The following is a 57671-nucleotide window of genomic DNA, read 5'->3' as shown; positions in this document are numbered from 1 at the left end:
AGGGATATTTACTTATATTTTTTACTCATTAAAAAGTAGCATCGTGCTGCTGCTTTCGTAATACTGTAGGTGTGCATATACTAAGCAAAATAGCGATTTGCTTTTAAGAAATAGATTATTGAAATCATTCTAAAAAATCGGGGCATAGCGGCTGTGGTGTTAAATGGATTTTTTTAAACAGATAAGCACCTATTCTTATCCGTTTTAAATTATAGAGTATTTTGAATTAAACCTGTTGTGATACTATCATTTGGGAAAGCCCTGTGGTAGCTGCGTGTTTTGACTACTGGAACCGCTATACTGTTTAATACTCCTTACTTACCTATAGTTTCGTAAAGCAGGAACCTGCACGATGTATAGGTCATTCTCTTGCATCTAAACTCTTTAAATAGAGAAACACTAAAAACAGTGTTGAAGTACTCTATTTTTCTGCTGAAAATTGGCCTTTTTTTGCGTGATGATAAGTCTATAAATGCATGGGTGTTTTTTATTCTCAATCATGGAATCTTAATGAAATTAAATATTCTTATTTATTTATTATTCATTAACAGAAAATACTCAGTTAAGTGTTAAAATTCTTGAATAAAATTTAACGAATTCGATGTAGTCTTATGAAAGGTTTGGTTTTGACGATGAAACCTTCAATAAATTAACAGTTAATTGTTGGAATGCCTATAGCCCCCTTATACATTTAGTTGGCTTAATAATTAGTTGAATTCAATACACTTATTTAAACCGAATTGTTAAAATATTAGCTGGAGATGGATTCCGAACTGGGACTCAAGATGCGAAGCTATGGAACCAATAAACTGTTAACTCATGAAAAAAGCATTTATAACCGGTGTAACCGGACAGGATGGCGCTTATTTAAGTGAATTTCTATTGAACAAAGGGTATGAAGTACATGGTATGAAGCGCAGGTCTTCTTTATTCAATACCGATCGTATAGATCATTTGTATCAGGATCCTCATATTAAAGACCGAAATTTTATTTTGCATTACGGGGATATGACGGATAGTACCAATCTGATTCGTTTGATCCAGGAAATCCAGCCTGATGAAATTTATAACCTGGCAGCAATGAGTCATGTGCAGGTATCTTTTGAAACGCCGGAATATACAGGTAATGCCGATGGGTTGGGTACCCTGCGGATATTAGATGCTGTGCGGTTATTGAAGATGGAGCATAAAACAAAAATCTATCAGGCTTCAACATCAGAACTTTATGGCAAAGTACAGGAGGTGCCACAGTCTGAAACCACTCCTTTTTATCCGAGATCTCCCTATGCGGTTGCTAAGATGTATGCGTATTGGATTACCGTAAACTATAGAGAGGCTTATGGGATGTACGCGTGCAATGGAATCTTATTCAATCATGAATCGCCCTTACGAGGGGAAACCTTCGTAACCCGTAAAATTACCCGTGCAGCCGCAAGAATAGCATTAGGACTGCAAGAAAAGCTTTATTTAGGGAATCTGGATGCGAAACGCGATTGGGGACATGCTAAAGATTATGTACGGATGATGTGGATGATCTTACAAGCCGAAGTACCTGAAGATTGGGTGATCGCCACCGGAACTACAACTCCTGTGCGGGATTTTGTGCGCATGTCTTTTGCAGAGCTAGGTATTGAACTCGCTTTTGAAGGTGAAGGTGTTAATGAGAAAGGCTATATTAAATACTGCTCCCATCCCGATTATCAATTGGAATTAGGCAAAGAAGTATTAGCGGTTGATCCTATGTATTTTAGACCAACCGAGGTAGATTTGTTAATTGGAGATGCTTCTAAGGCTTTCAATAAGTTGGGCTGGAAGCCCGAATACGAACTGAAAGATTTGGTTAAAGAGATGGTGACAAGTGATTTGAATTTAATGAAGAAAGATAAGCACCTTCAAAACGGAGGGTATGCTATTTATAATTATTTTGAATAAGACGCATGCGCTAATTTAAATCTTAAATTAGACTGGAAATGGGATTTGGTCGTGGTATTTTTCTAAAGTTTATAAATTGATCTAGATGCATAAAGATTCAAAAATATTTGTCGCGGGCCATCGTGGTTTGGTGGGCTCTGCAATTGTAAAAAATCTGGAGGCTAAAGGTTATACCAATCTCGTATACCGGAAGCGCAGTGAATTAGACTTACGCGATACTGCGGCTGTTGCTTCCTTTTTTGAGACGGAGCAACCCGAGTGCGTATTTTTAGCAGCAGCCAAGGTGGGGGGGATTATCGCTAACAACACCTATCGAGCGGATTTTATTTATGAGAATTTGATGATCCAAAACAATGTAATTCATCAGGCTTATAAAGCTGGGGTACAAAAGCTCTTGTTTTTAGGCAGTACATGTATTTATCCCAAGAACTGCCCGCAACCCATGAAAGAGGAGTATTTGCTGACCGATACGTTAGAATATACTAATGAACCCTATGCTATTGCTAAAATCGCCGGGATCAAGATGTGTGAGAGCTATAATCTGCAATACGGAACCAACTTTATTTCGGTGATGCCTACCAACTTGTATGGCCCTAATGATAACTTTGATCTGGAGAAGTCTCACGTGCTTCCGGCCCTGATGCGTAAAATGCATCTGGGAAAAGCGCTGGAGCAAAATGACTGGGACAGCCTGAGGGCTGATCTGAATAAGCTGCCGATTGAAGGGGTGGATGGTACCGATTCTGAAGCGGTCATCCTTAATATTTTAAAAAAATATGGTATTAGTGGTTCCTCACCCTTTGAGGGAGGTCAGGAAGGGGGACCTGTTCACGTAGAGGTCTGGGGGAGTGGAAAGCCCAGACGTGAATTTTTATGGAGTGAAGATATGGCTGATGCCTGTGTCTTTATTATGGAAAATCGCGACTTTACCGATGTCACCCCGAGCGCAGTCGAGGGGCAACCTGCTGAAATTCGCAACACCCATATCAATATCGGTACCGGAGAAGATATCTCGATCAAAGATCTGGCAAGACTCATACAATCTCAAATCAATTTTCAAGGAGTTTTGGTATTCAATTCAAATAATCCGGATGGCACGATGCGGAAATTAACAAACCCCAAAAAAATACATGCTTTGGGATGGCGCGCTCAGGTAAGTCTTGAGGAAGGTATTAACCGAATGTATTCGTGGTATCTTAAACAGACAACGTGTGATTCTGAAACTCCTTTTTCTGTCTGACTGTGAGTTATTTGCAGCACTTCTGTAATTATTTTATACAGATTTTATGCTTCCAATAGCTGGTTTGTGTTTGTGGCTCACTGTTGTGAGAAGTTTGTTTCCTGTTTAGAATTGGTATGAAAAAAAGCACGCTATTCATTATCCTATCGGTATTTATACACTTGATAGTGATAGATAGTTCTTTGTTGTTTTTTACGGCATTTAACTGTTTAACTCTTACAGATCTGTTGTATTTTAATATCAGCTGGCTGATTATTACCTATAGCTTAAATTTTTATCCTACCGCACGTAAAGAGCGTTTCCATACAAATCTCTTGAAACTTTTTTACCTGTATGTAATATACGCATTATCGTATTTCGCTTTTTTTGGTATCAATTCTGGGCGTCTTCAGATACCTATGAAAGACCTTATAAATGTTTTATGCTGCATTTATACCTTGCTAACCATCTACCGAATTTTGTTTTATGGTTATATGGATGCGTACCGGAAGCAAGGAGGGTATGTTGTTGATGTTATTGTAATTGGAAGGGATAAAAATCTTAAGAAAATCAGAGCTGTTTTTGATGATAAGCTAATGGGGTATAATTATTTGGGATATTTTGATGCTTCGCCTTCTACAAGCCCTACCTATCTGGGTACACTTGAAGATGCTTATCTATATATGCTTGGGAACCATGTTAGTCAAATTTACTGTACGGTATCAAAGTTATCGGAAATCGAACTTAAACAGTTAATTCATTTTGCGGATAACAATTTTAAAAAGCTCAAAATTATACCTGATAATAAAGAGGTATTTACACGTGCCATGTCTATTGAACTTTATGATACCGTCCCGGTACTCAATATGCGAATGCTTCCCCTGGAACGCTCTTACTCTAAACTGATCAAGCGCATTTTTGATATTTTGTTTTCGCTTATTGTTATTGTATTTATACTTTCTTGGCTGACACCGTTGCTCTGCCTTCTTATAAAATTAGATTCTCCAGGCCCTATGTTTTTTAAACAGCAACGTAACGGAGTTAATAAGTCTATTTTTTGGTGTCATAAATTTAGAACGATGACGCAAAGCAGCACTGCCAATACCCTTATGGCTGTAAAAAATGATGTACGAGTTACTAGAATTGGTAAACTGCTCAGAAAGACGAGTATTGATGAATTACCACAGTTTATAGATGTATTACTCGGTCACATGAGTGTTGTGGGACCCCGTCCACATATGCAGTATCACACGTTGCAATATGAAAACTCTGTAGATAAATATCTGGTCAGGCATTGGGTGAAACCCGGAATAACGGGTTTGGCACAAATTAAAGGTTACCGTGGAGAGATTATAACTAAAGCCGATATTGTTAATCGGGTACGCTTAGACATTTTTTATGTAGAGAAATGGTCTATCTACTTTGACATTAGGATTATATACCTGACCGTTATAAACTCTCTTCGTGGTGAAGTGAACGCTTATTGACATCCCAACCTTACTTAATTAAATCAAATATTCATTATTTATGCGAATGTATTTTTCAATACTTCTGGTCTTATTCTTTTCTTCCTGTTCTCGGAATTTAATTTATTTTAGTGATGCCTCTTCTCAAGATCTGTCGAAAACAAAGCGAAGCAGTTATCCTGCAGAACCCGTCTTGCAACCCGGGGATCTGTTGAGTATTCAGGTAACTAGCTTAAACGCAGAAGCAGACAAGCCTTTTAACCGAATTTACGAAGGTTCAAATTCACAGCAAGATTTATCAGACAACGGGTATTTGATTGATCAGAACGGGGAAATTACCTTTCCTGTATTGGGTACAGTTTCATTAGGGGGGCAATCAAAATCAGCTGCGCAGCAGCAGCTAACCCAAATGCTTAAAAACTATCTCAGTGAGCCTAAGGTTCGCATTCGGTATTTGAATTTTCGGATAACTGTTTTGGGAGAAGTAGCCAATCCATCCACATTCACTGTCCCCACCGAAAGCATAAGCATTCTCGAAGCTTTAGGGCTGGCAGGGGATATGACCGTTTACGGGAAACGTGAAAATGTTTTGCTCATCAAGCAATCTGAGGGGGAACGTAAATTGATACGTTTGAACCTTAATAATTCGGAAATTTTAGATTCTCCATATTTTTATCTGGATTCTAATGATGTAGTTTACGTAGAACCCATTAAAGCTAGAAAAGAGCAGGCCAGTACAACGCGCAGTACTATTTCATTAATACTTTCTGCAATTTCTATCGCTACACTTTTTATTTTATATAAGTAATTCACTCAAGACCCACCTATGCATGTCTCTTTAAAAAAAGAACCCAAGGATATAAAACACATTCTGTATTCTTATTTAAAATACTGGTATTTATTTGTTTTAGGACTTTTAATAGCCACAGCTAGTGTTTTTTTATACCTCAGGTATCACGCCATACCCATTTACCAGGCAGATAGTGTGCTTCTGATTAAAGATAGTAACGCGACTAACAGGGTTTCGGAAATTGAATCAGCCAGTGATTTGGGTTTGTTTAAATCTTCGCGTGATTTAGTAAATGAAATGGGAATATTAAAGTCTTCTGCGCTTATGGAGCAAGCTTTAAAAAGGATTGGCATTTATGCAAGCTATTCTCTAGAAGGTAACTTAAAAGATGTAGCGGTCTATGAAAAGAATTTACCCATTCATCTTGACGTAGATAGTCTTAACCCTCCAAAGCCCGGAGGTCATTATGTTTTGAAATTTACCGGAGAAACAACTTATGAGCTAAGTACAGAAAATGGAACATTTGTGCCTTATACATTTGGTGTACCCATAGCACTTGGTGAAGGAAGCGTTGTCGTGAATCGCAACCCAAACATTCCAGTAGATGCATTTAAAAATGCATCGCTGAATTTCTCATTTACAGATATACAAGCCGCTTCAGAATATTACAGTTCTAAATTGGCCGTAATGCCTACCAGTGAAAAAGGAGGAAGTTTATTGAAAATCTCATTACAAGATCCGCTGCCAGAGCGCGCAGAAGAGCTTCTCACTACCTTGATTTCCATTTATATGGAAGAAGCGGTGATTTTTAATAATCAATTGGCTTTAAATACAATACAGATCATAGATTCTAGGTTGATGCAGCTTACAGAAGAACTCACAGATGCCGAGAAAAGTGTTGAAGGATATAAACAGCGCAATGATCTGACCGATGTTAATTCTGACGCTCAGATGTATTTAGAAAGTGCTACAGATTCTAACAAGCAACTGGCGAACTATGAGAACCAGCTGGACGTTTTGAATTCTATTTCTGCTTATATCATTCAGTCTGGAAGTGAGTTGAAGATGATTCCCAGCACCTTAGTTGTCGAGGACCCCAGTCTTCAAAATCTAATTTTAAAATTCAATAATCTTCAACTTGAGCGTCAACAAATGTTGCAAAGTACACCCAGTACCAATCCTTTAGTGGTGCGTATGACTGGAGAAATCAATGCTCTTAAAGGTAATATTCTTGAAGCTTTGAACAATGTGAAAAACGGACTTTTGATCACACAAAAGAATATTCGATCTAATTCACAACGTTTTCAGTCCCAGATTAGAAAGGTTCCTTTGGCGGAGCGTGAACTCACTCAAATCAACCGCCAGCAAAGTACCAAGAACGATATCTATACCTTTCTTTTGGAAAAGCGGGAAGAGGCCGCTCTTTCTCTCAATGCACCGGTAACCAATTCTCGTATAATCGAACGACCTAAAGCAACTCGTAACCCCGTAAGACCTAACAAGACTTCGATGTATTTAGGCGCTTTTATATTAGGGATCTTTATACCTTTTTCGGGCATATACGTCCGTCAAAAACTTAATGATACCATACAATCTGTAGAAGATATAGTTCATTGTACAGCTACCCCTGTATTGGGTAAAGTAGCTCATAATAAGGAACGAGTCACTGTGGTGGCCACCGCCGAACGGAATACTCCAATAGCCGAATTTTTTAGGCTCATTAGATTTAATTTGAAGTTTGCCACACTAGGACGCCTAAGTAAAGTGATTTTAGTTACTTCCGGGAAAAAAGGGGAAGGGAAAACTTTTTTTACGATCAATTTGGCAACAAGCTTGGCTTTGGCGGGAAATAAAGTGATCGCGTTAGGATTTGATCTGCGAGAACCGCAGTTGATGAAGGATCTTAAGCTCCTTAACAAGAAGGGGATCACAGACTATTTGAGTCAGGAGGTATTGACTCTAAATGATGTAATTATCCCGGTACCGGATGTCGAAAACTTTGACGTGATTGGTGCGGGAACACTCGCATCTAACCCCGGAGAACTCATGATTAGTGATCGGATACAGGTTCTTATCGAAGAATTGAAATCGAGTTACGACTATGTTTTAATCGATACGGCACCTATAGGTAAAGTTGCTGATGCTTATGGTTTAGCACCTTATAGTGATGTCTGTATTTTTGTCGTTAGACAGCAATTTACCAGTAAAAAAGAATTACAAACGATAGAAGATATTCATAGCAACAAAAAAATCAAATCACCATTTATTGTTTTGAACGATGTAAAAATGGTACACGGAGAAACCTATGGTTATGGTAAAACCAATAAAATAAGTTAAACTAAAAATAAATTCGGATTCTTTTAAATAACTGGTATGTTTAAAATTTCAATATTAATCCCCACTTTTAAAAGACCTGTATTGGTACTTGAAGCTATTGCATCTTGTCTGGACCAAACCTACTTACCTTTTGAAATCATCATTAGTGATGACTCCCCTGATGATCGTACTGCGCAGGCAGTTGAAGAACTCAAACGCGGAACCCATATTTCCATCATTTATTTACACAATAAACCGGGTTTGGGCCAAATAGGTAATACCAACAGACTCTTTGAAACGGCTCAGGGAGACCTTATTCTACTCTTGCATGATGACGATGCTTTATTACCTATTGCTCTCGATTCATTGGTTAAGCTCTTTGCAGCTGATCCTGATCTAGATATCGCTTTTGGAAAACAGTATATAATGACTGAAACAGGTGAAGTATCCCCCAGCAGATCGGAATATTTTAACACCTCTTATTTTAGAAGTGCAGCGTATGAGGGAACTGTACTCACCTCTTTAGAGGCTGGAATGGGACAACAGTTTCCCAACAACGGATACCTGATGAAACGTGAAATAGTGGAAGCGATCCAATTTAGGGCTTATGGTTTTGATGCTGAATTGGGAAATGGTTGTGAGTATGATTTTGGTCTTAGAATAGGTATTGCAGGTTATAAAATGTATTTTTTAAATCAATACCTGGTTAAATATCGAGTGGCTCGCAATTCGATGTCTAGTTCTTTAACAGACGACTCAGGATACCAGTCCTTCAGAATTTTGCGAAATTTTATAGCTGATACGCGTTTTGGTGAAGCTATACGGCACCAACGCTTACGTGAACGCGCTCCTATAGCAATTACTCAAGCTGTAAATACCGGAAGACGAAAGGATGCTTTCACTATATTTTGTAGCGAATGGTACCGTTCTAAAATATTAACAATTCCAGGTTTAAAAAGACTTGGGTATATGTGTTTAGTTAAAAGTAAACTATGATAGTAACCGTTTTATCTGACAGACTCGGAAATCAGCTTTTTCAATATGCAGCTGGTAAAGCACTTGCGGTACAGAATGGCACAGAACATAAATTGAGTAGTGCATACTATCAAAAAGATTCTGTGAAGGATGCATATGAACTGAAGCACTTTAATATAAACGAGACATTTGTAACTCCTAAGGAGCTGAAAAGGTATACATGGACTAAGGACTCTATCATATACCGTATATTGAGAAAAATCTATCCCAAAAAAACCTATTTTGAACCCTCTTTTGAATACGACCCTCATTTTAAGAGTTTGGGTAACGATGTGTGCCTGAGGGGATTTTGGCAAAGTTATAAGTATTTTGAGGGTATAGGACCTATGCTGCGCGATGAATTTCAAATACGTCCTAAACTGGAAGGTAAAAATCTTGAGATGGCCAAGCTTATTAGTACGACTAATTCTGTTGCGGTACATATCAGGCGCGGAGATTATTTGAAAAAGCAACATCAGGAGCACTATGAGATTTGCTCTTTAGCGTATTATCAAAATGCTATAAGGCTTCTGAGTGAAAAAATGGAGCATCCCACATTTTTCTTTTTTTCAGATACGATAACCTGGGTAAAAGAAAACCTTAGCCCAAACCATCCTCATCATTATATAGATTTTAATACCGGAGAGAATGCATATGATGATTTAAGATTGATGAGTTTGTGTAAGGCAAATATAATAGCCAATAGTACATTTAGTTGGTGGGGGGCTTGGCTGAATGCGCATGCAGATAAAACCGTAATAGCTCCTAAAAAATGGTTTAAGGATCCGAGTATATCTCTAGATGATCTATATCCAAAGGGGTGGATCAGGCTGTGATAATTTTACAAATCTAGTTATTTGAATTCCTCTTTTTTTAATCAAATCAAAAGCCATCCTCTTTATGCGCGCTCCCAGCATTGGACTGGCCTCATTAGTATATCCGGTACTGCACAGGTCTTTATCATGCTCATAAGTCTCGCTTCGGGGATTTTGGTAATTCGTTTGCTATCTACCGAAGAATATGCTTTATATACTCTAGCCAATACGATGTTGGGTACTATCATCGCTCTTGCTAATGCAGGAATTCCTATAGGTGTTATGTCTGAGGGAGGGAAGGTTTGGAAAGACAAGAAAAAGATGGGAATGGTTTTTGTCACAGCTTTTGAATTACGAAAGATTTTTGGACTTGTAAGTTTACTCATCGGGATTCCCATACTTATTTATTTATTAAGACTCAATGGCGCATCGTGGACGATGAGTATATTAATCATGATTGGATTGATACCTGCATTTTTTTCTCAAATTTCAAATAGCATTTTAGAGATAGCGCCAAAGCTCACACAGCATGTAGTACCACTTCAAAAAAATCAGCTTGCAATAAATACAGGTCGACTCGTGTTATTAATTCTTCTGATATTTTTATTCCCTTTTGCCTATATAGCCATTATAGCTTCAACTCTTCCTCAGGTTTGGGGAAATATCAGACTTAAGAAAATAACGAATTCTTCTGTAGACTGGGAACAGCAGTCCGATTCAGAAATAAAACTTCGCTTGGTAGCTAAAACCAGACGTATTTTGCCTGAAGCCATTTTCTATTGTTTGTCTGGGCAGCTTACCGTATGGTTATTATCGCTTTTTGGTTCTACTGATTCTGTCGCTCAAATAGGTGCACTTGGTCGGTTAGCCATGGTTATGAATATTATTTCTGTTTTGTTTGGCATGTTAATAGCACCTCGTTTTGCCCGGTTAGAAGCCGATTTTAGTTTGTTGAAGAGGAGGTATCTTCAGGCGCTATTGCTCGTAGTCGTTCTCTTTTTAGGGATTATAGGAATTGTATATTGGTTTCCATCTCAAATTTTGTGGATCCTAGGCGCTAAGTATGGTGATTTAGAGGATGAAGTGGTATTGGCAGTAATAGGAAGCAGTCTAAATCTGCTATCGGGCATTATCTATGCGCTGTATTCCAGTAGGGGATGGATCATCAATCCGTTTCTGTATATAGCAATAAGTATTTCTTCTACAATAATTGCAATGCTGGTGTTAGATATAACTACGCTATACGGGGTTTTGCTGCTCAATATTGCAATAGCCGGAGTACAGGTACTCACTCATTACTATTATGGTCTGTATAAATTATATGCGCTAAAGGCAGAATCTTAAAGCTTTTTACACACAATCATTATGGAAAAAAAGAAGCGAAATAAATTATTGATAATTGGTCCCACCCACGGCGTTTATGGAGGGATGGAGGCATTTATGATTACTATTGCTGAGGCTGCCTCAAATTGGTCTGAATATGAAGTAAGATTGTGTTTTAAACTGGTAAAAAACGCCCATGCTGAATCGCATTTAATCGAGGCAGCATCCAAAGGATGTAAACACGTTGACTTTGTAGACAGAGGTTCTTTAAGACTTATTAAGATCATCTCTTGGGCTGATATATTACATGTACAGAATACACCTCCTGATGTGATCTTTACAGCAAAATTATTATCAAAAAAAATCATTCTTACAATTCACAATTGGAGACGAACAGACAATAATATCCATACCATTATGTGGGGATATGCTGCAAAGCTTGCCGATAAAAGATGGTATAATTCCCATTTTGTATGGAATACCTGGGAGCCTGATGTAAAGTTGCGAACAAGCGATGCTTTTCCCACTGTTTCTAAACTTCCCGATGGCTTTTGTGCCCCCTCCGATAGAAGCGGTTTTATTTTTCTAGGTCGCTGGATTGAAAATAAGGGAATCGAGGAAATTCTGAAGGCCTATGCGCTAGCCACTTTTGATAAGCACCGTCATCCATTGACCCTATTAGGGGATGGCCCACTGCGAACTCAGGTTAATGAATTAATTTATGAATTGGGATTAGAAGAAAACGTGCGTATGCCTGGTTTTGTAAGTGCAGCAACCAAAGAAAAATTACTGGCATCCTCAAAATGGCTGCTGGCGCCGGCAAAAACGAAAGAAGATTTGGGTCTTACACCAATTGAAGCCCGAAATATTGGTGTTCCGGCCATAGTAACCCGAGATGGAGGTCTCCCGGAGGCAGGTGGAGCAGCAGCTTTAGTCGCAGAACCGGGAGACGTAAACAGCTTGCTGCGCTGTATGAGTGAAGCAGCAGCAATGAATGACGAGGATTATAAACTGCGTGCAGATTTGGCCAAATCATCGCTACAAGATTTTTTAAAACCTCTTGATTTTTACAGGATCGAATTTTTAAACTAACTAGTAGTTATGCATAGTAAACCTAAACTTTCTGCCTATAACAGTCTTTTTCTGGATCTTTTGCGAATATTGGCCGCTTTAGCCGTTGTATATGTACATGCTTCCGACCAGTGGCTTTCAGATACTTACACCCCCCCGCACGGAGGAGCAAATATTGGACATTTAGGCGTTGTGGTATTTTTTGTGCTTTCTGGTTTTGTAATCTCGTATTCCACACATTCTAAAAACAAAGGACCTTTGGCTTATGGCATTGCCAGATTGAGCCGGCTGTATTCGATGGTGATACCGGCATTACTAATTACCGCTTGTATTCAGGCATTGGTAGTATATCTAGATCCCGTACTTTCTTTTGAATATATTCGTGGAGCATCTTGGCCCAGGTATATTTTATCATTTTTTTATTTGAGTGAATCAGCTACTTGGTCTGCAGCTCCACCTATAAACAGACCGTTATGGTCTTTGAGTTATGAGTTTTGGTATTATGTTATTTTTGGATTATTGTTTTTTAAAAATACGAAGTACAGATCCTATTTGTTTATAGGGCTGGCTTGTGTTATAGCGGGCCCTAAAATAATATTGATGATGCCTATATGGCTTTGTGGTTGCTTTGCCTATAAGCTGAATCATCGCGTTGCGCTACCCTACAAGTCCTGGAGTCTCGTTTGTCTATGTTTATTCTTGGCCGGATTTGTATACGCCTTTTTACCAGCCATCCCATTTAAACTTGGGGTACCACCCTTGTATTATTCAAATCAGTTTGTAACCGATTATATCTTAGGATTTTTGATAGGATTAGCCTTGCTTTTTATGCCTTTAACTCCTAGTCCTACTCAGGTTGAGAAGTGGGCAGTGCATTTACGTAAAATGGGGGATTTGACATTCCCTCTATATGTTTTGCACCATCCCTTACTGATTTTATGGAAAGCTGTTTTTGGGTTTCAGCTAGATAATCGTATAGATATGTGGGTTGCTTTTTGGGGTGTTCTATTTATCAGTTGTTTTCTAGGCATTCTTCTGGAACGACAGCGTTACTTCTGGAATGCTTTTTTTAAAAGGTTACTGAATTTACCTGTATTAAAAACCAGGATTTACCCAAAACTGAAGGCGATACATTTTTAAATAATAGAGCCATGAAAATCATAATATCACATCCCACTGCGAATGCCAATGTTAGAGAGGCGATCGCAGGTTTTTTGAAGAAAAATCTGGTTTATAGGTTTTATACAACAATCGCTGTATTTCCAAACACCATTCTCGATAAAGTTTCGGAAATTAAAGTTTTTCGAGAACTTAAACGTCGAAGTTTTCATCCGGCATTAGAATCGCTAACCCGGATGTACCCCTTTTTAGAAGCGGGCCGACAACTAGCCCTGAAAGGCAAGCTTAAAAACTTAACGGTTCATGAAAAGGGTATGTTTAGTGTGGATGCGGTTTATCGTGATTTAGATCAAAAAGTATCGCGCATTATTGAAAAAGATAACGCTCAATTATATGGAGTATACTGTTATGAAGATGGCGCACTGCTTTCGTTTACAGAGGCTAAGAAAAAAGGAATATCTTGCTTTTACGATTTGCCCATCGGTTATTGGAGAGCGGCTCATAAAATCTTAAAAGAGGAACAAATTAAAAATCCAGAATGGGGAAGTACGCTGCTCAATTTCAACGATTCTGAAGCCAAACTCCAAAGAAAGGATCATGAATTGGATCTAGCTACTAAAATATTTGTAGCCAGTACTTTTACCGCAAAAACATTACGGATGTACCCTGGTAAATTGTGTACCATTCATACTATACCTTATGGTTTCCCTCCGATCGCTGAACACCGTCCAATTAAATCAAAACATTCACCTTTGAAATTATTATTTGTCGGCGGATTATCCCAACGAAAGGGGCTGAGTTATTTGTTTGAAGCGGTTTCCAATTTAGGGGGGCTGGTAGAACTTACTTTAGTAGGTGCTAAAGTTACTGACAATTGCAAAGCTTTAAATGCTGCACTTTTAAACCATAACTGGATTCCTTCTTTACCTCATGACTCCATATTGAAGCTTATGCGCGAACAAGATGTTCTTGTTTTTCCTTCATTATTTGAAGGGTTTGGATTGGTCATTACTGAAGCGATGTCACAAGGAACCCCTGTAATAACTACAGATCGTACGGCAGGCCCTGATTTAATAGAGGATGGTGTAAATGGTTGGCTTATTGAAGCGGCTTCCGCACAGGCTATAAAAACCTGTATTATGCACCTTGTTGAAAATCGAGATGAAGTAGAACGTGTAGGAGCAGCTGCTCTGGAAACAGCTAGAAAACGTCCTTGGAGTGTGTATGGTGAGGCACTTTCACAAACTTTACTGTCATCTGATCAGAACCCTTCAATTTAGTTTATATTTTTTATATTCTCGTGGAACGTTTTAGCAACTTACCCATACCTGCAACCCTAGAAAATCGTCATCAGTTGCTAAAAACAGGTATCTGGATTTATTTTATTTTGTTAATTTTTGAAGGAGCTTTAAGGAAGTGGTTTTTACCCGGTTTTTCAGCGCCCTTACTAATCATACGTGATCCCGTTGCTGTTTGGCTTATTGCAGTGGCTTGGAAGAACAACCAGATTGTACCATCTGTCTATCTAAAGGCAATGCTAGTAGTCACCTTAATAGGAATAGGAACCGGTTTAATTTTTGGACACGGAAATGTTGCAGTAATCCTTTTTGGAGCGCGTATTCTACTTCTTCATTTTCCTTTAATTTTTATAATGGGTAGGGTGTTAAATTCAGAGGATGTAATGCGGATTGGGCGTGTTATGTTGTGGATTTCAATCCCAATGATTATTATAATTACCTTACAGTTCTTTAGTCCACAATCTGCGTGGATAAATAGGGGTGTAGGTGGAGATCCTGATGGAGCGGGATTTAGCGGAGCATTGGGATACTTTAGACCTCCAGGTACGTTCTCTTTTACAAATGGTAATACCTTGTTTTTTAGTTTTTTAAGTGTATTTGTTCTTTACTTTTGGTTTAATCAGGGGGCTAATAGAATCCTGTTGATTTTTGCTACTTTGGCCTTAACAGCATCTATCCCTTTTTCTATAAGCCGGGGTCTTTTCTTTTCGGTTATTATTTCCATAGTTTTTGCACTCGTGGCTGTGCTTATCGATAAATCTAAACCTTCCTATACAATACTTATTATTGGAGTTGTTCTTAGCAGCTTTATCTTTTTGATCAGTCAGTTTGAACTTCTGAAGGCACCTTTAGAGGCCTTTACTTCGCGTTTTGATACTGCAAGTGATATTGAGGGCGGTCTAGAAGGAACTCTTATAGACCGTTATCTTGGTGATCTCATCACCTCATTTACGAGTGATCCTAACTTGCCCTTTTGGGGTTATGGAATGGGGATGGGAACTAACGTAGGGAGTACCTTACTTACAGGAGCACGAAGTTTTTTAATCGCGGAAGGAGAATGGGGAAGACTAATAGGAGAACTGGGTATCTTATTAGGATCTCTGGTTATTCTCATTAGATTGGGGTTTTGTTTAAGTCTGACACTGAAGTCCTATCAATTTTTAAGAGCAGGTTCTAGTCTACCTTGGTTTATGCTCAGCTTTGTTCTTTTGAACGTACCTCAAGGGCAATGGGCTCAACCTACAGCTTTAGGTTTTGCTGTATTTAGCGGAGGTCTTTTGATGGCTTCTTTTAATTCTGAGGATACTTAATAATCTGTTGATTTTTTATTTATGAAACTCATTTTTTTTTCACATCCTGATTTTTTAAACCATCAGAGTATGCCGCGATTTACCAGAATGCTTGCTGAGGGTATGAAAGAGCGGGGGCACGAGGTTTCGGTCTGGTCTCCTAGACCCAAAGCCTTTAAACTTGCACCCACATCTGGTCTAAAAAAATACTTTGGTTATATAGATCAGTTCTATTTCTTTCCCAAGTCCGTCCGAAAGCGGTTGAAAGCTCTGGATGACGAGGTGCTCTTTGTATTTAGTGATCAAGCTTTGGGGCCTTGGGTTCCTCTGGTTGAAAATAGGATAAATGTGATTCACTGTCATGATTTTTTAGCACAACAATCTGCTAAAAGCGAAATACCCAATCAAAAAACGGGTATTTTAGGGAGCTTTTATCAATACCTTATACACAAGGGTTATACGAGAGGTTCGAATTTTATATCTGTATCTCAGAAAACTCAAAATGATCTTCACCGTTTTTTAGCTAAAATACCGGCTTCTTCCTCTGTGGTTTATAACGGCTTGAATCAAGCATTTGCACCTGGAGATAAAACGCGTTTATTAAGCAAGCTACACAAATTGATATCTCTTGATCTTTCTGAAGGTTTTTTACTTCACGTAGGCGGAAACCAATGGTACAAAAATCGGATAGGCGTTATTGAAATTTACAATGCCTGGCGTGATCTGGATTCTAAATCATTCCCTTTACTTTTAATCGGACACGAACCCGATGAGTTATTAAAAAATGCAGCAAAACATTCACCTTATGCTTCGTCAATTTATTTCTGGACTACAGCCTCAGATGAAGCCGTAAAGTGGTCCTATGCTTGTGCTCAACTACTTATATATCCTTCATTAGCAGAAGGATTTGGATGGCCTATTGCAGAGGCAATGGCCTCAGGTTGCCCCGTGATAACTACTGGCGAGGCCCCGATGACGGAAGTGGGAGGTTTGGCTGCGCGCTATATACCCCGAAGGCCTGATCAACAAGATCGTATTCTAAAATGGGCTGAAGAATCTTCAAAGGCAATCACTGAAATTTTAGATTTAGATGCTTCTTCCCGTAAGCAACTCATTGAACAGGGAATACGTAACGCTAAACGCTTTGATACTCGAGAAGCCTTAGACCAAATTGAAAATATATACCAAACGCTTGTCACCAATTATAAAGCATGAAAATTTTACACGTTGTAGATAAAATGGATCCCACAAGAGGAGGTGTTTGTCAGGCTATACGAACCCTTATCAAAGGATTTGAAGAGCAGCATATACACAATGAAGTAGTGAGTACAGATATTCCTGATGCAGCTATTGATTTTAGGGATAGCTTTCCTCTCCATAAAATGGGAGAAACTGTTAATCCTTGGAGTTACTCTAAAAAAATTAAATCTTGGCTGGCTTCAAATATTAGACGTTTTGATGTAGTTATTGTGCACGGTTTGTGGCAATACCCCCAATATGTGTGTTACCGTCAAAAGCTTAGTATGGACCAGCACTCTAAAATTCGTTTTTATCTGATGCCGCATGGAATGCTCGACCCTTATTTTCAACAAGCACCCGAACGAAAACTCAAAGCCTTGAGAAATATTTTGTATTGGTCGTTAATTGAAAAAAAAGTAGTAAATACTTTAGATGGAATACTATTTACCTGTGAAGAAGAACTAGAGCTGGCACATCATTCTTTTAAGGGTTATTCTCCCAAGCAAGAACTTGTCGTAGGGTTGGGAGTTGAGCAACCCCCGGCGTTCACTTCATCTATGCGAGGTGCCTTTGCTGCACTATGTCCTGTACCCAAAGACAAACCTTACTTTCTTTTTTTAAGTCGTATTCATGAGAAAAAGGGTGTAGACTTGTTGATCAAAGCCTATGCTAGATTATTTAATGAAACAAATCAAAGCTTACCTTTATTAATTATTGCCGGTCCTGGAAAGGATTCAGATTACGGAACTCAACTCATAAGACTTGTTCGGGAAAAACATCTTGAGGAACATGTACTGTTTCCCGGAATGCTCACTGGTTTGTCAAAATGGGGAGCATTTTATGGGTGTGAAGCGTTTATTTTACCAAGTCATCAAGAAAATTTTGGTATTGCGGTAGTTGAAGCTCTTGCGTGTGGAAAAGCCGTTTTAATTTCTGAGCAAATAAATATTTGGAAGGAAATCGTTAGGGGAGCTGGCGGTTTTGCTGAACATGATGACCCAGAAGGAACCTATCTTTTGTTAAAGAAGTGGATTACCAGCTCAATAGAAACCAAGTCTCAAATGCAAACAAATGCACTAAGAACCTACGAAGATTTTTTTAGAGTTTCTGTTACAACGCATAGGTTTTTAAATCTTATTATTCCTACTACTGCCTAATATTATGAACTACCAGAATTTGAAATTATTTCAATTGCCCGCATCTTTTAGAGGGCGTTCTAAATACATCGTACAACTGTGGTGGATCGTAAATGCAACCTTATTTAAATGGTCGCCTCAGTTCTTATTTGCTTGGAGGAGATTTTTATTACGACTTTTTGGAGCTGAAATTGGAAAAGATGTTCTTATAAGATCTACCGTTAAAATAACCTATCCCTGGAAATTGAAAGTAGGTGATCATACCTGGATAGGCGATGAATGTGTCCTTTATAATCTAGGTGAAATCACCATAGGAAAGCACGTAGCCATTGCTCATAAAGTATATTTTAACACGGGTGGCCATGAATATGATAAAGTGACATTTGATATTTTTTCTAAGCCGATCACAATTGAAGATGAATGTTGGCTTACCAATGACGTTTATCTGGCACCCGGAGTACACATCGGAAAAGGAACAATCGTAGGGGCGCGGAGTAGTGTTTTAAAAAGCTTACCCGGGGCAAAAATATGTGTTGGTACTCCTGCACTCCCTATTAAAGACAGAATTATACTATGAAAAAAATAAGCATTACAGGCGGATCTGGATTTATTGGAACAAACTTAATTGATTGTCTGATTTCTAAGGGCTACGAAGTACAGAATCTTGATAAAAAACCGCCACTTAAAGATACCCATCGTTCCTATTGGAAAGGGGTGGATATTTTAGATTTCGAATCGCTGAAAGCAAGCTTGATGGCGTTTCAACCCGATGCTATAATACATCTTGCAGCGGTTACTGATCTTGAAGGAACCCAGCCAGAATATTATCGAGCTAATACGGAAGGAACTCAAAATATTATAGCGGCGGCAGCGCTTCTTCCAAAATTGAAAAAAATCCTTTTCACTTCGTCGATGTATGTGTGTGAACCCGGTTACATTCCCCAAAGTTACGACGAGTATAAACCTCATACGCTTTATGGAGAAAGCAAAGTTGCAGGAGAAAAGCTCGTGAAAAATATACAGAACCCTCATTATGTCTGGACCTTAATACGACCAACCTCTATATGGGGGCCATGGTTTGGTATACCCTATATAGATTTTTTTAAAGTGGTTTCTCAGAAGAAGTATTTTGATTTTGGTAAAGCTTGCACTAAAACCTATGGATTTATCGATAACACAACCTATCAAATACATCAGTTACTAATTTCTGAATCCAGTGCATTCCAAACCTATTATTTAGGGGATGATCCACCAATACCGATATCCGAATGGGGAAATGAAATCTCGATAGCTATGGGAAAAGGACCTATACGGAAAGTTCCTTATTTCATATTAAAATTGGCGGCCCTCACCGGAGATCTGTTGATAAAGACCGGGATTAAATTCCCTATTAGCAGTTTTAGATTAAATAACATGACTACAAATAATATTTTGCCACTAGGTAATTTATATAAAATAACTGGAGACGCTCCATATACCCGTATAGCAGGCGTAAAAAAAACAATTAAATGGTTACACGAGCAAAACGCATTTTACTAATAGGCTATAATTTTAGTCCTGAGCCTACTGGAATAGGTAAATATAGTGGGGAAATGATAGACTGGTTCGTGCAGGAAGGTTATGATTGCAGCGTAATCACTGCATACCCCTATTATCCTTATTGGGAGGTACAAGAGCCATACGTAAAGCGAAGATTTAAATTTACTAAAGAACGAACAGATCATCCTTCTGGGGGAAGTGTAACCACATATAGATGCCCTATGTATGTACCTGAAAACCCTTCGGGAATCAAACGCATACTGGTAGATGTTTCTTTTTTTATAACTGCTTTTTTACAATTGAGTCTCTTACTATTCCGTAAAAAATTTCAACTTATTATTACAGTGGCTCCATGTTTTCAATTGGGATTATTAGGGGTTTATTATAAAAAATTGAGAGGTGGTAAATTGGTATATCACATTCAGGATCTGCAAATAGAAGCAGCACAGGATCTCGGGATGATTCGATCTCCCAATATTATAAAAAGTTTGTTAAAGGTAGAAAAGTATATTTTTAATAAAACGGATGTAATTAGCAGTATTTCAGAGGGAATGGTATCTAAAATTAAACAAAAAGCTGAAAAAGAAGTTTATTTTTTTCCAAACTGGACCAACACAGCATTCTTTTATCCCTTTTCGGAAAGTGAAATACAAAAGATTAAGAACAACTATGGTTTTGAAACTCACGATAAAATCATTCTGTATTCAGGAGCTATTGGTGAAAAGCAGGGGCTTGAAATGATTCTCAGTACAGCAAAAACAGTTCAGTCAAATCCTGATATTAAATTTATAATTTGCGGTACAGGACCTTATCGTTTACGCTTGCAAGAGATGACCATACGAGAGAACATCACCAATGTTTACTTTTTTCCCTTACAACCTCTTGAAAACTTTAATGCATTTCTAAATATAGCAGATGTGCATTTGGTCATCCAAAAGGCCAAAGCTGGAGATTTGGTAATGCCTTCCAAACTCACTAATATTTTATCGGTAGGTGGCCTGGCTTTGATAACCGCAAATATCGGAACAGGTTTATACAATGTGGTAACCAATCATCAGATGGGTATTGTAGTTGAGCCTGAGAATCCCATTGCTTTCCGGGATGGTCTTCTCAATGCCATTCAGAAGAAAAATCAACAATTAAAAGGGAATGCGCTACATTATGCTCAAAACTTTCTTGCCATCAATACGATTATGAAACGATTTGAAAGAACTCAATTGGATCAGCTATAGAGGCGTAAGGGGTTATGAAAAGGCACCTGTAGCAATTGTCAGGAACTGACTCAGTTTAGTTTTTCGCAACGGGTATGTTAAACTCCCTGATACTGTTTAGGTTACTTATTTTCCAAATGTGGATACCACCGTGCCAACCTTCATCTCCATGCAATACGTATAAATCACCATTTAAAGAAATAATATCTCCCTTAAGGTTGTTACCGGCCATACCAGGTACACCGGTTTGATCCCATACGCGTTTACCTTTAAAGATGTCTGCACCGGTAACTCCAAATTTCCCAACCATTAAGCCGTTGTCGTAAACGTGTGTGAATATATTAGTTTGCATTTGTTTCCAAAACTCACCGTGGTAATTCCAAAATATATTTTTACCTTCTACCAGAATCACTCCTCCGGGATATTGCACCCCATTGCCCATATCGTATCGCCCGTCTTCGGGATACGGACCGTAATAATTTCTGGCCGTTCCTACAGCTGTTTTCCATTTAAAACCCGTTTCTCCTTTTTTCGTTGCACCCAGATGATACTTGTTAGAAGAATAATCAGGTGCTGCTGAACCTCCTTCAAAAGATATTATTAAGTTACTTTCAGTATCATTTCTCGGGGGGTAGTTCCAGCTAATGGTTTCCCTGTAAATGGGGTCACTGGGTTGCAGGATCCCTGTATTGGCGACTTCTTCTAAATCTCCCCATACCGGATTGTCATTTTGATCAAAACCGGTTAAACTTCGTTCTTTCCAGTAGAGTGGAGGCTGATTGGGCTTTACGACCAATTCACCGTCAAAATAGCGAATGTTGCCATTTGGGAGCAGGGTCGCTGTAGGGGTTCTTCTTTTAATTTTAATACCCGTATATCGCAAGCCTGTGTCTGCTAATTCGACAACTTCCCATTGAGTGGCATTTGTAGCAAGTTGAAAAGCATATGTTTTCCCATTGCTGAGCGTACTCACCCACTTTAGACGGTCGTATTCCCCATCTTGTTCTATTTTAAAATTACCGGCCCAATTTTTGACTAATTTCCAGTTCCCTTTTTCGATATCCACCGAGAACTCTAGATAATTTGCAAACACTCTTGTGGGATTACTTCTGTCTACTCCCATAGACCTTATCCAGCACTGGTACATTATAAAATCGTCTAAAGTATAGTCGGTATTGAAACGCAGCGATCTATAATTGCCTGTATCCCCCACCCACAGCTTCCCATCATCCTGATAGCATAGAAACGTTTTCATCTCAGGTTGTGCCGGGTTGATAAGCATAAATTTATGATCTAATACATTGGGGTTTGTACGATACCCTCCCGAAATACCTAAAGTTTTGATCAGAGAACCGGCAGAGTTAAAAATTTTTATTTGATTGGTTTCGCCGTCGGCAATAGCAATATTTTTGCCCGTTTTATTTAGAGCCATTGCCAAAGGTTCTTTAATGGTGTTGTTGAAAATATTACGATTATCAAGAAAACCATTGTTTAAAATGGTGTACTGCTCAATCATCTTATTGTTTATACACCAAAGTTGATTTCCTATAATTTTCAATTCTCTGGGATTTATAAAGTCGGTAAAGGTATTGACTAAGCGCCCTGTATTTTTGTCGTATACCGAAATGCTATTGAGCTTACCTCTTGCTATGAATAAATAATTACCATTGTTCTGAACTGCCATTCCTGTAATTCGAGATTCTTCGCCTTGAACCCTACCGATTACTGATCTATACTTATGGTTGGAAGCTAAGGTATATTGAGAACCATGGGAAAAGTCGTACTGAGCATTATCGGCTATGTTGATTGCAAAAACCATTGTCGGTTTTTGATCATTCCAGATATCTAAACCTCCTATAAAAATCCTTTTTTCGTCTGCACAGATATACGGAACTTCCAAACCATAATGAATTCTTGAAAGTACCGGGATCTTTTTATTTATATTATTAATTTTAAACTTTCCAAAAGCAGGATCATGTTCATTATAACCACAGTTATAGTAGAGTTGTTCACCCACCTGAATCATGCCCTGTATGACTTGCGCATTATTGAAAATGGAGTCCCCTCCATGTGTATTTGAAGTATTGCCTATAATGCCTTTCCATTCGTAATTAACCTTATTAGCAAGAATTTTAATAGTAGTCGTAGTGTCATTTACCGGTTTTCCTTCATCATCCAATCTATCCCAAACCACACGATGAGTTCCACTTTTTTTTTCAAGATTACTCCAGAGGGTTCGAAGCAATGTTCCATCTTCTGTATAAACCCCCGCGCTGGTTCTTAAAGACTCCTTTAAGGTATAGGTGTTTGCCGGTTTGGGTATATTATGGAGTGGATAATAATTTTGGGCAACTGCTGCGTACGAAATACCTAGTAAAATACCTAGAATTCTTTTCATTGCTGTCCCGAAATTATATAGGAGTCTGGCCCCTGCTTTCTCAATAACCCGAAATTGACATTGCCAGAATAACTGTTCAATACCCCCGGTCTTTCTGATGTATAATTGAGTTTTACACCTGAGTCTGTAGCGATGGTTAATACCGAACCGTTATGTGCTTCTAAATTTATAAAGTCTCCAATTTTCATAGTGTCAAAACCTTTACTAATCGTAAGTGTAGCACTAGCTGTGCACGATATGGTGTTACCTATGTCTTCGGGTGTAATGGTTCTAGAAGCTCTGAAATCCAGTATTTTTGATCTGGTTAGGTATGTTTCATCAATTTCTTTTAACCAGGCGATCTTCATGCTGTCTACCTGAGTTTTGGTGTAAATTTCGGGAGTTCCAGTCAATTTAGCATACGTACCGTCAAAATCATCAGAAACATCCTGATCCCAAGCATCAAATACGGAAGCTGTATCTTCAGAGAACGTGATGGTATTTAAACCAGCTACCTGAGACGCAGAGATTGTACCTGTTATGGTCTCTGCCTGTTTTGCATATAAAGCGTAGGGTACACTCAAAAGCTCGGTGACCCCTGTTAACGTATAATTTCCTGTGCCTGTAGGATCTATTTGTGTTTTAATAAAATGTGAATCTGCCCCCCAATCAATTGTATCAAAACCACCCCAACTAATTGTACCAGTACCAATCTCTAAAGTGACTAAACCATTCTCGTTTGTTGTTGTATAGTGAGTTTCTTGATAGAGACTATTGCCTTCAGGAGAACCACTAAGAATATCGATTTTAATAGCAACTTCCGACGCTATGATTAGATTGTTTTCGCTATCGCGAACAATGGCCTGATAACTTAATTTTTCTGGAGTTTGGGAATAGCTTTCCACCGGGATGAAAAGCGACAAGATACCTATCAAAATCCATTTCATTTTTTTTTAAGTTTTAAGTAATTTAAATGTTTTTATGAGTTTGTTATTATTCATTATGATCACAAAATAGGCAGCAGCTTGAAGTCTTTGACATGCTATTTTAGTTTTTCCGGTTTTAATTACTTCGTGTTGTACGCGTGAACCGTTTTGGTCAAAAATGGTATACGTGATATTAGGATTATTAAAATCTTTAATTTCTAGTATTAAAAAATCGGTTATGGGGTTTGGATATGCTAATATACTCACATTATGTTCTGGTTTTTCAGTTCCTAAAAAAACTTCTGAAGCCACCGGTTGTTGTACACCGGCTAATATAGTAGTTTGAGAATTATTTAAGTAATGAAAAAACACTTGGCCTACTGAGAAAGAAACAGAACCCTTATCGCTTTTCAGATTGCCGCCTGAAGCACCCATATTGACAAATTGTGTATCCAAACCTTTTGAAGTTTGGGAATAATTATTTTGAAAATTGAATATAAAGATTAGAAAGATGAGTTTAAGGGGTGTCAGTACTTTCATAAGTATTCTTTATTTGGGGTTGACTAGGGTTAAGAATGCAGTTGTTCTTAATTTTTTGCTAAAATAACAATAAATAATCGACGAAATACATATAAATCAGATAAAATGTTTTGTATCGTATTTTTTAAGCTTTCTTAAAAAAACTGGGCCTCATCAAGATTCTTTAGAAATACATCTTAAAAATTGAGGTTTTGGTTTAAGTATTTAAAAATTAACTGTATACGTTTGGATTGATCTTGGTGCTTCAAGCGATTAATTTGGCATGACACCGATTTATAGTCTGAAAAGAAATACACACTTTTGAACTGTACTTCACAATATTTGCTGGATCAAGCGAAGGCAAACAGGATGGAATCCAATACGTACTGTCTTCTAAAATCAGATAACTACTGCTGTACCAATTAGCATAGTATGCGACTTTCCTAATAATACGTTAAGTAACAGGCTATTTTGCTGTATTGGCCTCTGAGGATTTTTTTAATGTTAAGCTGGATGGGGTTTATAAAACGTATGGGGAAATCAAAGCCCGAAAGGGGAGCAGAACTAAGTTTCTGGAAGAGCTGATCCTGAAGTTAGAATATAAGATGCGGCAGGATGAGGCTTGATTAAGTCTTATAGTTCCTCTTAGAACCTGTTCAATTACTTTGGTAATATAAAAGCAAAGGGGATAGGGGAGGATTGTGAATTGTTCTTTAGAGGTTTGTCGTAGTTTTTTTGATCAAGGCTGTTATGAAAACTCTGTGCTTGTGTGTTTTTTGAAGATTTACAGTATGTTACTAAGCGCGAAGGCGATGTCAGTAAGCTTTTTGCAGGCCCTTACACTATATTATTGAAATTTCATACCCAAACTAATCCCGAATGAACTTGCATTCAATGAAAAAGATCTGCTTGCATTCGAAATTAGCGGTTCTGAATTCTCCATGTAGAAAAAATCATTAGTATAATAAAGACCGACTAATAATCTTTGATTAAACAGATTTGCTACGTCAAATACTTGACCAATTTTTATCTGATGACCTTCTCTAAAATCACTTTTATTAAACGGTGTGAGATAACCATACTGTAGAGTCAAATAATGATATTTATTATCAACATATAATAATTTGAAACCTAATCCTGTTTTAAATGAAGCAAAAGATGGATTGTTATAATTTGCTATACCGGCTATACCTACGGCAGCAAATTTTTTAAAAATTTTATAATCTATATTATAAACCAATTCCAATGAACCTTTACCGTTTATTGAAGTTTCACGTGCCTTATTATCAAGATCATAATATTCATAAGAACTTTTATTACTAGCGTTTAAGTCAACATAGACCTGTGATATCCATTTAGGTCCAGAATCATTCTGGCTATTTGCTTTTACGGCAAAAAGTAATACTATAATTACAAAAAGGTTTTTATTATTCATTTCTCTTAATTTATGGTCTAATTAATCTATTCCCTTTCCAAGTATTACAAATGAAATCTTAAAAGCTTATTAATGAAAAGGTAATAAGTCTTAATTTATAAATTACGAGTCTTGATTCATAAATGGATCGAAGTAAATTTTTAAACAAGGAGATAAGTATTTACTTATATTTAAATGGACAATATATTATTTCCGCTTATCCTTACTCTCCCGATCAAACGCCACCAAATTAAACAATTCCCGCATTCTGTTGCGTAAACGATTGCTGTAAAGAGCTTCAAGTTCACCGGCGTTTAAATTGATAGTGGCGTGGGTTTTTAGATTACGTTTGGCAGTTAGATAGGGGTGGTAACGGGAGAGCAATACTTCACCCATCACGTTGAGATCTTTCCCGTAATAGCGACCGGACGGTTCTAAGCCCAGATCATCAAAAACGGTAGTATTTCGAATTGCCGTATTCTTCAACGGATTTAAACCCCAAATGGTTAAATACAAAGCTGATGTTAAGACAGGGGAGCAGCACTAAGTTTCTGGAAGAGCTGAACCTGAAGTTGGAATATAAGATGCGGCAGGATGAGGCTTGATTGCAGATTCTTGAATACAGGTGTTCTCAAAAATATCCTTCATCAAACTCAGGGTGACCTCTTGAAATGACAATACGTTAGCTCTTTGTCTTTTGTATGGCTATTTTGCTATATTAAAGAGTCTCAAGCGGCAATAGCAATGCCCAATTTCCCTAACAAGGAGTTGAAAAAAAAATCACTAATATTGATTGTACGTTGAAAGTCTGGTGTACAAAAGTCTTTATTATTTATTCTCATTCTAAATAATGAGTATATTTGCAGTTAAGTTTACCTGTCATGTCCCCTAAACCTGATCATACTTCTGAAGCTTTGCTTCTCTCTCAATTGAAGGGAGGAAGTGAACGGGCCTTTACACACTTTTTTGAACGCTATTATCCTGCTGTCACCGGCTTTTGTAAACAGTTTGTATACGACGAGGAGCAAGCCCGAAGCATGGCTCAAGAGGCTTTTATAAATCTTTGGCTGAATCGGGAAAAGCTTCAAAAGCCTGAAGGGATACCCTCTTTTTTATATACTGCAGCCAAGTCTAAATGTCTCAATGTACTCAAACATGAGAAGGTGGTGCGGAACTACCGGAATGTGGCATTGGCTGAAAAAGAACAGAATCTGAATCTTGAAGTCTTGAATGCATTGGATTACGACAGTTTGAGTCTTACCGAACTGCAAGAAAATGTTTCGCGTTTTTTAGAACAACTCCCCGAGCAGACCCAAATTATCTATACTATGAAGCGGGTAGCGTATAAAAAAAACGCAGAGATTGCAACCGAATTGAATATATCTATCAAAACGGTAGAAGCCCATATGACACGGGCTCTAAATCACCTTCGGGAGGCACTTTCAGACTACCTTCCTGCCTTTTTGATCGCACTCTTTCTAGACTAATCTTAAAAAAATCACAATTTAACATAGGGTTTGCTGATTCTGAGTTGTACTTAGACCAAACCTGCTATTTAAAACAATGGATAAAGCTATTCTCTATAAATATTTCAACAATGAAGCAACAGAAGCAGAAGTCGATGTGTTGTTTGCGTGGATTGAAGCAGCTCCTCGAAATAGACAGGAATTTATACAACTGAAAACAGCCTGGGCGCTTACTTCAGAAGCTCAGATGGATGCCAGCCTTTTAAAGAATCAACGTCCTCAATTGAAACCGAAACAAAGTCGGACTAAAATTTGGAGATACGCAGCGGTCTTTTTAGTGTTGCTTGGAGGAGCACTCACCTGGTATGCTTCGCGATCTGCATTTGAACCCAAAACAGAAAATGCCATTGTACTTGAGGTATCACAAGATGACTCTTATACCCTAAAAAAAGAGCAACCGGTCTTGATTACTGCTGCTAACGGTATGCAGGTAGCAGAAGCAACTGCGCAACAGATAACATACGAAAAAGGTGCCGACAGTACACAGATTTTGCCCCAACGCATCACGGTACCTTATGGTAAAACCTACAAAGTTTTGTTAGCCGATGGCTCTCAGGTATACCTTAATGCAGGAAGTACTTTGGAGTTTCCTAATGTCTTTACTGGAGCAACACGAGAAGTACGTTTAACAGGGGAAGGCTTTTTTGATGTAGCTAAAAATCCTCAAAAACCTTTTCAGGTGCATACCGGTCCCCTAACTGTAGCCGTATTGGGCACCCGCTTTAATGTCAAGGCTTATGCAGAATCTGGTTTTATTGAGACCGCATTGGAAGAAGGCTCTGTAGGGCTTCATCAAAATAAAATACACAAGTCTGGTATGGTATTGATCCCGGGAGAGTTGGCTTCTTATAACCGAAACACTCAGGAGTTTACCAAAAAGGCCGGCAATATAGAGCAAGAAATCGCCTGGATTTACGGTGAGCTGTTATTGGATAATACGCCATGTACGGAAATCTTAAAAAAGCTAGAGCGGCATTATAATGTAAAGATTCATAACCATTATCCGCAGTTGGCACAGCAAAGCTTTAGCGGTGCTGTAAAACTTGATTTAGGCATAGAGCAGCTCCTTCAAGTACTTCAGTTGGATACAGATTTTGTGTATGAGATCCATGGTCAGCATATTACCCTAACCAAACCTAACACCAACCATTAATTTATAGCTAATGATAAAAACTAAACTACGGGTATGGACCCTACCTTACCACTTGTTCTTTTTTGGAATGCTTTTAATGAGTCTTTCTACAACGCTTCAAGCACAACAAATAAAGGTTAAAATAGATCAGGTTCCTCAAAGTCTGGACCAACTGATAGCTTTGGTAGAGGCACAAACAGATTACCGTTTTGTATATAATACCAGTAAGATTACTTTAAACACCAGTTTACAAAAAACACCTACAGATACAGAACTTGTTCAATTATTAGATGCTGTTTTTTCCGAATTACCCTACCGGTATACGATAAAAGGTAAGCAGATTATCATTTTAGGACAAAAACCGGCTTTACAAAATCAAGAGCAAAGCCGAATGATTACCGGGACTGTACACGATACCTATGGCAATCCCTTGCCTGGCGCTACGCTTACTGTGGTAAATACCCGAAAGGGAGTGATGACCGACGCAGCCGGAAACTTTAAGTACTTGGTACAGGCCGTAGCTCTGAATGCCTTACAGCTGGAGGTAAACTATCTGGGAATGAAAACCCAACTCGTGACTTTAGGATCACGCAGCCGATTAGACATTCAGATGGAAGAAGCGCAAAATGAACTGGATCAGGTAGTGATTACCTCGTCATATGGCACTCAAAAGCTAAAGGAGGAAGTGGTAGGAAGTATAGTTACCGTGACTGATAAAGAAATACCCGTAGAGCAGGCTTCAGAAAGCATCGATAAAATGCTGGAAGGGCAGGTAGCCGGGGTACTGATAGAGAATACTTCGGGCGTGGGTGAACCGGTGCGAATTGACATTAGAGGGCAAGGCTCGTTAACCCCATTAAATAACTCCTTACTGGGGACTTCTACCCAGCCGCTCATCATTATTGACGGCGTGATCATGACAGAAGAAACCGGGATAGATAATAGCTTTTTTGATGGGGGAGGGGTTGCCGGAGAGTCGTTTAACAATCCGCTGTCTAAGATCGCTCCCGGAGATATTGAAAGCATCAATGTACTAAAAGATGCTGCTGCGGTGGGAATCTACGGTGCCGATGGAGCCAATGGGGTGATCATCATCACCACCAAAAAAGGAAAACGCGGCAAGACCCGTTACAATTTCTCTACCCAGCTTGGGGTTTCTGAAGCGATCAATCAGATTCAGTATTTGAGCGGACCGCAATACACCCAACTGCGCAATGAATTTTTACGCAATACCCGGGGGACGTTACTTCCGGAGAATGGGGTAAATACCAACTGGTTTGACCTCTTAAACACGACCGGCGTATATACCAAATACAACCTGAGTGCTTCGGGCGCTTCAGAACGTTTTAACTACCGGGCGAGTGTGACCTATCTGGATATCGATGAGCCGCAAATGGGGAATGAAAATAAACAGGTAAATGCCAACATCAACCTGAGGTATGACCTTGGGAAGTTGGATTTTCGCTTATCCCTTTCTCCCAGTTATGATAAACGTACCCAACCTAACATCTATTACGGCTATGCCTTTGTACCGCGCTTGAGTCCGTATAACGAAGACGGTTCGTTTGCCTTACTCGGAGTAAACACTGTGGCCAATCCGCTAGCCGCCATCGCACAAAACCGAAACGACAATAGCAGTTACGGACTCTTAGGAAGCTTTAACGTGAACTATCAGGTGACTGAAGGTTTGAAGATTTCGTCTTTATTCGGTTTGGATTATAAAGAAAAAGAGCAAGACCGGTATTTCTCAGGCGCTAATGAAAGCGGAAGAGGGAATGGAAGCTTTGTGCTGGATGGAACAACCTATCCGCGTTGGGGACGTCGCATCATCAACGGGCGTAACAGCACCCGCTGGAACTGGCAAACACAGGTGTTTTATGAAAAACAATGGGGCGATCACGGTTTTGATGTTCTGGGCGGACTCGAACTGAGTGAGGAGCAAACCGATCTGGACTTTGCTTCAGGAACCGGATTTACAAATCCGGAGGTGCTCAATGCCGTAGCCGATGCGCTGCAGGATGATGATCCCGATACGGTTGCTGATGAGCGTTTCAGCAATCAAACCTACCGTACCGACATTAATAACAACTCGCGCGTTTCGTTTTACGGGCAGTTGAATTACGATTATAAGGGCAAGTATTACTTCTTAGCCAACTTCCGAAGAGACGAGAGTTCGGTCTTTGGAAGCGCCAGTAATGTCGCCTATAACGGAGGTGCCGGTTTAAGCTGGGTAGTGTCTAAAGAGAACTTTTTGAACGACGCGCCCTGGTTAGACTTTTTACGACTGCGCACCAGTTACGGAAGCACCGGGAATTCGCGTATAGGTTCGTACCGTGCCTTAGGTTTGTACAACCGCCGCATCAACTCGGGCTATAACGGCCTAACGGAAGCAACGCCTAGTGCAGCACCCAACCCTAATTTGAGTTGGGAGCGTAACAATAAGTACAATGCAGGACTTGATATCAACCTGTTTGGGCGTTTACAGCTTACTGCAGAATACTATTACGACGATTTGAGAGACCTGATCACCTCGCGTGAAATTCCTTCAGAAAACGGATACAGCAGCCTGCAACTCAATGCTGCGCAGATGTACAACACCGGGCTGGAGTTGAGCGCGCGTATACAATGGGTAGACAGCAAGAAGTTTAAATGGAATACCAGCTTTAATATTGCAACCCTTAAGAATGAGGTAACCGACCTGGTTGGTTTAGGAAGTGATTATTCTACCGCGGCTCGTGCCCTGGCGCAACGCATCGGGTATAGTACCTCTGCGATCTGGGGTCTGGATTGGGCAGGTATCGATCCGGCAACGGGAAGAGATATGATTCGGTATAATGATCAGGTTTATGACCTTGCAACCTACCGCTCCTTATACACCGAAGCCAACTGGCAACCCATTGGCGACAGTCAGCCGGATGCCTATGGAGGTTTCAGCACCAGTTTTCAGTTTGGGAACAGTTTGAGCCTGAGTGTACGCGGTTCGTACCAAATAGGCGGGGAGTACTTGGCCGATTACCAGCTGATCTCGCAGTACAACTTTACCACGAGTAGAAACCTTTCGGTGAATGCGTTTGATTATTGGAGAGGCCCGGGAGACACTTCGGCCTTACAGCCTTTAGTGAGCAGCAGCAATCCTATAGCCGCAAACATGAGTAAATACCTGTATGACGCTACGTTTGTCAAACTGAGCAACATCAACCTGACTTACACTATTCCCGTAAGTACCCTGAAGGTTCCATTAGACCAACTTTCCGTATTTCTAGATGTATCTAATGTAGCCTATTGGTATAAAGACAAATCGCCAGCGGGACGCAATGGGATTCGCGAATTCCGTTTTACCTATCCGCAGGCACGCACGATTTCAGTAGGGGTTAAAACCAGCTTTTAAACAAATAATGATGAAAAAACTACTATATACTACAAGTCTCCTAGTTCTCCTGTTTGCACAGGTAGGCTGCAGTGACTTTCTAGAACAACAACCGGGAAGTCAGATCTCTATTGGCGAACAGTTAGCAACCCGCGAGGGGATGCTGGAAGCTGTCGCCGGGATGTACTCGAGGATGGAAAGCACCCTGCGTTTGGAGCAGTATACCGTGTATGCCGATCTGCAAGGAGGAAATTTGAAATTCTCACCGGATGCTTCGGGAAGCAATCAAGGGGAACTAAGTATACCTGAATTGGTACAGCAGCTGTATAACTTTAACGACACCGCTTTACAGAGCGAGATGGAATCGTTTTACGACAACAGCTATGCGGCGATCTCTGCGGCCAACTTGCTGTTAGAATACATCGACACGGTAACTTATTTGAGCGCTATAGAACGGGATGCTATTGCAGCCGAAGCCTTGAGTGTACGGGCGCTGATGCATTTTGCCCTGTTGCAGGTGTATGCACAGGATAGCAACTATCCCGAAGCCAATATGCCGGGCATCGTTTATAATACCGAGACCTTACAAGAAGCATTAGCTTACGCACCGCGTTTGGGATTGCAGGAGACCTATACTGCTATTACCGCCGATCTGGAACAGGCGATAAGCCTATTTCCTGATGCCCCTGTTTTAGAAGGCCCCGCGTACTCGTATTTTAGAGCTATGAGTGCCGAAGCTTTGCTGGCCCGTGTCTATCTGGCACAAGGCGCCTGGGAAAATGCATATACCCACGCCACGCAGGTGATCGCTACTTCGGGTGTAATACTTACGCCTAAAGAAAGCTATCTGGAGTCTTGGGAAGAACCTTTGCAGCCGGTTTCTGAGATCTTGTTAGAGCTTTCAGTTTCTGTAGATGCCGATGGAGCTATTGGTGGAAGTAGGGCTGCACAGTATGGGTATAGCAGTGCGAATACCTATGCCGATTATGTGGCTTCTCAAGATCTGCTTGACCTGTATGCTCCTGAAGACATACGTGGAGCTCTTTTTGTGGTTAAGGAGTTAGCGACTTTAGAAAACGAGCAATTGGTAGACCGCCCCTATTATTTCACCGGGAAGTTTCAGGGGAATCCCGGGAATCCCATCTTACGCTTAAGCGAGCAATACCTGATCGCAGCAGAAGCCGCTTACCAACTCAATAATACTGATGCTGCCCTGAGCAACCTGAATGCAATACGCGAGCGCGCAGGCCTGAAAGCCCTAGTACAAACGGAAAACCTGGAAGAAGAATTGTTTCTGGAACGCAGACGGGAACTCGCATTTGAGAACCAACTCTTTTTTGACCTTAAACGTACGGGAAGGGATGTGAATCGCAATGACGGGTGTCTGTCGATTACCTGTAGTCTGGACTATCCCGCTAACTTTTTTGTGCTCCCTATCCCGCAAAGCAATATTAACCTCAATGCAAACTTGATACAAAATGAAGGCTACTAAACTACTATATTTACTGGCATTAGGCCTTATCTTAGGATGTACCGATGATGATTTGAGCAATCAGCAAAATCAGGACCTCCCGGCTTCCTTGCGCTTTAATTTTTTGGTCAACAGCAATAATGAACCTATTGAGTATCCTGAACTTAGCGGTAATGAGTTATCGGTAGCGACCTATGAGAATACCTCTTTGCGTACCTTAAAGATTCCTGTGGTGTTGAGTGCACGCAGCCTGAAGGAGACGGTCACTGCGGGCTACAATGTGAATAGCGGTTTGCCGGAAGATTCTTATGAGATACAACCTCAGGAACTCCATTTTACGGCAGCACAGCCTACCGATACGATCGAGGTACGCTTTAATCAGCGCTGGACCGCCGGGGAGACTATAGCTTTTAGCCTCACCGAAGTTTCTGATCCCAGTATTCAGTTGGGGGCGCTCAACGAGGCTACTGTAGGCGATCGCTTTGAAGTGACCTTAGGGGAGGTAAACACTACCTACCAACTGAATACGAGCAGAATTGATCTTTCAGGAGCTGTGGGAGAAACGGTAGCCTTCCGTGTAGAATTCCCCAATGGTTATATAGAGGAGGAAGTGGATGAAGCAGGGATCTTCAGCTTTTTGAATGGCTTTGATTATACGTTGGAACGTACCGGGCAGGGTAGCGATTACATCAGCTATAGGTTGACCCTAAACGAAGATTTGAGCGCTGCAGATGTCAATTTTCAGACGATTATTACCTTACAACAGCAACCAGCATATAACATTTCGGGTAATGCCAATCTTTTGGTGATCAAACCCATACAAACCGATCGTGATCTGGCAACCAATCCGGCGTCTCATTTTTACGATACGAGCAATCCCTTCTATCTGGTACGTGGCGAAAACTGGATAGATCATGATAATGATGGCGCGTGCAGCTGGAGGTCCTGGACTGCCTTTGCGGTACCGGTTGAGGTAGCTGCAGACCATCCAAATGCGATTTTGGGTTCTGACAACGCTACACCAGATCCTGCTGATGATGTGTATTACGATGCCTACCGTATCGGTTTCAGTTCATCATTGGCAGGCAGAACGACCAATCCGTTCAACTTGCAACGTTGGTTTGCTAATGAAGCAACCGATGCTTCCGCATCACCGGGCTTTAATATTGAGGCGGCTATTGAATTTTATCCGGAAGGAGGAACCAATACTACCCAAGGAAGTGTTGCTGTGATTCCGCAGTTTTTAACGATCTCTAACAGAGATGGCGAACTATTTGAATTGGCGATCTCAGGAAGTGGAAGCTACCGTCAGGTTTCAGAAACCCTCTGGGAGATGAAGTTTGAATTGCGAGTAACCAATGATGCGTTGTATGGCGGAACCGTCACCTCAGAATATTACATCTATAACGACAGGGGTTATGAAGATCCTACAGACTTACCTGGCAACTCTTGCGTAGAAGAGATCACCCTTTAATTCTTTAAATCATTGATTATGCAAAAGCTATCTATATTGTGTCTCGCGCTGCTTCTTTTGAATTCCTGTAAGGAAACTGAGAAAGGAGAATATACCGCTATCGCCCAACTCCGTAAGGTGTATGCTACTGGAGATCCGGAAACCTGGCCTGCACCCCATTTAGACAGCAGCATCACCAACTTTAAAGAAATAGGGCATTTGGAGGAGGTTCCTTTTCCTGAGGACAACCCATATTCTAAAGAAAAAGCAGACTTGGGGAAAAAATTGTTCTTTGATCCCAGGTTGTCGGTGAGCGGACAAATAGCATGTGCTTCCTGCCATAATTCAGAATTGGGGTGGACCGATAATATTACCCGTTCTTTTGGGCATGATCGACAAAACGGAAAGCGCAATGCAATGACCATTATGAATGCTGCTTTCGCGCACGAGTTGTTCTGGGATGGGCGTGCCAGCAGTCTGGAAGAACAGGCGCGTTTTCCTATAGCAGATCCTGTAGAAATGAACGAACAGTTTAATCTGGCTGTAGATAAGATTGCTGAAGTAGCTGGCTACAAACCTTTGTTTAAGGAAGCTTTTGGTAAGGATACCATCTCTTTAGAATTTATTCAAAAAGCTATAGCGACCTTTGAACGTACGCTAATTAGCCGTACCAGTAAGTTTGATCGCTTCATCGATGGCAGACCAGACCAATTCACCGATGAAGAAGTGCTGGGGCTGCATTTGTTTCGTACCAAAGCGCGCTGTATCAATTGTCATAACAGCGGTTATTTTAGCGACAATCAATACCATAATGACGGGCAGGTGTTGTTTGGCACTAAAGATGAAGACTTCGGAAGGTTTGCCGTTACCGGTGATCTTGCAGATATTGGTAAATTCAGAACTCCTTCTTTAAGAGAAGTAGGTCGCACCGGCCCTTGGATGCATCACGGGCATTTTCCCAGTTTACGGGATGTGGTAGAGTTCTATAATCTGGGAAATCCTCAAGTGGTTCAAAAGCAGTATCTGGGAACGCCTCGTGACTCGTTAATACCTAAAGTTTCTCCTATCCTTCAAAAACTAAATCTCACTCGGGAAGAGATGCATGCCTTAGAAGCTTTTTTACACACATTGACTTCTGGAGATCTGAGGACGCGAGCACCTAAGTTACCCGAGTAGGTAACTTGCGAAAGATGGAATTAGGTTAGAAATATTCAGCATTGCATAAGGCAAAGATTTATCGACTTGGCCCTACGTGAAGCTCAGGGTGACCTCTGGAAATGACATTCAGTTTACGGCATACTCGAGACTTACATGCTGAGAGACGGGTCTTGTGCTAAAAATGTATTGTTCCGTTTAATGCTTTGCGGGCCTGCCTTTGTTGGCAGAGCGGCTTGCACCGAAGTAGGTTACTGTTTTTTATGGTTTAACAGCGACATATGTTCGATAGCGAATTTTAAAACATCCAGGTTTTTATCGACATAAACATCTGGTGGCATCCCGTAAGGATCTATAGGGTTTTCTGCGACATCCCGTGCCCGTATGGAGGAAGGGTAGTGCAGTTTAAAACAGTTTATTGTTTTTGTTAGCACATTGAAGCCGTCAATTATACCCGCCGTGTTTTGACCATATAGAATTACTTTTTCGCTTTGCCGTGTCCTGTAGACAAACGTTTCTCCTGAGCTAATGGTTTTTTCATTTATAAGAACAGCTACTTTTTGATGGGGAGCAAACAGTGTATCCGGGACGGAAGTACTGGCATATGCTGCACCATCTGGCCAGAATACGGTACCTTTTAAGGAAGAGAGGTAATCGTATTCTGCTTTGCTTTCCGCTTCCAGTTCTTCTGGCTTTCTCCCGTTTAGGAACATGTTAATATTTCCTTCAGAGATCCAGATACCATAATTAGGTGTTTGAATAGGTCCCGATAAAATATACGGAAAAAGAGGCTTGTAAACCGCATCGTTACCTCCGTTGTTATCCCGTACATCAACGATAAAAAAAGCTGCCTCAACCAATTCCTGATGGTGGGCTCGGATCAGGCTATCTACAAAAGCAGGTTCTTTCTCATAGAAATTAGGGAAACGAATGTAGGGGATCTTTCCATCTATCATCCGTATATGGAAATCACTGTAGCGCTCTGTTTGCGCAGTATCGGTTATCGTATTTGGGTTTGCCGGTCCTACCTTTACCCACTTGTTGTAGTTGATAAACTCCAAATGCTCTGGGTTTTGAAGGTTAACTTTCAACTTCCTTCCGCTATTATCGTCCATATAATAAACCGCCTCATACGCATTGCCGTAAACCTGGCTGAGTTCAAATTTAACGTCTCCCGGCTTCCAAAGCTTATTTGTACTGCTTAAGATCACCCCTGTAAATTGGTTAGGAGCATTTTTTTGGGGCAGAATGCCCACTTCGTAAGCACCATATTTCCATATACCCAACAGGTCTGTATTCTGGAAGGTTTTCTTTTTTTTAATGTTATTTACTTCTTTGAGGAAAGCGCTCTTATCCATCACGATGCTTTTACGCGTTTCTTTAACAGCCTTGTTGTCTGTAAAACTGATGCTAGTATGACCATCCCTAAAGAATTGCAGCCATTGTTGCAGTATGGGAAGACAAGCTTCTATTGCTGTAACACGAGCGGCTTTTTGTCTAAAAACCTCTTTGTTGGCCGCATAAAGTTCTTTATTGGTTTGGGTAACTTTAATAGGGAACAACGCATAATCATGTTCATAAACCTGCACAACCTCCTCAAAAGTTTCTGCACAGGTACACTCTTGAGCGTGTATAGTTATGATGCTCAACAGTAAGAAGGAGGGCGCTAGAACGAATTTTGAACGTAATCTCATTGGAAGGTATTGGTAGGGTTGAACTGTTTGGCTCTACTTTTAAAATAAACGTGTACCTATGTTTTTGACTTTAAGAGCAATCTGTCTCAAAACCACTGGTTTATTGTTTAAAAGTAGGTGAAGTGGTTGCAATATCCAATAAAATTTGATCATCAAGGGTAACGATCTCAAGTCCATACTGATTTATCTATGTCTTGAAGAATCCCAGCGTGCTCTAAAATGCGTGATACCGCATCATTAGAAGGGTATATGAGGTTAATCTAAGATAGATGCGTCTGTAGTGTACCGGCATTCTTGTTCAAGCATACAGGAAGAGTGTATTTTTTTAATAGCCCCAGGTAAAGATTTTCTAGCAAGCGGGTAGGATCATAGAGGAATCTGCCTTGAGCAGTTTGATGATGAAATTGAGGGATCGTATTGAAATATTCTGAGTTTGGAGACCGCTTCGATATTGTATAACACAGGGTGGATTTTAAACATCAATTTTTCAGTTGAATGACTCCCGGAATTCAGAAGGAGTAACGTGAGTTTTGCGTTTAAACAATTTGCTAAAAGATTGCGAATGCTCAAAGCCTAGTTCGTAGGCAATTTCGCTGACAGACCTATTGGAAGTCGATAATTTTTGTTTGGCTTCGCTGATCAATTTATCGTGAATATGCTGTGGTGTGTTTTGACCCGTTAACGACTTTAGTAAACTGCTTAACTAATTTGGAGAAATATTCAGTTTTTCTGAAATAAATTGAACTGTAGGAAGCCCTCCGCTGATTAAATCAGGACTTTTAAAATATTTTTTTAGTAATAACTATGTTCACTAAAAGCATAATGCTTAAAAACTTTAATTCTCTATCGTTCATTTTTAACGAGCTGTTTTGCGCTATAATGCAACTTAAATAAGTGATTCACTGCTAATAAAACTGAGAATACTGCTACTACAAACAATTTTGTGCGATGGGCGTAACCCAAAAACTCTAATCTTGGAAGAAATGTGAATGTTTTAAAAAAGAGTAGCAAAAACAAAGGCAGCACTACCGCAACTATGGTTAAAGAAACTTTCTTTATAGATGGAACTGTAGCTTGCACGCGTGCCTCAACATCAGCCTCAATCTGCTTCATTAAACTATCCGTGAAATGGTCTGTTGCTTGTAACTCACTTTTCTTTAAAAGCTTTTTGGCCTGATCTTCGTTCATAATAGCTGTGTTATTTCGTTACCTAATAGTTTTTGAAGTTGACGTTCCATATTTTTTCGACCTCGGTGTAAATCCACCTTTATTTTTGACTTACTAAAGCCCGTAATTTTCTTTATCTCTAAAATACTATGGTCGTATAAATAGAACAAGCGCAGTATTAGTGCTTCGTCAGATTTTATTCTTTCCAATGCTAAATTGATGTATTTTTTTTGATCTTCTTCTGTTAATACCCTTGTTTCTGATTTTTCATTGGCTTCAAAAATGGAATCTGAAAGCACATCAATTTGCATATGGATTTTCTGTTGCTTCTGAAGGTTATAGGCTGTATTGATAACAATTCTATATAGCCAAGTTGAAAACTTTGAATCCTGTCTGAACGTTTTTAGTTTTTCGAACACTTTTATAAATGCAGTTTGTACAGCATCCTCTGCAAGGCTTGTATCTTTTAATATAGAACACGCTAAGGTAAGAGACACATCCTTATAGGTATTGACTAAATCCCTAAATGCAGCTGTATCTCCAGTCTTGCTTTTGATTACAAGTTCAATATCTGTAAACTCCCTTTGATTCACTTTGTTCTTTTACGTAACCAATGAGCTGCCAAAAGCCCAATGGCTCCAAAAACGAGGATGGTGCCCCATATTAATAAATCGGCCGCATCTTCAGTAAGTTCCATTGTGGTAAAAAAAGTGGAAACCATAATTCCTAAGCCTAACGATAATACTATGCAACCTATGTCGAGATATTGCATTTTTTTTGATGATTCTGGATTAGCCAAACCTTTTTCAATCATCGCTTTTTTAATAAGGTAGGTATAGCGCGCTATGATGTAAACTATAGCGACTACACCCGCCATTAAAAATAGAGCTCCCAATGCTTCTTGTATATTTTCCATAATAGTTGATTGTTGTTTTGTCTATTAAAATTGTTTTCCCAATGTATTTGAAATTGCTTCAATAAAAGGTAATAAATTGCCAGAATTAGTGAATAAGACGATACCATATTTTTGTTCAGGAACAAACATCGTATATGCTTGAAAGTCGTGGTTATTACCCGTGTGCATATGCATAATACCCTTTTCGGTACGCTTTTGCGTAAAACCTAATCCCCAACCGGTTTGTCCTGTTTCTATTTTTAGTGGATTACTGTCTTTAAATTTGGTTTGCTCTTTCAACATTTCTGAAAAAGATGAATCACTCAAACCTTCTTTTTTTAACATTGCAATGATGAACTTGGCGTATTCTGATGCTTCACTATGCACACTTGAGAAGGCATTGAAGGTCTTTCCACTCCATCTGCCTTTGCCTGGTTTGTTATAGGTTGGCAAACCCTCTTTATCATGACCGAATACTTTGTGTGATTCTAAATAATCATCCCATACAAATGTGGTATGTAGCATATTTAATGGGTTTGTAACTTTTTCTTGAAACAATTGGTTCAACTCTTTTTTCCATCCAATTCCCAGTTTTGTGCCAATTACGGCTGCCAAATATTGATAGGCTTCTCCCGAATACATAAAGTCGGTTCCAGGTGTAAATGCTAATTTTATAGGTTCATTATTTGCGTGGTTAGGAAATCCTGTTTGATGGGCCAAAACCATTCGGGCTGTAATCAATTTATACTCTTCCTTTGATTCTGGTGCAATCCCAGGATGCGGTAAATATTGGTGAAGTGGTTTGTCTAAATCAATAGTGCCGTTTTCAACCAATTTCATCACAAAATAGGCGAAAATAGGCTTTGACAATGATGCACCTTCAAAGATGCTCTGTTTATCAATAGGTTCTCTTGTCTTTGAATTAGCAACGCCAAAAGCTTGGTGATATACGAGTTCATTGTTATTGATTATTGCTGCAGAAAGACCAGGAAGTTCATGTTCTTTCATTGCACTTTCAATAGCTGAGTTCAATTCCTCGACGTGTAGGATGCTGCCCTCTAAGGTTTGTATGCTTTTGGTTTGTGCACAGGAAGTAATTGCTGTTAGCGCAACTATTGCAACAGTTATATTTTTTAGTATAGTATTTAAAATTTTCATCTTGTTTTATTTGATTGTTGAATGTGTTTAGGTGAATTCACATCTATTGGACAAGATGACTTTTTGAAAGGTTACAAATTTTTAATCCGTGTAACCTAAATTCAAGACCGGGTAGCACCCCTCAGTAACGGTTCTGCGTACCATCTGATGTAGATAACTGCTGATTTGGAGAAAATGATATTCTACTCGAGTTTGTTTTGAATCTGCTTGTATTTTAAGCCTTTGGCTTTGAAGGAGCAGTTCTTCACGATCTCCATTAGCGATGGCCAGTTCGCGGTTATGCTCTTCGAGCTTTTAATCGATATACTCCAGATGGCATTGTAGTTTCTTTTTGCTGTTCGGCGCCCTGAGTTTGGTAGAATCACCAGCACTAAATGTGGCACCTCATAAGATTGAAATTAGGTGACAGTTCCGCAGTCTGGCGCAATACACGCCTAATAGCCTTAGGATTGTCTTCTCTAAAGCGGGCAATCACTATTTTCTATATCGTTTTTATTTTTCGCACAAATAACAACGCTATTCTATAACCGTCAATTACGGAGTACACGCTTAATACCCGGTTAAGCAGAGCCTTTAGTGACTCTGATCGTATTCAGGCTATACTGAGCGGAATCGAAGTGGAGCAGAACCTACCTTAATTCCAGTTAGTTATTTGGTATAGGTTGTTTCATTTTCATTCATTCGTAATTTTTAAATTCAGTTAGTTCTTTAGATTCAAAATTGTTATGCAAGTCAATATGAATTCCATTTAGTAGGACTGCATACTTTTCTTTAATTTCAAAGTTTGTTTTCATCCCGTTTCTTAAATGATGCACAACTGTCTCGGCTATGAGTAGTTGCGTAGCTTAGCGTTAAACTTTGTAAATATACACCGAACTGAAAATCCGCGAGGATTTTCAGAAGTAGGCGCGAATAAGCAATTACTTATAGGATTGTTACCCTATCTATTATTTTATTTGACCAATTTTATCATTTTCTCAATAGCTTTGTTGGCAATCTTAGCTGATAGCATTTGCCTGTGATAGCACTTTTTACAAACTTCTATCTCTACATTTTTTGATTGTAAAAATGCAATTTCATTATCGTCCAGGTGTCCAACTGTTCCGTCCTTTTTTCCGTATTGGTATACAACCAATTTCGACAAGTCTCTATCTTTTAAAGTTTCGGTAAAGATCTCACTGTTAATGGAAGAAAGCATATACGCGTTAGGTTTTGAATAAGTGAAGTCCATTTCGGTATAAATTCGTTTGCCATTTTTATAAGTTATGTCATACACTTTTTGATTCAATTTTGTGGCTTGCAAAATTTTTAGATCCTTATTAAGCCTGCCAGCAGAAATACTTACCGCATCTGCTTCGTTGCCAAATTCAGCAATGTATTTTTGGATTATCCAAGCCCCATAGGATTCTCCGTACACCAATACCTTTTTGTTTTGTTTTTTAAAATGAGTTATGAGTCTTTTTAATATTTCAACTGAAACTAAATTTTCTTTCAATGCATCTTCATAAGTTAATTTATTTTCAGGAGGAAGGATAGACGGGTTTATCATTTGAGCCTGTTTCACATATACGATATGCAACTCATTTTTCCAGGCATTAAATTCCTGTGTATATTGAAGCTTGTCAAACGGACCACCTTGCACGTAGAGTACTACTATTTCAGAATTTGTATTACCAGTCTCTACATATAATTCATCAATATTTTCAGGGATGGTAGTTGTTTGATATTTTCCATACGCTAAAACCGGATTAGAATTCGTTTTAGCAATTTTAGAACCGGTTAATTTAAATTCTTGGTTGTCGCGAATGAATGTCCCCTGAAATTTCTCGTTTACAATTTTTAAATTGAAAACTTCACCCTTTCTAATATGACTTGAAAATGAGAGGGTTTTTGCTTTCTCGTCAAAATTGATATGGTCTAAAGTGGTGATGCTTCCATAAACTGAACTATTACCAAAGTATCGGTGAAAGGTGTCAGAGTATTTAAAGTTTAAGATGAATTCTTGATGTACTTTATCATCTTTTAGCTGATGTAATTTCCAGGCACCCTGCAAAAAATCTGAACCTTGGTCTTGAGCCCAGGTTTGATTGTAGAAAAAGAAAATTAATAATAAGCCTATAATTTTGGGCATTGTGTTGTTTGTATTTAGCGGATTTTATAGGTAAGATACAACACTCCCTATATACATATTGCCTTAAAATTTTCGGGTTACCATCACTTTTGAGTTGTGTTTATACATCTAGTCATTTTGTTCATGAATGACTTTACTCGATAATCGAGATTTAAATACATCGAGATGTGTCTCGTTCTAATACTCTATGATTCAGTTGAATGCTTAGCGGGCCTGCCTTTGTCGGCAGACAGGCATACCCCGAAGTGACTTACTGTTTTAAAGGAATAATTAATTTGACACGGGTCCCTTCCTCAGGTTTAGACTCAACAGTGAAATTACCCGCTAATTCTTCACAAAGTCGCATAACAAATACGAGGCCCATACCGTAGCCTTTTTCTCCAGATGTACCGGTTCGGTGTGTCGCTTTTTTATTGATTATATCATCTACTTGTTGTGCAGACATACCAATACCCGTATCAGAGACTAATACACTTAAATTGTTAGTGTTTTGCGTATGTTCAATTTCTAATTTTAAGTGTATTTGACCTCCGGTTTCTGTGAACTTAATGGAATTAGAAATCAAATTACCGATCATCGGAAGTAAGTTGTTTCTCGAAAATTTTAAGGCATTGGGCTGAAATTCATAATTCAATTCAATGTCTTTAGCCTGCGCCTGCGGTCTGTAAAGATCCATCAGCTTTTGGGTAAGACTTTCTAACGTGAAAAAAGAGTCACTTTCGAAATTTGAAGGAGACTTATTTGTTTCAACACTTAATATATCCTCAACGAGCTGTAACACGCTGGTAGTACTGGAGGCAATGAGATTTAGGATGTCTATAAGTTCTTCATAATGTTCTTTTGAGTGATCGGTAAGTTCAATGAGTTGAGCAATACCACTTAACGGACTCCTAACATCGTGCGCTAAACGTCTTTTTAATTTCCGCTCTTCTAAAGCTTGTTTTTGTGCAAGGCGTAGCTTTTGTTTTAAAAGGATTTGTTTCTCGATTTGTTTGGCGATTAAATGCAATTGCTCAACCTGATTTTCACTTAAGTCTTCAATGGTTTTTCCCCCAATACAGAGTGTTCCTATGGCTATTTCATCATTAAGTTTAAGGGGAATACCATAATAGTATTTATAGCCTTCTTTTTGAACATAGCTGGAGTCTTTAAATCTGAGATCCAGATCTACCCGTGATTCAAATTGATGATCTTCGGTTATAGTAATATTACAAATAGAGGCCTCCCGGGGTTTTTGACTGAATTCGCCTGCCGACCCGGCAACCGTCCATTGGGTATAATTATCGATGAAATTTACTTCAGAAAGCTCAGTACCGGCTACTTTAGCAGCTAATATACTTAAATCCTGAAAATCACTTTTGAGTTCTTGATAATCCAGATCAAGATCCGCTAATACTTTAGCACGCTTAAAATCTTGTGTATTCAAATTTAACGATTTAGGGAGGGCAAAAGTATCATTTTTTTTAGGCTAGAACGTATGTTTTGAATGGGTTAATACTTCCTTAACAACATCGGGGTATCTGAGGCCAGGGATAACGGGTGCATATAAAAAAAACAGCCAACCTTTTTAAGAGGTTGGCTGTTTAATAAGACTTGCATTAGTGTACCGTATTAATATCCGGGATTTTGCCAATCTGCTTTCATCTCAGCAGATAAGTTAGATCCATCTTCATTGAGCAGTCCATCAATAAAAGATTGCGGTATAGGACGCAATTCATGTTTGTTTTCGGTAATATTTGTAGCTTCTTTATTGAAAGCTCTTGCGCGTTGTATAAGGGTTCCTGTTCTAGAAAGCGTTTCCCAACGTTGCCACTCACCGAGCAGTTCACGCGTACGTTCGTTAAGAATAAAATGCAAAGCGCGGTCGTAAGTGCCTGAAACACCTAGAGCATTTAAAACAGCCTCATCTTCATCTGGTAAATTATCAGGGAATGAAGTTAAACTTAAATCTGAAGCCTCGGTCGTTACATCAATATCCGGATTGGATAAGTAATAGGTATTGATATTCAAATTAGAGTTTATGTAGTTTTGAGCTGCAGAACCGGTATTCAAACTGTTGTTTTCAAATGCAACAGACCCATCTACATAGTATGATCTGTTTTCACCAGATTTCCAGGCAGCTCTTGCGCGTACGGTATTGATGTCATTCATCGCATTACCATATTGTTGCAAACGCGCATAGCATTCGGCTCTTACCAGATAGGTTTCTGCCAGGCGTGCCATAGTCACATCGCGGTGTGCATCTCCTTTTTCAGCAAAACGAGACCCATCATCTGTTTTGTTAATACCTGCAAAGAAATTAGAGATTGGCGTGCTCTTAAAGTTCGGGGAAACGTATTCTCCATTTTGATACAGCACTAAGGAGTTGGGCACAAATTGTCCCGGAGAACTGGTTAACGATCCAGAAGTTTCTGTTTGTCGCATTCCTAATTTCCATTCCGGTAGGCGACCGTCGACATCTCTCCAATCTGGCTGTTGAATGTTAGCTCCAAACTTGAAGTTGTCATAAGTGTCATCATCTTTAGTATTTAAGATCATAACAATTCCCGGATCTCCAAGTTCTACGTCAACATTTTCATCTAAAACATTGTTTACCCCGTATACCGTTTTAAAGGTTTTCCACATTCTCGAATCATTCACGTGATCAAAAACGGCATAGGTATATTCTGTAGGTCTTAACCGTTGGAAATCCATTCCCCCAATCCAAACGCCACGACGTACCCAACCCCCTGAAAAATTAGAAAATTGAGGTGTAAAGTAGTTGTAGGTTCTGTTTCCAAAACGACCTTTAGTAGACTCATCAGCATTGTGTGGTGCTGCCATTAAAATTTCATCAAGTTGTTCGGTCTCGCTATCTATACCAGACCAGGTAGCATATAAGTCTCTGTAATTATCAGTTAATGGGCCACGAGCATCAATTGCATAACTTGCTGCATCAATCGCTTCATTGAGATCTGAATCAATATAACCTGAGTTCCAAGCATCGTTGCGCTCTGAGGCTCTAAAGAGCAAGGCTTTTGCCAGAAAGTGTGCCGCAGTAGCTTTAGTCCAGGTAACCCCTTTACCATAGGTGTATATTTCTCCCTCAAAATGCTCATACGCATTTCGGAAATCAGAGATCACCTGTTCCCAGGATTCTTCTTCAGTAGCCCGTTCAAAATTTCTAACCACACCTTCTGCAGGTTCTAGCTGAAGCACCACTCCTCCATATTGTGCAACCAGTCTGTAATAATTGTATCCTCTTAAGAAATACGCATGAGCCAGGCAGCGATTCCTCACAGCTTCATCTTCTATGATTTCAGCATTGGCTATAATGATGTTTGCTGAGGAGATACCATAATACATCTGATCCCATAACGCAGCAGGGGAGGTGGCGTTTTTATTCGCTGCCCCGGTTTCAGTAGTAGCACCCACCGGTCCTAAGCGGTTGTCATAGGTGTTCCACATCTCATTGGTGAGGTCATTGGCATTGGTAAATTCGTCTGTTCCGTAAAGCGTAATACCATAAGCCCACTCATAACCAAAGTGCCATCTTATATTACCGTATAAAGAAACGGTAAGATCTTCAAGACCTTGAGGCGTTAAAAAATAGTCTGTTGAATACTGGTTTGTGAGATCTTCATCAAGAAAATCATCTTTACAAGACATAGCCGTCATCGCAAGGATTGAGCAGCAAAGAATTGTAAAACGTTTAGTAAAAATATTTAGTTTCATTTTTTTTCTTTTTAAAATTCTTTTTTATAGTCCAATGTCTAATCCTACAGCAAAACTTCTGTTGAAAATCGTAGAGTTGGTATCAAAATCATACCATGCAGCTCCTTGATATATACTTCCAGGATTTACGGCTTGTACATAAAACCTTAAGTTGTTCAATCCTAATTTTTCACTTTGCTCAGCAGTAAAATTATAGCCTAATGAGATGTTCCGGATTTTTATAAATCCTGCATCTCGAATGCCCAGCAAACCAGAAAATTCATCCTGAGATCCTGAGGTGGCCTGACCTAAAATAGGTTTTTGAAATTCAGCATCCGTGTTTTCAGGAGTCCAGTAATCCACTTCCCGTTGATTGGATCTTGCGGTCATCGCCTCCCCTCCAATATTTGCTGTATAACCCAGACGAGATATAATAAGCGTACTCAATTCGAAACCTTTGTAACTGATAGCGTTGTTCCAACCGAGTGTCCATCTAGGAGTGGTATTCCCTAAAACAACACGATCATCACCATTCATGATGTAATCACCATTTTGATCTGTAGGTCTTACGTTACCAGGAGTGAAGTCATATCCATTCTCGTTCCATAATGCCATTTCAGCCTGGTCTTCTGGAGTGTCTTGCCACATACCCTCATTATCATAACCAAAAATGACACCTATAGACTTTCCGATAAACCAGTTGTTATCTACCATATCATTTTCTCCGTAAGCAAGCTCTTCTATCTCATCTTTCTGCCAGGCTACGTTAAGATCTGATTCCCAAACAAAGCCTTTTGGAGAAGAAACAGGAACAAAATTCAGAGAAGCTTCAAAACCTTTGTTATTGGTTTTACCAATGTTTGCAATTGTAGAAGGGAATCCTGTAAGTGTAGGAATGTTAACAGACATCAACAGGTCTGAAGTATACGATTTATAAACGTTGAGACTACCTGATACTCTGTTGTTGAAAATCCCAAAATCAACACCAACATTATACTGTGTCGTTTTTTCCCAACCCAGATTTGGATTTGCCAAAGAAAGTTGTGATCCTGAGTAATAGGGTTCGTTGGTTGTATATCCTATCTGATTTGACAATCCGTTAAACGGTAGGAATATAGAGATGATATCTCCTTTTGTTGCATAGGGAGCTACAGCAGAGTTACCGGTAGTACCGTATCCTACGCGAAGCTTTAAATTGTTTATCCAATCTGCATTTGCAAGAAAATCTTCCTGGTCAAGTTTCCACGCTAGTGCTGCAGAAGAGAAAAAATCCCATTTATTTCCATCACCTAACTGAGAAGCTCCATCCCAACGACCGGAGAGCGTTAACAGGTATTTATCATCAAAACCATAATTCATTCGAACGAGGTATGAACTGAGCTGTCTCTCATTTAAATTAGAGCCGATACTTACATTATTTTCAGAATTAGAAATATCTATCGCACCAAAGTTATTCCAGAGCATCGAAGGTTTAGGGATGTTGTTTGCAGACATTCCAGAACTTTCAATATTCCACGAAGAAGCTGTTTGTAATAAAGTAACCCCTAGATTGTGTTTTTCAGCAAATGTGGTATTGTAATTGATCTGATTATCAAGGGTCCAAGAAAAGTCCCGTCTGTTGTTTAAACGAGCATAGTTAGTGCCATCAGTTCCGTCAGAATTTAATCTGTGAGATGAGCTTCCGTCAATGTAAACCCCTTCTCTAAAATGTCTGAAATCGGGTCCAAAACGAATTAAATATTCAAGCCCCTCAAGTGGCTCGTAGATTTCACCAATATCAAATGTAGCGCTCAAGCTCCCTAAAGCACGTAAGGTTTGAGAAAGTTGGGTACTCTTATTAAACTCATCCATTATCGTATAAATGGTGCTTTCTCCTCCTGGGTTAATAACAAGATTTCCATCTGCATCATAAGGGACAGCCATATTGTAAATGTTTTTAGCTGCGCCATATATTGCATTAGGAACAGAGCTGCTACGACCACCTAATGTAGAGAACCCATAATCTTGCTCACTCCAGGAAAGGTTAAAGTTTGCGCTAAATTTAAACCAGTCTACAGGAGTTATGTTTGCACTTAAATTAGCCGTATATCGCTCGTAAAATTGACCCTTTTGGGTTCCTTTATCATTTACATATCCCAGAGAACCATAGGCATTCACTTTTTCGCTACCTCCACTTGCACTAATCGTATGTTCACTTAGAATACCTGTTTGTGTAACAAAGTCTGTCCAGTCTGTATTTCGTACTCTAGACGGATCAAATGAACCATTTTGCCATCCCTGAAGCACATTATCTCTTGACGTTTGGCCATCTAACGGACTGTCAAAAATATTTGTGTCATTTTCTAAGGTAGGAGCATTAGGACTCGCGTATGTATTGGGGTCAAGATTGAATGCAGCAGTTCGTCGAAAACGTATAAAATCTGCAGCACTCATAGCAGGAGCTCTATCTACGATCTCTGATGCCGTAACCGTTCCTGAATAATTTAGTGTAAAACGACCAGCTTTCCCTTTTTTGGTTGTTACAATAATAACACCATTAGCACCACGAGAACCATACACAGCGGTAGCTGATGCATCTTTAAGTACATCGATAGACTCAATATCTCTTGGGTTAATGGTTTCAATAGAAGAGGCAGACAATAGCGGAACCCCATCTACTACATATAAAGGCGCATTACTCGCAGTTAGGGAACGATTACCTCGAATTCTTACAGAACCTATAGTACCCGGTCTTTCACTACTGGTTATGTCCACCCCGGCAGCTTTACCTTGCAGCGCTTGAAAAACGTTACTAACCGGTTGGGTTAATAGTTCTTCTGAACTAACCGAGGAAACCGCTCCTGTAAGATCTGATTTTTTCTGAGTACCATATCCTACCACTACAACAGCATCGAGTTCGGCGCTGTCTTCCTCCATCGTTATCGAATAGGAATTTGTACTTGTAATAGATTGCGAAATCGATTTCATTCCGAGAAATGAAAAAAGAAGTGTGTCCCCCTCAGTAGCTTGTAAAGTGAAGTTTCCGTCAAAGTCGGTTTGTGTTCCACGCTGGGTACCTTGTACCAGTACGTTTACTCCGGGTAAGGGCATACCCTGAGGATCGGTCACAGTCCCCGTAACCGTTTTTTCTTGCGCCCAGACCGTTGCACTCAATAGCAAGCAACCCAGAAACACTAAAAAGTTTTTGTGTATTTGTTTCATAATAGAGAAAAGATTTTGAGAGTTTTAACTTTAAAATCATTGTTTGTTGGCTAAAATTATATAATTACATCGTTTGAGGTATCCTGTACTTACAGGGCTGTACTGTCCTGCTTTTTGTTAAAACTCTAGAAACTAGATACTGATAGCGCCTTTTTCAACAGGACGGCACAGGATAGCACTTGCTTCTTAAACCCTTACTTTTAGCTTGGTTTGAGACTTTGTGCAATGCATTGTATTTTCAGCTTTAAATCCTAATTCTATGCGTTTTTACGTCAACTCTTTTATATATATCATGAGTTTTGTGCTTGTATTGTGCTGTAAGTCTCAGGAAGCTAAAGACTTTTCTGACTCAGGTGAGGTGCTTTGGCCGGAGGTTCATAATACCACAAAACCCTGGACGCGCTGGTGGTGGATGGGCAGTGCGGTTGATAAACCCAACCTGAAAGCGCATCTTGTTGCCTTTCAAGAAGTCGGTTTGGGCGGGGTAGAGATCACTCCTATTTATGGTGCAAAAGGGGAGGAGACCCATTTTCTGGATCATCTTTCTCCCAAATGGCTGGAGATGTTAGACTATACACTCCGTACGGCAGACAGTCTGGGACTGGGTGTAGATCTGGTTTTGGGAACGGGCTGGCCCTATGGGGGACCACAGGTAGAACAGGAGTACGCCGCGACCAAACTGGTGGTGCAGCAATACCAGCTCAAACGCGGGGAGTCTTTTAATCAGGAAATTCTTCCGGATCCAAAAGAAAAGCAACCCGCCACACTCACGGCTTTGTTGGCTTATGATTCAGCTGAAAAATTTACTGACTTAACCGATAAGGTAACCGAGGGAAGACTCAACTGGACCCCACAAGATTCCGACTATAGGCTTTACGCCCTATTTACCGGTAAAACCGGGCAGCAGGTAAAACGTTCCGCGCCGGGAGGTGCGGGTTATACGCTTGATCACTATTCTACCGAAGCTTTTGAAGATTATGTGCAGCCTTACGATTCTGCTTTTGCGAAACTAAACAGAAACCTCCGAGCGATTTTTAATGACAGTTATGAAGTATATGGGACGGATTTTACCCCAAAATTCTTCAAATATTTTAAGGAGTTTCGTGGGTATGACCTAAAGCCCTATATCCCTTTAGTATTGAGTAAAACCGATACGGATCTGGGCAACCGGGTTAAAAGTGATTATCGGGAAACCCTGTCCGATTTATTGTTGCATCGTTTTGATGAACCCTGGACCGACTGGGCGAACAAGCACGGCTTTAAGACCAAACTGCAGGCCCATGGTTCGCCGGGAAATCTGATCGATCTGTACGCATCGGCAGATATTCCCGAGTGTGAGACTTTTGGCTCGATGCCTTATGACATTGCCGGATTTAGACGCGAGGCCGAAAACATTCGTACCGGGGATGCCGATCCGGTGATGTTGAAGTTCTCTTCGAGCGCAGGGCATATTGCGGGGAAACCCCTGATTTCTTCCGAGACCTTTACCTGGTTGCGGGAGCATTTTAAAACCGCACTTTCTCAAACCAAACCGGAAGCCGAAGAGCTTTTGCTTAACGGCGTAAACCATATTTTTTTACACGGCTCTACCTACTCACCGGAGCGCGCGGGCTGGCCGGGCTGGAAGTTTTACGCTTCGGTAAATTTTAGTCCGAAAAATACGATTTGGAAAGATGCACCGGCACTGTTTTCGTATTTGGCCAATGTGCAAAGTGTTTTGCAGGAAGGCCAACCCGATAATGAGACTTTACTGTACTGGCCCATTTACGATCAGTATAACAGCTTTAAAGGCGGGCAGTTGTTTTTTCAGTTTAAAATCCATTCCCTTAACGAGTGGTTGCTGGACACTCCGTTTTATGAAACCACCAACGAGCTGATGCAAAAAGGCTATGGCGTTGATTTCCTTTCGGATGATTTTTTGGCAAAAGCCAAAGTTGTCAATGGAAAAATTGTACTGCCGGGCGGCAGCTACAAATCGCTGGTTGTCCCGGACTGTGAATTTATGCCTTTGGCCACCCTGCAAAAACTGGTAGCCTTAAAAGATGCCGGAGCTTCCGTGATTTTTACCGGTTTGCCGGAACGTGTTCCGGGATTTTTTGAGTATGAGCAGCAAACGGAAGCCCTGCAAAACCTGATCGCTCAAAACAAGCTGAGCGGTGTCGATTTGGATTCTGGCTTGAATGCAGCGGGCGTCTATCCGGAACGGCTGGTGGAGAGCGGACTCAAATTCATCCGCCGTAGTGCTGGAAACTCCAAAATTTATTACCTCGTCAATCATACTTCAAAAGCGGTAGACCAGTTTATTCCGCTTGCGGTTGCGGCCGATGAGGTGGCGCTCTTAGATCCGCTTAATCGTAAAACCGGCCGGGCCATCACCCGTACCGTAAACGGGAAAACCGAAGTCAAGGTACAGATCGCTTCCGGAGATGCACTGATTTTAAAAACTCAGGTTCCTGAAGGTATTAAACCTTGGACGTATGCCGAACCTCTTGATGAAGGCCTTGTTTTAGATCAAGACTGGCAACTCACTTTTGAAAAAGGCGGTCCCGTTCTACCCAAAGCTGCAGCGCTGAATACCCTGAAATCCTGGACGACTCTGGGCGAAGATGCCGAGCATTTTTCAGGCACTGCGGTATATACCACCAGCTTTGAGAAACCCAAAACTGCGGCTGATTTCTGGAGGTTAAGTCTGGGTGATGTGCGGGAAAGTGCTGAAGTCTGGCTCAACGATGCGTATGTGGGTACTGCCTGGTCTGTGCCTTATCAATTGGATTTGGGTCCACTCAAAGTCGGCACGAATACCCTGAAAATTAAAGTGACCAATCTGGCCGCAAACCGAATCCGCGCCAAAGAACTGCGCGGGGAAGAGTGGAAGAATTTTTACGAGATCAATATGGTCAATAAAGATTATAAAGCCTTTGATGCTTCCGTCTGGGAACCAACCCCTTCGGGATTGTTAGGACCTGTACGTTTGATTCCGCTTACAACCGAAACCCATTAATACCTTTAAATCAATTCTAATGAATAAGCTATTTATACTCCTGCTCCCTGCACTTTTCAGTCTTAATTGTGCTGCACAAAAACCGATAGAACGAGATGCGATTCTCCAAGACATGCAACTCGCCAATGCCTATTTTATGGAAAAATGGCCGGATGTGGGTAAAACCATTATCACCAATAAAGAGCGTCCCAGTCATATCTGGACGCGTGGGGTGTATTATGAGGGATTGCTGGCCCTGCACGAAATCTATCCCAAAGCGGAGTACTACAACTATGCTTTGGATTGGGCTAATTTTCACCAGTGGGGCTTCCGCAGTGGGAATGAAACCCGCAATGCCGATGATTATGATGCGGCTCAGACCTATATTGATTTATACAATCTGCAACCCGATCCGGAAAAGCTGAAAAATACCCGCGCCTGTATGCAGAAGTTTTTACATACCCCGCAACAGGACGATTGGGACTGGATCGACGCCATACAAATGGGGATGCCGGTGTTTGCGAAAATGGGAGTGCTCGAGAACGATCCGCGCTACTTTGAAAAAATGTACCAGATGTATATGGAAAGCCGAAATGTGATCGGTGGAAACGGACTTTTTAATCCGGAAGACGGACTCTGGTGGCGGGATGCCGATTTCGATCCGCCGTATACGGAGCCGAATGGGGAAGATTCGTATTGGAGTCGCGGTAATGGTTGGGTGATCGCTGCTCTGGCCAAAACGCTTTCGATCATTCCCGAAGATGCGCCACACCGCAAGCAGTATGTTGAAGACTTGCAGGCGATGGCTGAAGCACTGATTAAGGTTCAGCGCAAGGATGGCTTTTGGAATGTGAGTTTGCACGATCCCACGCATTTTGGAGGGAAAGAAGCTTCGGGAACCGCCTTGTTTGTATACGGAATCGCTTACGGGATCAATAACGATCTCTTAGACCGTGAAACCTATTTACCCGTAGTTACTAAAGCCTGGAATGCGCTGACCACGGAAAGCTTACACGAAAACGGATTCCTGGGGTGGTTGCAATCTACCGGAAAAGAACCTAAAGACGGGCAGCCGCTTTCGTATACCAAGCAACCCGATTTTGAGGATTATGGTTTGGGTTGTTTTCTGTTAGCAGGTGCCGAAATGTACCGTCTCGAAGAGTAGCAAGTTTTGTATTACTGGGAAGTCGCTTATAAAAACAACGCTAGTTTAACCGGATTTACTCGAGAATCGAGATTTATAAGTACGCGATACAATAGCGCGCTAACACGTGTTCTAAAAATGGATTATTCAATTTAATGCTTTTTGGGCTTAGCCCGAAGTAATTTATTTAAATTACAGGATGAAATTCAAACACCTACTTTTAATGAGCTTATTTGCAAGCAACGCCCTTATTGCGCAACAGCAGGAAGTCGAACTTTGGGATGAAGTGCCCGGAAGTATTGCCGATGAGAACTACACTGAAGAACAACAGTTTGACGGTGAGGAAATCCGTGGTTATGGAAAGGTCACAAATCCCACATTGACCATTTTCACTCCAGAAGCCGGAACAGCAAACGGAACAGCCGTAGTGATCTGTCCCGGTGGCGGCTACAGTCATCTGGCCATTAACAAGGAAGGTTATAAACTGGGAGCCTGGTTTGCCGAACAGGGCGTGACCGGTTTTGTACTCAAATACCGTTTGCCCCACGATCGCATTATGCAGGATAAAAGTATAGGGCCGCTACAGGATGCCCAGCGCGCCATTCGCTATGTGCGGCAACACGCCGGGGATTATGGTATAGATGCTTCAAAAGTGGGGATCATGGGTTTTTCTGCCGGGGGACATTTGGCTTCCACAGCCTCGACACATTATGCCGGTGCCGTTTATACGAGTACGGAAGGGGTTTCAGCCCGGCCTGATTTTGCAGTGTTGATCTATCCGGTGATCAGTATGCAGGAGGGCATCACACACCAGGGCTCGCGTGATAATTTGCTGGGCAAAAAAACCACTCAGGCTGAGGTTTACAACACCAGTGGAGAATATCAGGTCACGCCTGAAACTCCCATGACCTTTTTGGTACACGCAACTGATGATGGTGCGGTGCCTGTAGAAAACAGTATTCGGTATTATTTAGCACTCAAAGATGCTGGTGTACCTGCCGAAATGCACCTCTACGAAGATGGGGGTCACGGTTTTGGAATGGGGCGTACTGCCACTGCAAACTCCTGGCCCAAAGCTTTAACTTTATGGATGCAGAAGCATGGGTTGGTGTCTGAATAAAAATCACTACTTAATGATATCAGAATTTAAATGTCAGGTTGAGCGCTCCCGAATGTTTTCGGGACGAGACCTTGCGATTATAAATTGAGTTTTACAACCTCTCGACTGCGCTCGAGGGGACAGGCTGCTATGATTGCTACTGCAGATACAAGCCCATTATACACGTTTTAATTATGCTCCGAAATCTATCTCTACTTTTAATACTAACCTTTGCATGCACCTCCTGCAACGCCCAGGATCCGGCCTATATTTTCACCTATTTTAAAGGCAATGGCGAGGATGGGTTACATCTGGCTTACAGCACCGACGCGCTGCATTGGAAGTCTTTAAACAACGATCAGTCTATTCTTACCCCCGAAGTGGGGGAGCAAAAACTGATGCGGGATCCGGCAGTCATCAAAGGTGGAGATGGTAAGTATCATATGGTGTGGACCACAGGCTGGACCGAGCGGGGCATCGGTTATGCCTCCTCCGATGATTTGATACACTGGTCTGAACAGCACTTGATTCCGGTGATGCAACACGAAGAAACGGCGCGTAACTGCTGGGCGCCGGAGATCACTTATGATGCCCAAAACGAGGAGTATATGATCTACTGGGCGACAACCATTCCCGGTTTGTATCCCGAAACGCAATCGGAACTGGATGCGGGGTATAACCACCGTATGTATTATACGCTTACCAAAGATTTTAAAGAATTTAGCAAGGCCCAGGTGCTTTACGAACCCGGTTTCAATTCGATAGATGCCACGATTCAATGGGACGGGAAACAGTATGTGATGGTTTTAAAAGACGAAACCCGCGAACCGGCACATAAAAACCTCAAAGTAGCCACCGCACAACACGTAACCGGACCGTATTCGGAAGCAAGCGAACCCATTACCGGAAACTACTGGGCCGAAGGACCTACGCTGATTCAGAAAGACGGGGAGTGGCTGGTCTATTTTGATAAATATACCGACCATCAATACGGCGCGGTACAATCTACCGACTTAAAAAACTGGACCGATATTTCTGATCAGGTTTCCTTTCCTGATGGAATTCGACATGGGACTGCGATACGTGTTTCCCGAAAGGAGTTGAAAGCGATTCAAAAAGCATTTACTCGATAATCGAAATTAAAGCGCGCGATACAATCGCGCACTTACACGTAGGTTTTTTAATCGTCTTGCTGAACGTGTTTCAGCATCTCACTAGAGATGCTTTCTAGAATCAAACTTCCTAATCTATAGGAGAAGGGTGTGGTATATGAGGAGATTCTGTTCATTTTCTTTACTCGCGTGTTTTTTATTTTTACGGGAGCTCGTGAACCTCGTGTCCTCGGTTTGAGTCATTTTAACTACCAATAATGTTTGTTCATTTTCTTTGCTTGTCCAAAGAAATCCTTCGACTATCGCTCAGGACAGGCTCAACAAAAGAAAAGACCCTTTTTCTTAGGTATTTTTGCCTTATCAGGCAAAACCGCAATAAGTCCCCTAAATTTTCTCCAAGGCTTCGAAAATTCTTAACGGGACCTTTTTGCTATACTGAAGAAAAAGAAAGCTAAAAAATATTATTTTCAGTTCTGATTTTGGAAACGGCCTACTTTTTAGATCTGTAGTAAAACAAGCAAATGCCGCAGCGGCGGGCAGTGGAGGATAGCCTAGCGTAGCGGTTTGCTATCCGCACGATAAGGGATTTGCGTAGTTTTCAAGGATCTAAAAATAAGCCTAGATTTTTTTGGTTCGTTTTTTCATCGATGGAAAAAATGAACAGAAATAGAAATTATAATTACTATTCTTTACTCGCGTGATTATTATTTTACGGGAGCTCGTGAACCTCGTGTCCTCGGTTTAGCTCGCGTGATTATTATTTTACGGGAACTCGTGAACCTCGTGTCCTCGGTTTAGCTCGCGGGATTTTTATTTTTACGGGAGCTCGTGAACCTCCTTTGTCGGTTTGCCCGTCCAAAGAAATCCTTCGACTATCGCTCAGGACAGGCTAACCAAAAGAGAAGACACTTTTTAATCTGTAGTTTTTATTGTTTTTAAATGGTCAGATTGAATGCGCTTATCTCTATTTTGGTTCTGTAGCGACTATTTGCTCAGGCACATTTCTTAGGTATTTTTTGCCTTTAGGGGCAAAACCGCAATAAGTCCCCTAAATTTTCTCCAAGGCTTCGAAAATTCTTAACGGGACCTTTTTGCTATACTGAAGAAAAAGAAAGCTAAAAAATATTATTTTCAGTTCTGATTTTGGAAACGGCCTACTTTTTAGATCTGTAGTAAAACAAGCAAATGCCACAGCGGCGGGCAGTGGAGGATAGCCTAGCGTAGCGGTTTGCTATCCGCACGATAAGGGATTTGCGTAGTTTTCAAGGATCTAAAAATAA

General features: G+C 40.3%; 41 protein-coding genes and 2 pseudogenes. 28 read left to right on the top strand and 15 right to left on the bottom strand.

All coding sequences use genetic code 11. The features are described 5' to 3' along the window. Positions 1-819: 819 nt before the first annotated feature. From gmd to DSM03_RS15700, 17 genes are all read left to right on the top strand, one after another. Positions 820-1932, top strand: coding sequence for a GDP-mannose 4,6-dehydratase (gene gmd, locus DSM03_RS15780; protein WP_128763339.1), 1113 nt, complete (start codon positions 820-822; stop codon positions 1930-1932). Between the two features lie 85 nt (positions 1933-2017). Further along, positions 2018-3172: a GDP-L-fucose synthase family protein gene (locus DSM03_RS15775; protein WP_128763338.1), complete on the top strand. Its 1155-nt coding sequence runs from the start codon at positions 2018-2020 to the stop codon at positions 3170-3172. A gap of 116 nt (positions 3173-3288) precedes the next feature. Next, entirely contained in the window at positions 3289-4638 is a 1350-nt protein-coding gene (locus DSM03_RS15770; protein WP_128763337.1) for an exopolysaccharide biosynthesis polyprenyl glycosylphosphotransferase, read from the top strand. 40 nt (positions 4639-4678) lie between these two features. Then, positions 4679-5425, top strand: a complete 747-nt coding sequence (locus DSM03_RS15765; RefSeq protein WP_128763336.1) for a polysaccharide biosynthesis/export family protein — start codon at positions 4679-4681, stop codon at positions 5423-5425. Between the two features lie 18 nt (positions 5426-5443). After that, positions 5444-7744 carry a GumC family protein gene (locus tag DSM03_RS15760; protein ID WP_128763335.1) on the top strand — a complete coding sequence of 767 codons (2301 nt, stop codon included), beginning with the start codon at positions 5444-5446 and terminating at the stop codon, positions 7742-7744. A gap of 36 nt (positions 7745-7780) precedes the next feature. Next, entirely contained in the window at positions 7781-8719 is a 939-nt protein-coding gene (locus tag DSM03_RS15755) for a glycosyltransferase family 2 protein (protein ID WP_128763334.1), read from the top strand. Next, a complete protein-coding gene (locus tag DSM03_RS15750) occupies positions 8716-9573 on the top strand; it encodes an alpha-1,2-fucosyltransferase (protein WP_128763333.1) in 858 nt (285 codons plus the stop codon). The genes DSM03_RS15755 and DSM03_RS15750 overlap by 4 nt, the downstream gene beginning before the upstream one ends. A gap of 21 nt (positions 9574-9594) precedes the next feature. Then, positions 9595-10896 carry an MATE family efflux transporter gene (locus tag DSM03_RS15745; protein WP_128763332.1) on the top strand — a complete coding sequence of 434 codons (1302 nt, stop codon included), beginning with the start codon at positions 9595-9597 and terminating at the stop codon, positions 10894-10896. Between the two features lie 21 nt (positions 10897-10917). Beyond that, entirely contained in the window at positions 10918-11967 is a 1050-nt protein-coding gene (locus DSM03_RS15740; RefSeq protein ID WP_128763331.1) for a glycosyltransferase family 4 protein, read from the top strand. A gap of 9 nt (positions 11968-11976) precedes the next feature. Next, a complete protein-coding gene (locus DSM03_RS15735; RefSeq protein WP_128763330.1) occupies positions 11977-13086 on the top strand; it encodes an acyltransferase family protein in 1110 nt (369 codons plus the stop codon). Between the two features lie 11 nt (positions 13087-13097). Beyond that, positions 13098-14345 carry a glycosyltransferase family 4 protein gene (locus DSM03_RS15730; protein ID WP_128763329.1) on the top strand — a complete coding sequence of 416 codons (1248 nt, stop codon included), beginning with the start codon at positions 13098-13100 and terminating at the stop codon, positions 14343-14345. Positions 14346-14419: 74 nt separating this feature from the next. After that, on the top strand, positions 14420-15673 hold the full coding sequence (locus tag DSM03_RS15725; protein ID WP_201740455.1) for a hypothetical protein: 1254 nt from the start codon (positions 14420-14422) through the stop codon (positions 15671-15673). Positions 15674-15694: 21 nt separating this feature from the next. Continuing rightward, complete coding sequence (locus DSM03_RS15720) at positions 15695-16867, top strand: glycosyltransferase (protein ID WP_128763328.1); 1173 nt, start codon at positions 15695-15697, stop codon at positions 16865-16867. Beyond that, complete coding sequence (locus tag DSM03_RS15715; RefSeq protein WP_128763327.1) at positions 16864-18048, top strand: glycosyltransferase; 1185 nt, start codon at positions 16864-16866, stop codon at positions 18046-18048. The genes DSM03_RS15720 and DSM03_RS15715 overlap by 4 nt, the downstream gene beginning before the upstream one ends. 4 nt (positions 18049-18052) lie before the next feature. Next, positions 18053-18604, top strand: a complete 552-nt coding sequence (locus DSM03_RS15710) for a WcaF family extracellular polysaccharide biosynthesis acetyltransferase (RefSeq protein WP_128763326.1) — start codon at positions 18053-18055, stop codon at positions 18602-18604. After that, positions 18601-19566, top strand: coding sequence for an NAD-dependent epimerase/dehydratase family protein (locus DSM03_RS15705; RefSeq protein ID WP_128763325.1), 966 nt, complete (start codon positions 18601-18603; stop codon positions 19564-19566). The genes DSM03_RS15710 and DSM03_RS15705 overlap by 4 nt, the downstream gene beginning before the upstream one ends. Further along, a complete protein-coding gene (locus DSM03_RS15700; protein WP_128763324.1) occupies positions 19536-20798 on the top strand; it encodes a WcaI family glycosyltransferase in 1263 nt (420 codons plus the stop codon). The genes DSM03_RS15705 and DSM03_RS15700 overlap by 31 nt, the downstream gene beginning before the upstream one ends. Positions 20799-20853: 55 nt before the next feature. On the opposite strand, the gene DSM03_RS15695 is transcribed toward DSM03_RS15700, so the two are convergent. Genes DSM03_RS15695 through DSM03_RS15685 form a run of 3 tightly spaced genes read right to left on the bottom strand, consistent with a single transcriptional unit; the run spans position 20854 to position 24620 of the window. After that, positions 20854-23175: a hypothetical protein gene (locus tag DSM03_RS15695; protein ID WP_128763323.1), complete on the bottom strand. Its 2322-nt coding sequence runs from the start codon at positions 23173-23175 to the stop codon at positions 20854-20856. Continuing rightward, complete coding sequence (locus DSM03_RS15690) at positions 23172-24101, bottom strand: hypothetical protein (RefSeq protein ID WP_128763322.1); 930 nt, start codon at positions 24099-24101, stop codon at positions 23172-23174. Before DSM03_RS15690 ends, DSM03_RS15695 begins: the two co-directional genes overlap by 4 nt. A 6-nt stretch (positions 24102-24107) precedes the next feature. Beyond that, positions 24108-24620 (bottom strand): T9SS type A sorting domain-containing protein, encoded by a 513-nt coding sequence (locus DSM03_RS15685; RefSeq protein ID WP_128763321.1) that lies wholly within the window; start codon positions 24618-24620, stop codon positions 24108-24110. A 458-nt stretch (positions 24621-25078) separates the two neighbouring features. Between DSM03_RS15685 and DSM03_RS15680 the strand changes: the two genes are divergently transcribed. Then, on the top strand, positions 25079-25225 hold the full coding sequence (locus tag DSM03_RS15680; protein ID WP_128763320.1) for an RteC domain-containing protein: 147 nt from the start codon (positions 25079-25081) through the stop codon (positions 25223-25225). 221 nt (positions 25226-25446) lie between these two features. On the opposite strand, the gene DSM03_RS15675 is transcribed toward DSM03_RS15680, so the two are convergent. Together DSM03_RS15675 and DSM03_RS15670 are read right to left on the bottom strand one after the other, a co-directional pair. Further along, complete coding sequence (locus DSM03_RS15675; protein WP_128763319.1) at positions 25447-26034, bottom strand: hypothetical protein; 588 nt, start codon at positions 26032-26034, stop codon at positions 25447-25449. A 186-nt stretch (positions 26035-26220) separates the two neighbouring features. Beyond that, positions 26221-26548 (bottom strand): annotated as a pseudogene (locus DSM03_RS15670) (ATPase); the annotation flags it as partial. Between the two features lie 346 nt (positions 26549-26894). Between DSM03_RS15670 and DSM03_RS15665 the strand changes: the two are divergent. The 6 genes from DSM03_RS15665 to DSM03_RS15640 all read left to right on the top strand — a co-directional run bounded on the left by DSM03_RS15665 (position 26895) and on the right by DSM03_RS15640 (position 36138). Next, on the top strand, positions 26895-27500 hold the full coding sequence (locus DSM03_RS15665; protein ID WP_128763318.1) for an RNA polymerase sigma-70 factor: 606 nt from the start codon (positions 26895-26897) through the stop codon (positions 27498-27500). A 76-nt stretch (positions 27501-27576) separates the two neighbouring features. Then, the gene (locus DSM03_RS15660; protein ID WP_128763317.1) at positions 27577-28692 is read left to right on the top strand and encodes a FecR family protein; all 1116 of its coding nucleotides are present in this window, start codon (positions 27577-27579) and stop codon (positions 28690-28692) included. A gap of 10 nt (positions 28693-28702) precedes the next feature. Then, on the top strand, positions 28703-32059 hold the full coding sequence (locus DSM03_RS15655; protein WP_128763316.1) for a SusC/RagA family TonB-linked outer membrane protein: 3357 nt from the start codon (positions 28703-28705) through the stop codon (positions 32057-32059). A gap of 10 nt (positions 32060-32069) precedes the next feature. Then, complete coding sequence (locus tag DSM03_RS15650; RefSeq protein WP_161568068.1) at positions 32070-33530, top strand: RagB/SusD family nutrient uptake outer membrane protein; 1461 nt, start codon at positions 32070-32072, stop codon at positions 33528-33530. Beyond that, positions 33517-34983, top strand: a complete 1467-nt coding sequence (locus tag DSM03_RS15645) for a hypothetical protein (protein WP_128763314.1) — start codon at positions 33517-33519, stop codon at positions 34981-34983. Before DSM03_RS15650 ends, DSM03_RS15645 begins: the two co-directional genes overlap by 14 nt. 18 nt (positions 34984-35001) lie before the next feature. Continuing rightward, positions 35002-36138: a cytochrome-c peroxidase gene (locus tag DSM03_RS15640; RefSeq protein ID WP_128763313.1), complete on the top strand. Its 1137-nt coding sequence runs from the start codon at positions 35002-35004 to the stop codon at positions 36136-36138. Between the two features lie 230 nt (positions 36139-36368). Here the strand turns inward: DSM03_RS15640 and DSM03_RS15635 are convergent, their stop codons facing one another. The 10 genes and pseudogenes from DSM03_RS15635 to DSM03_RS15580 all read right to left on the bottom strand — a co-directional run bounded on the left by DSM03_RS15635 (position 36369) and on the right by DSM03_RS15580 (position 50056). Continuing rightward, complete coding sequence (locus DSM03_RS15635; protein WP_128763312.1) at positions 36369-37811, bottom strand: S41 family peptidase; 1443 nt, start codon at positions 37809-37811, stop codon at positions 36369-36371. A 487-nt stretch (positions 37812-38298) separates the two neighbouring features. After that, a pseudogene (locus DSM03_RS15630) lies at positions 38299-38610 on the bottom strand (helix-turn-helix domain-containing protein); the annotation flags it as partial. Positions 38611-38654: 44 nt separating this feature from the next. After that, positions 38655-38999 carry a hypothetical protein gene (locus tag DSM03_RS15625; protein WP_128763311.1) on the bottom strand — a complete coding sequence of 115 codons (345 nt, stop codon included), beginning with the start codon at positions 38997-38999 and terminating at the stop codon, positions 38655-38657. After that, entirely contained in the window at positions 38996-39571 is a 576-nt protein-coding gene (locus DSM03_RS15620) for an RNA polymerase sigma factor (RefSeq protein WP_128761924.1), read from the bottom strand. The genes DSM03_RS15625 and DSM03_RS15620 overlap by 4 nt, the downstream gene beginning before the upstream one ends. Then, positions 39568-39894: a DUF6249 domain-containing protein gene (locus DSM03_RS15615; protein ID WP_128761925.1), complete on the bottom strand. Its 327-nt coding sequence runs from the start codon at positions 39892-39894 to the stop codon at positions 39568-39570. Before DSM03_RS15615 ends, DSM03_RS15620 begins: the two co-directional genes overlap by 4 nt. 24 nt (positions 39895-39918) lie before the next feature. Next, positions 39919-41031 (bottom strand): serine hydrolase domain-containing protein, encoded by a 1113-nt coding sequence (locus DSM03_RS15610; RefSeq protein ID WP_236643958.1) that lies wholly within the window; start codon positions 41029-41031, stop codon positions 39919-39921. 952 nt (positions 41032-41983) lie between these two features. Then, on the bottom strand, positions 41984-43162 hold the full coding sequence (locus tag DSM03_RS15595) for a hypothetical protein (RefSeq protein ID WP_128763309.1): 1179 nt from the start codon (positions 43160-43162) through the stop codon (positions 41984-41986). A gap of 250 nt (positions 43163-43412) precedes the next feature. Then, on the bottom strand, positions 43413-44588 hold the full coding sequence (locus DSM03_RS15590; RefSeq protein ID WP_128763308.1) for a GAF domain-containing sensor histidine kinase: 1176 nt from the start codon (positions 44586-44588) through the stop codon (positions 43413-43415). 185 nt (positions 44589-44773) lie between these two features. Beyond that, complete coding sequence (locus DSM03_RS15585; RefSeq protein WP_128761929.1) at positions 44774-46876, bottom strand: RagB/SusD family nutrient uptake outer membrane protein; 2103 nt, start codon at positions 46874-46876, stop codon at positions 44774-44776. A 24-nt stretch (positions 46877-46900) separates the two neighbouring features. Continuing rightward, positions 46901-50056, bottom strand: a complete 3156-nt coding sequence (locus DSM03_RS15580) for a SusC/RagA family TonB-linked outer membrane protein (RefSeq protein ID WP_128761930.1) — start codon at positions 50054-50056, stop codon at positions 46901-46903. A gap of 259 nt (positions 50057-50315) precedes the next feature. On the opposite strand from DSM03_RS15580, the gene DSM03_RS15575 reads away from it, so the two are divergent. The 4 genes from DSM03_RS15575 to DSM03_RS15560 all read left to right on the top strand — a co-directional run bounded on the left by DSM03_RS15575 (position 50316) and on the right by DSM03_RS15560 (position 56412). Beyond that, a complete protein-coding gene (locus tag DSM03_RS15575) occupies positions 50316-53057 on the top strand; it encodes a glycosyl hydrolase (RefSeq protein WP_236643957.1) in 2742 nt (913 codons plus the stop codon). A 19-nt stretch (positions 53058-53076) separates the two neighbouring features. Further along, complete coding sequence (locus DSM03_RS15570) at positions 53077-54201, top strand: glycoside hydrolase family 88/105 protein (RefSeq protein WP_128763307.1); 1125 nt, start codon at positions 53077-53079, stop codon at positions 54199-54201. A gap of 202 nt (positions 54202-54403) precedes the next feature. Next, positions 54404-55300 carry an alpha/beta hydrolase gene (locus tag DSM03_RS15565; RefSeq protein ID WP_236643956.1) on the top strand — a complete coding sequence of 299 codons (897 nt, stop codon included), beginning with the start codon at positions 54404-54406 and terminating at the stop codon, positions 55298-55300. 173 nt (positions 55301-55473) lie between these two features. Next, positions 55474-56412 carry a glycoside hydrolase family 43 protein gene (locus tag DSM03_RS15560; RefSeq protein WP_128763305.1) on the top strand — a complete coding sequence of 313 codons (939 nt, stop codon included), beginning with the start codon at positions 55474-55476 and terminating at the stop codon, positions 56410-56412. Positions 56413-57671 lie beyond the last annotated feature (1259 nt).

This window comes from Leeuwenhoekiella aestuarii, from assembly GCF_004104055.1.
Lineage (GTDB): Bacteria > Bacteroidota > Bacteroidia > Flavobacteriales > Flavobacteriaceae > Leeuwenhoekiella > Leeuwenhoekiella aestuarii.
The sequence above is the reverse complement of the archived record's forward strand: the minus strand, read 5'-3'. Positions and strand labels throughout refer to the sequence as shown.

What these genes read in the sequence shown, in the direction of transcription:
- DSM03_RS15700 (WP_128763324.1), top strand. Translation starts at nt 19,536, where the DNA reads ATGGTTACACGAGCAAAACGCATTTTACTAATAGGCTATAATTTTAGT.
- DSM03_RS15735 (WP_128763330.1), top strand. Translation starts at nt 11,977, where the DNA reads ATGCATAGTAAACCTAAACTTTCTGCCTATAACAGTCTTTTTCTGGAT.
- DSM03_RS15655 (WP_128763316.1), top strand. Translation starts at nt 28,703, where the DNA reads ATGATAAAAACTAAACTACGGGTATGGACCCTACCTTACCACTTGTTC.
- DSM03_RS15610 (WP_236643958.1), bottom strand. Translation starts at nt 41,031, where the DNA reads ATGAAAATTTTAAATACTATACTAAAAAATATAACTGTTGCAATAGTT.
- DSM03_RS15635 (WP_128763312.1), bottom strand. Translation starts at nt 37,811, where the DNA reads ATGAGATTACGTTCAAAATTCGTTCTAGCGCCCTCCTTCTTACTGTTG.
- DSM03_RS15720 (WP_128763328.1), top strand. Translation starts at nt 15,695, where the DNA reads ATGAAACTCATTTTTTTTTCACATCCTGATTTTTTAAACCATCAGAGT.
- DSM03_RS15595 (WP_128763309.1), bottom strand. Translation starts at nt 43,162, where the DNA reads ATGCCCAAAATTATAGGCTTATTATTAATTTTCTTTTTCTACAATCAA.
- DSM03_RS15645 (WP_128763314.1), top strand. Translation starts at nt 33,517, where the DNA reads ATGAAGGCTACTAAACTACTATATTTACTGGCATTAGGCCTTATCTTA.
- DSM03_RS15770 (WP_128763337.1), top strand. Translation starts at nt 3,289, where the DNA reads ATGAAAAAAAGCACGCTATTCATTATCCTATCGGTATTTATACACTTG.
- DSM03_RS15750 (WP_128763333.1), top strand. Translation starts at nt 8,716, where the DNA reads ATGATAGTAACCGTTTTATCTGACAGACTCGGAAATCAGCTTTTTCAA.
- DSM03_RS15760 (WP_128763335.1), top strand. Translation starts at nt 5,444, where the DNA reads ATGCATGTCTCTTTAAAAAAAGAACCCAAGGATATAAAACACATTCTG.
- DSM03_RS15695 (WP_128763323.1), bottom strand. Translation starts at nt 23,175, where the DNA reads ATGAAAAGAATTCTAGGTATTTTACTAGGTATTTCGTACGCAGCAGTT.
- DSM03_RS15575 (WP_236643957.1), top strand. Translation starts at nt 50,316, where the DNA reads ATGCGTTTTTACGTCAACTCTTTTATATATATCATGAGTTTTGTGCTT.
- DSM03_RS15625 (WP_128763311.1), bottom strand. Translation starts at nt 38,999, where the DNA reads ATGAACGAAGATCAGGCCAAAAAGCTTTTAAAGAAAAGTGAGTTACAA.
- gmd (WP_128763339.1), top strand. Translation starts at nt 820, where the DNA reads ATGAAAAAAGCATTTATAACCGGTGTAACCGGACAGGATGGCGCTTAT.
- DSM03_RS15755 (WP_128763334.1), top strand. Translation starts at nt 7,781, where the DNA reads ATGTTTAAAATTTCAATATTAATCCCCACTTTTAAAAGACCTGTATTG.
- DSM03_RS15660 (WP_128763317.1), top strand. Translation starts at nt 27,577, where the DNA reads ATGGATAAAGCTATTCTCTATAAATATTTCAACAATGAAGCAACAGAA.
- DSM03_RS15765 (WP_128763336.1), top strand. Translation starts at nt 4,679, where the DNA reads ATGCGAATGTATTTTTCAATACTTCTGGTCTTATTCTTTTCTTCCTGT.
- DSM03_RS15775 (WP_128763338.1), top strand. Translation starts at nt 2,018, where the DNA reads ATGCATAAAGATTCAAAAATATTTGTCGCGGGCCATCGTGGTTTGGTG.
- DSM03_RS15560 (WP_128763305.1), top strand. Translation starts at nt 55,474, where the DNA reads ATGCTCCGAAATCTATCTCTACTTTTAATACTAACCTTTGCATGCACC.
- DSM03_RS15570 (WP_128763307.1), top strand. Translation starts at nt 53,077, where the DNA reads ATGAATAAGCTATTTATACTCCTGCTCCCTGCACTTTTCAGTCTTAAT.
- DSM03_RS15650 (WP_161568068.1), top strand. Translation starts at nt 32,070, where the DNA reads ATGAAAAAACTACTATATACTACAAGTCTCCTAGTTCTCCTGTTTGCA.
- DSM03_RS15675 (WP_128763319.1), bottom strand. Translation starts at nt 26,034, where the DNA reads ATGAATAATAAAAACCTTTTTGTAATTATAGTATTACTTTTTGCCGTA.
- DSM03_RS15615 (WP_128761925.1), bottom strand. Translation starts at nt 39,894, where the DNA reads ATGGAAAATATACAAGAAGCATTGGGAGCTCTATTTTTAATGGCGGGT.
- DSM03_RS15580 (WP_128761930.1), bottom strand. Translation starts at nt 50,056, where the DNA reads ATGAAACAAATACACAAAAACTTTTTAGTGTTTCTGGGTTGCTTGCTA.
- DSM03_RS15705 (WP_128763325.1), top strand. Translation starts at nt 18,601, where the DNA reads ATGAAAAAAATAAGCATTACAGGCGGATCTGGATTTATTGGAACAAAC.
- DSM03_RS15690 (WP_128763322.1), bottom strand. Translation starts at nt 24,101, where the DNA reads ATGAAATGGATTTTGATAGGTATCTTGTCGCTTTTCATCCCGGTGGAA.
- DSM03_RS15565 (WP_236643956.1), top strand. Translation starts at nt 54,404, where the DNA reads ATGAGCTTATTTGCAAGCAACGCCCTTATTGCGCAACAGCAGGAAGTC.
- DSM03_RS15640 (WP_128763313.1), top strand. Translation starts at nt 35,002, where the DNA reads ATGCAAAAGCTATCTATATTGTGTCTCGCGCTGCTTCTTTTGAATTCC.
- DSM03_RS15710 (WP_128763326.1), top strand. Translation starts at nt 18,053, where the DNA reads ATGAACTACCAGAATTTGAAATTATTTCAATTGCCCGCATCTTTTAGA.
- DSM03_RS15685 (WP_128763321.1), bottom strand. Translation starts at nt 24,620, where the DNA reads ATGAAAGTACTGACACCCCTTAAACTCATCTTTCTAATCTTTATATTC.
- DSM03_RS15730 (WP_128763329.1), top strand. Translation starts at nt 13,098, where the DNA reads ATGAAAATCATAATATCACATCCCACTGCGAATGCCAATGTTAGAGAG.
- DSM03_RS15715 (WP_128763327.1), top strand. Translation starts at nt 16,864, where the DNA reads ATGAAAATTTTACACGTTGTAGATAAAATGGATCCCACAAGAGGAGGT.
- DSM03_RS15585 (WP_128761929.1), bottom strand. Translation starts at nt 46,876, where the DNA reads ATGAAACTAAATATTTTTACTAAACGTTTTACAATTCTTTGCTGCTCA.
- DSM03_RS15665 (WP_128763318.1), top strand. Translation starts at nt 26,895, where the DNA reads ATGTCCCCTAAACCTGATCATACTTCTGAAGCTTTGCTTCTCTCTCAA.
- DSM03_RS15740 (WP_128763331.1), top strand. Translation starts at nt 10,918, where the DNA reads ATGGAAAAAAAGAAGCGAAATAAATTATTGATAATTGGTCCCACCCAC.